Source organism: Streptomyces sp. NPDC048659, from assembly GCF_040650575.1.
Classification (GTDB): Bacteria; Actinomycetota; Actinomycetes; order Streptomycetales; family Streptomycetaceae; genus Streptomyces.
This window is the reverse complement of the sequence record NZ_JBEZHM010000048.1, coordinates 1-54,945: the sequence shown is the minus strand read 5'-3', so window position 1 is coordinate 54,945 and position 54,945 is coordinate 1. Positions and strand designations below refer to the sequence as shown.

General features: G+C 74.8%; 55 protein-coding genes and 1 pseudogene (1 of these 56 only partly in view). 29 read left to right on the top strand and 27 right to left on the bottom strand.

Going from position 1 to position 54,945, the window contains the following annotated elements; all coding sequences use genetic code 11:
- The 5 genes from scpA to AB0C99_RS29640 all read left to right on the top strand — a co-directional run.
- Positions 1-42, top strand: the end of a protein-coding gene (gene scpA / locus AB0C99_RS29660; RefSeq protein WP_362481450.1) for a methylmalonyl-CoA mutase. The gene continues 2,190 nt to the left of window position 1, outside the view; 42 of the gene's 2,232 nt are visible here — the last part of the coding sequence; its start codon lies off the left edge, out of view; it ends in the stop codon at positions 40-42.
- Between the two features lie 4 nt (positions 43-46).
- Positions 47-1,036 (top strand): methylmalonyl Co-A mutase-associated GTPase MeaB, encoded by a 990-nt coding sequence (meaB, locus tag AB0C99_RS29655; RefSeq protein WP_362481448.1) that lies wholly within the window; start codon positions 47-49, stop codon positions 1,034-1,036.
- A 120-nt stretch (positions 1,037-1,156) separates the two neighbouring features.
- On the top strand, positions 1,157-1,522 hold the full coding sequence (locus AB0C99_RS29650) for a hypothetical protein (RefSeq protein WP_362481445.1): 366 nt from the start codon (positions 1,157-1,159) through the stop codon (positions 1,520-1,522).
- Positions 1,523-1,616: 94 nt separating this feature from the next.
- Positions 1,617-1,832 (top strand): DUF397 domain-containing protein, encoded by a 216-nt coding sequence (locus AB0C99_RS29645; protein ID WP_362481443.1) that lies wholly within the window; start codon positions 1,617-1,619, stop codon positions 1,830-1,832.
- Positions 1,833-2,010: 178 nt separating this feature from the next.
- Positions 2,011-3,360, top strand: coding sequence for an esterase-like activity of phytase family protein (locus AB0C99_RS29640; protein WP_362481440.1), 1,350 nt, complete (start codon positions 2,011-2,013; stop codon positions 3,358-3,360).
- A gap of 130 nt (positions 3,361-3,490) precedes the next feature.
- Here the strand turns inward: AB0C99_RS29640 and AB0C99_RS29635 are convergent, their stop codons facing one another.
- The 8 genes from AB0C99_RS29635 to AB0C99_RS29600 all read right to left on the bottom strand — a co-directional run bounded on the left by AB0C99_RS29635 (position 3,491) and on the right by AB0C99_RS29600 (position 9,582).
- On the bottom strand, positions 3,491-3,742 hold the full coding sequence (locus tag AB0C99_RS29635; RefSeq protein WP_362481437.1) for a DUF6253 family protein: 252 nt from the start codon (positions 3,740-3,742) through the stop codon (positions 3,491-3,493).
- Between the two features lie 4 nt (positions 3,743-3,746).
- Positions 3,747-4,580 (bottom strand): maleate cis-trans isomerase, encoded by an 834-nt coding sequence (locus AB0C99_RS29630; RefSeq protein ID WP_362481435.1) that lies wholly within the window; start codon positions 4,578-4,580, stop codon positions 3,747-3,749.
- Positions 4,581-4,592: 12 nt separating this feature from the next.
- Positions 4,593-5,306: a transglutaminase-like domain-containing protein gene (locus tag AB0C99_RS29625; protein ID WP_362481432.1), complete on the bottom strand. Its 714-nt coding sequence runs from the start codon at positions 5,304-5,306 to the stop codon at positions 4,593-4,595.
- Between the two features lie 18 nt (positions 5,307-5,324).
- A complete protein-coding gene (locus AB0C99_RS29620; protein ID WP_362481429.1) occupies positions 5,325-6,476 on the bottom strand; it encodes an acyl-CoA dehydrogenase family protein in 1,152 nt (383 codons plus the stop codon).
- A gap of 89 nt (positions 6,477-6,565) precedes the next feature.
- On the bottom strand, positions 6,566-6,940 hold the full coding sequence (locus AB0C99_RS29615) for an ectoine synthase (protein WP_362481427.1): 375 nt from the start codon (positions 6,938-6,940) through the stop codon (positions 6,566-6,568).
- A 42-nt stretch (positions 6,941-6,982) separates the two neighbouring features.
- Complete coding sequence (locus AB0C99_RS29610) at positions 6,983-7,252, bottom strand: acyl carrier protein (protein ID WP_362481425.1); 270 nt, start codon at positions 7,250-7,252, stop codon at positions 6,983-6,985.
- Positions 7,249-8,748, bottom strand: a complete 1,500-nt coding sequence (locus AB0C99_RS29605) for an AMP-binding protein (protein WP_362481422.1) — start codon at positions 8,746-8,748, stop codon at positions 7,249-7,251. The genes AB0C99_RS29610 and AB0C99_RS29605 overlap by 4 nt, the downstream gene beginning before the upstream one ends.
- Before the next feature lie 378 nt (positions 8,749-9,126).
- Positions 9,127-9,582 (bottom strand): MarR family transcriptional regulator, encoded by a 456-nt coding sequence (locus AB0C99_RS29600; protein WP_351668719.1) that lies wholly within the window; start codon positions 9,580-9,582, stop codon positions 9,127-9,129.
- Between the two features lie 129 nt (positions 9,583-9,711).
- Between AB0C99_RS29600 and AB0C99_RS29595 the strand changes: the two genes are divergently transcribed.
- The 8 genes from AB0C99_RS29595 to AB0C99_RS29560 all read left to right on the top strand — a co-directional run bounded on the left by AB0C99_RS29595 (position 9,712) and on the right by AB0C99_RS29560 (position 15,700).
- A complete protein-coding gene (locus AB0C99_RS29595) occupies positions 9,712-10,125 on the top strand; it encodes a multidrug efflux SMR transporter (RefSeq protein WP_362481419.1) in 414 nt (137 codons plus the stop codon).
- 113 nt (positions 10,126-10,238) lie between these two features.
- Positions 10,239-10,556 carry a multidrug efflux SMR transporter gene (locus AB0C99_RS29590; protein ID WP_046908007.1) on the top strand — a complete coding sequence of 106 codons (318 nt, stop codon included), beginning with the start codon at positions 10,239-10,241 and terminating at the stop codon, positions 10,554-10,556.
- Positions 10,557-10,563: 7 nt separating this feature from the next.
- Positions 10,564-11,052: a nucleoside deaminase gene (locus AB0C99_RS29585; RefSeq protein WP_362481416.1), complete on the top strand. Its 489-nt coding sequence runs from the start codon at positions 10,564-10,566 to the stop codon at positions 11,050-11,052.
- Positions 11,049-11,729 (top strand): DsbA family oxidoreductase, encoded by a 681-nt coding sequence (locus tag AB0C99_RS29580; RefSeq protein ID WP_362481413.1) that lies wholly within the window; start codon positions 11,049-11,051, stop codon positions 11,727-11,729. Before AB0C99_RS29585 ends, AB0C99_RS29580 begins: the two co-directional genes overlap by 4 nt.
- Positions 11,730-11,796: 67 nt before the next feature.
- The gene (locus tag AB0C99_RS29575) at positions 11,797-12,750 is read left to right on the top strand and encodes a pseudouridine-5'-phosphate glycosidase (protein ID WP_362481411.1); all 954 of its coding nucleotides are present in this window, start codon (positions 11,797-11,799) and stop codon (positions 12,748-12,750) included.
- On the top strand, positions 12,747-13,439 hold the full coding sequence (locus AB0C99_RS29570; RefSeq protein WP_362481408.1) for an HAD family hydrolase: 693 nt from the start codon (positions 12,747-12,749) through the stop codon (positions 13,437-13,439). Before AB0C99_RS29575 ends, AB0C99_RS29570 begins: the two co-directional genes overlap by 4 nt.
- 78 nt (positions 13,440-13,517) lie before the next feature.
- A complete protein-coding gene (locus tag AB0C99_RS29565; RefSeq protein ID WP_362481405.1) occupies positions 13,518-14,909 on the top strand; it encodes an MFS transporter in 1,392 nt (463 codons plus the stop codon).
- On the top strand, positions 14,906-15,700 hold the full coding sequence (locus tag AB0C99_RS29560; protein WP_362481403.1) for a hypothetical protein: 795 nt from the start codon (positions 14,906-14,908) through the stop codon (positions 15,698-15,700). Before AB0C99_RS29565 ends, AB0C99_RS29560 begins: the two co-directional genes overlap by 4 nt.
- A 116-nt stretch (positions 15,701-15,816) precedes the next feature.
- Here the strand turns inward: AB0C99_RS29560 and AB0C99_RS29555 are convergent, their stop codons facing one another.
- Positions 15,817-16,449 (bottom strand): phosphoribosylanthranilate isomerase, encoded by a 633-nt coding sequence (locus AB0C99_RS29555; protein WP_362481400.1) that lies wholly within the window; start codon positions 16,447-16,449, stop codon positions 15,817-15,819.
- 81 nt (positions 16,450-16,530) lie between these two features.
- Positions 16,531-17,793, bottom strand: a complete 1,263-nt coding sequence (locus AB0C99_RS29550; RefSeq protein ID WP_362481397.1) for a hypothetical protein — start codon at positions 17,791-17,793, stop codon at positions 16,531-16,533.
- 339 nt (positions 17,794-18,132) lie between these two features.
- On the opposite strand from AB0C99_RS29550, the gene AB0C99_RS29545 reads away from it, so the two are divergent.
- Positions 18,133-18,486: an SAV_915 family protein gene (locus AB0C99_RS29545; RefSeq protein ID WP_362481394.1), complete on the top strand. Its 354-nt coding sequence runs from the start codon at positions 18,133-18,135 to the stop codon at positions 18,484-18,486.
- Positions 18,487-18,500: 14 nt separating this feature from the next.
- Complete coding sequence (gene lysA, locus AB0C99_RS29540) at positions 18,501-19,835, top strand: diaminopimelate decarboxylase (protein ID WP_362481392.1); 1,335 nt, start codon at positions 18,501-18,503, stop codon at positions 19,833-19,835.
- A gap of 48 nt (positions 19,836-19,883) precedes the next feature.
- Here the strand turns inward: lysA and AB0C99_RS29535 are convergent, their stop codons facing one another.
- Complete coding sequence (locus tag AB0C99_RS29535) at positions 19,884-20,633, bottom strand: DJ-1/PfpI family protein (RefSeq protein WP_362481389.1); 750 nt, start codon at positions 20,631-20,633, stop codon at positions 19,884-19,886.
- Positions 20,634-20,812: 179 nt separating this feature from the next.
- On the opposite strand from AB0C99_RS29535, the gene AB0C99_RS29530 reads away from it, so the two are divergent.
- From AB0C99_RS29530 to AB0C99_RS29520, 3 genes are all read left to right on the top strand, one after another.
- Positions 20,813-21,448 carry an ATP-binding cassette domain-containing protein gene (locus AB0C99_RS29530; RefSeq protein ID WP_362481387.1) on the top strand — a complete coding sequence of 212 codons (636 nt, stop codon included), beginning with the start codon at positions 20,813-20,815 and terminating at the stop codon, positions 21,446-21,448.
- The gene (locus tag AB0C99_RS29525; RefSeq protein WP_362481385.1) at positions 21,445-22,413 is read left to right on the top strand and encodes a metal ABC transporter permease; all 969 of its coding nucleotides are present in this window, start codon (positions 21,445-21,447) and stop codon (positions 22,411-22,413) included. Before AB0C99_RS29530 ends, AB0C99_RS29525 begins: the two co-directional genes overlap by 4 nt.
- Before the next feature lie 80 nt (positions 22,414-22,493).
- Positions 22,494-23,171, top strand: a complete 678-nt coding sequence (locus tag AB0C99_RS29520) for a zinc ABC transporter substrate-binding protein (RefSeq protein WP_362481383.1) — start codon at positions 22,494-22,496, stop codon at positions 23,169-23,171.
- A gap of 320 nt (positions 23,172-23,491) precedes the next feature.
- Here the strand turns inward: AB0C99_RS29520 and AB0C99_RS29515 are convergent.
- Positions 23,492-25,153 (bottom strand): annotated as a pseudogene (locus AB0C99_RS29515) (fatty acid--CoA ligase family protein); the annotation flags it as partial.
- Positions 25,150-27,174 carry a CoA transferase gene (locus AB0C99_RS29510; protein WP_362481381.1) on the bottom strand — a complete coding sequence of 675 codons (2,025 nt, stop codon included), beginning with the start codon at positions 27,172-27,174 and terminating at the stop codon, positions 25,150-25,152. The pseudogene AB0C99_RS29515 and the gene AB0C99_RS29510, both read right to left, overlap by 4 nt.
- Before the next feature lie 242 nt (positions 27,175-27,416).
- Here AB0C99_RS29510 and AB0C99_RS29505 point away from each other — a divergent pair, with 242 nt between their 5' ends.
- Positions 27,417-28,661, top strand: coding sequence for an acyl-CoA dehydrogenase family protein (locus AB0C99_RS29505; protein ID WP_362481379.1), 1,245 nt, complete (start codon positions 27,417-27,419; stop codon positions 28,659-28,661).
- A gap of 57 nt (positions 28,662-28,718) precedes the next feature.
- Positions 28,719-29,252, top strand: a complete 534-nt coding sequence (locus tag AB0C99_RS29500; protein ID WP_362481377.1) for a hypothetical protein — start codon at positions 28,719-28,721, stop codon at positions 29,250-29,252.
- 278 nt (positions 29,253-29,530) lie between these two features.
- Here the strand turns inward: AB0C99_RS29500 and AB0C99_RS29495 are convergent, their stop codons facing one another.
- From AB0C99_RS29495 to AB0C99_RS29485, 3 genes are all read right to left on the bottom strand, one after another.
- A complete protein-coding gene (locus AB0C99_RS29495; protein WP_362481374.1) occupies positions 29,531-30,157 on the bottom strand; it encodes a GNAT family protein in 627 nt (208 codons plus the stop codon).
- A gap of 79 nt (positions 30,158-30,236) precedes the next feature.
- Positions 30,237-31,352: a sugar ABC transporter permease gene (locus tag AB0C99_RS29490; RefSeq protein ID WP_362481372.1), complete on the bottom strand. Its 1,116-nt coding sequence runs from the start codon at positions 31,350-31,352 to the stop codon at positions 30,237-30,239.
- Positions 31,349-32,530: an MFS transporter gene (locus AB0C99_RS29485; protein ID WP_362481369.1), complete on the bottom strand. Its 1,182-nt coding sequence runs from the start codon at positions 32,528-32,530 to the stop codon at positions 31,349-31,351. Before AB0C99_RS29485 ends, AB0C99_RS29490 begins: the two co-directional genes overlap by 4 nt.
- Positions 32,531-32,716: 186 nt before the next feature.
- Between AB0C99_RS29485 and AB0C99_RS29480 the strand changes: the two genes are divergently transcribed.
- Together AB0C99_RS29480 and AB0C99_RS29475 are read left to right on the top strand one after the other, a co-directional pair.
- Positions 32,717-33,514, top strand: a complete 798-nt coding sequence (locus AB0C99_RS29480; protein WP_362481367.1) for a hypothetical protein — start codon at positions 32,717-32,719, stop codon at positions 33,512-33,514.
- A 114-nt stretch (positions 33,515-33,628) separates the two neighbouring features.
- Positions 33,629-34,279, top strand: coding sequence for a sigma-70 family RNA polymerase sigma factor (locus AB0C99_RS29475; protein WP_362481364.1), 651 nt, complete (start codon positions 33,629-33,631; stop codon positions 34,277-34,279).
- 126 nt (positions 34,280-34,405) lie between these two features.
- Here the strand turns inward: AB0C99_RS29475 and AB0C99_RS29470 are convergent, their stop codons facing one another.
- Together AB0C99_RS29470 and AB0C99_RS29465 are read right to left on the bottom strand one after the other, a co-directional pair.
- Positions 34,406-35,329 carry a DUF3592 domain-containing protein gene (locus tag AB0C99_RS29470; protein ID WP_362481361.1) on the bottom strand — a complete coding sequence of 308 codons (924 nt, stop codon included), beginning with the start codon at positions 35,327-35,329 and terminating at the stop codon, positions 34,406-34,408.
- A 26-nt stretch (positions 35,330-35,355) separates the two neighbouring features.
- Entirely contained in the window at positions 35,356-36,495 is a 1,140-nt protein-coding gene (locus tag AB0C99_RS29465; RefSeq protein WP_362481359.1) for a hypothetical protein, read from the bottom strand.
- A 287-nt stretch (positions 36,496-36,782) separates the two neighbouring features.
- Between AB0C99_RS29465 and AB0C99_RS29460 the strand changes: the two genes are divergently transcribed.
- Positions 36,783-38,228, top strand: a complete 1,446-nt coding sequence (locus AB0C99_RS29460; protein WP_362481485.1) for a glyceraldehyde-3-phosphate dehydrogenase — start codon at positions 36,783-36,785, stop codon at positions 38,226-38,228.
- A gap of 175 nt (positions 38,229-38,403) precedes the next feature.
- Positions 38,404-38,859: a TerB family tellurite resistance protein gene (locus AB0C99_RS29455; RefSeq protein ID WP_362481357.1), complete on the top strand. Its 456-nt coding sequence runs from the start codon at positions 38,404-38,406 to the stop codon at positions 38,857-38,859.
- 127 nt (positions 38,860-38,986) lie between these two features.
- Here AB0C99_RS29455 and AB0C99_RS29450 read toward each other — a convergent pair whose 3' ends face one another.
- Entirely contained in the window at positions 38,987-40,243 is a 1,257-nt protein-coding gene (locus AB0C99_RS29450) for a LysR family transcriptional regulator (protein WP_362481354.1), read from the bottom strand.
- Positions 40,152-40,700 (bottom strand): carboxymuconolactone decarboxylase family protein, encoded by a 549-nt coding sequence (locus AB0C99_RS29445; RefSeq protein WP_362481351.1) that lies wholly within the window; start codon positions 40,698-40,700, stop codon positions 40,152-40,154. The genes AB0C99_RS29450 and AB0C99_RS29445 overlap by 92 nt, the downstream gene beginning before the upstream one ends.
- A gap of 191 nt (positions 40,701-40,891) precedes the next feature.
- Between AB0C99_RS29445 and AB0C99_RS29440 the strand changes: the two genes are divergently transcribed.
- On the top strand, positions 40,892-41,476 hold the full coding sequence (locus AB0C99_RS29440; RefSeq protein ID WP_362481349.1) for a TetR/AcrR family transcriptional regulator: 585 nt from the start codon (positions 40,892-40,894) through the stop codon (positions 41,474-41,476).
- A 50-nt stretch (positions 41,477-41,526) separates the two neighbouring features.
- Here the strand turns inward: AB0C99_RS29440 and AB0C99_RS29435 are convergent, their stop codons facing one another.
- The 7 genes from AB0C99_RS29435 to AB0C99_RS29405 form a co-directional block, all read right to left on the bottom strand.
- A complete protein-coding gene (locus AB0C99_RS29435; RefSeq protein ID WP_362481346.1) occupies positions 41,527-43,296 on the bottom strand; it encodes an AMP-binding protein in 1,770 nt (589 codons plus the stop codon).
- A complete protein-coding gene (locus AB0C99_RS29430) occupies positions 43,293-46,589 on the bottom strand; it encodes an FAD/NAD(P)-binding protein (RefSeq protein WP_362481343.1) in 3,297 nt (1,098 codons plus the stop codon). Before AB0C99_RS29430 ends, AB0C99_RS29435 begins: the two co-directional genes overlap by 4 nt.
- Positions 46,586-47,191, bottom strand: a complete 606-nt coding sequence (locus AB0C99_RS29425; RefSeq protein WP_362481340.1) for a cobalamin-dependent protein — start codon at positions 47,189-47,191, stop codon at positions 46,586-46,588. The genes AB0C99_RS29430 and AB0C99_RS29425 overlap by 4 nt, the downstream gene beginning before the upstream one ends.
- A 179-nt stretch (positions 47,192-47,370) precedes the next feature.
- Positions 47,371-47,808: a cupin domain-containing protein gene (locus tag AB0C99_RS29420; RefSeq protein WP_362481337.1), complete on the bottom strand. Its 438-nt coding sequence runs from the start codon at positions 47,806-47,808 to the stop codon at positions 47,371-47,373.
- Positions 47,801-48,721, bottom strand: coding sequence for a sulfurtransferase (locus AB0C99_RS29415; RefSeq protein WP_362481335.1), 921 nt, complete (start codon positions 48,719-48,721; stop codon positions 47,801-47,803). The genes AB0C99_RS29420 and AB0C99_RS29415 overlap by 8 nt, the downstream gene beginning before the upstream one ends.
- Positions 48,722-48,725: 4 nt before the next feature.
- A complete protein-coding gene (locus AB0C99_RS29410) occupies positions 48,726-49,241 on the bottom strand; it encodes an HPP family protein (protein WP_362481332.1) in 516 nt (171 codons plus the stop codon).
- Between the two features lie 11 nt (positions 49,242-49,252).
- Positions 49,253-50,833: a vanadium-dependent haloperoxidase gene (locus AB0C99_RS29405; RefSeq protein WP_362481329.1), complete on the bottom strand. Its 1,581-nt coding sequence runs from the start codon at positions 50,831-50,833 to the stop codon at positions 49,253-49,255.
- Between the two features lie 448 nt (positions 50,834-51,281).
- On the opposite strand from AB0C99_RS29405, the gene AB0C99_RS29400 reads away from it, so the two are divergent.
- From AB0C99_RS29400 to AB0C99_RS29385, 4 genes are all read left to right on the top strand, one after another.
- Positions 51,282-51,773, top strand: a complete 492-nt coding sequence (locus AB0C99_RS29400) for a hypothetical protein (RefSeq protein WP_362481326.1) — start codon at positions 51,282-51,284, stop codon at positions 51,771-51,773.
- A gap of 102 nt (positions 51,774-51,875) precedes the next feature.
- Positions 51,876-53,027 (top strand): acyl-CoA dehydrogenase family protein, encoded by a 1,152-nt coding sequence (locus AB0C99_RS29395; protein WP_362481323.1) that lies wholly within the window; start codon positions 51,876-51,878, stop codon positions 53,025-53,027.
- A 28-nt stretch (positions 53,028-53,055) separates the two neighbouring features.
- The gene (locus tag AB0C99_RS29390) at positions 53,056-53,841 is read left to right on the top strand and encodes an electron transfer flavoprotein subunit beta/FixA family protein (protein WP_362481320.1); all 786 of its coding nucleotides are present in this window, start codon (positions 53,056-53,058) and stop codon (positions 53,839-53,841) included.
- A gap of 33 nt (positions 53,842-53,874) precedes the next feature.
- On the top strand, positions 53,875-54,831 hold the full coding sequence (locus AB0C99_RS29385; RefSeq protein WP_362481319.1) for an electron transfer flavoprotein subunit alpha/FixB family protein: 957 nt from the start codon (positions 53,875-53,877) through the stop codon (positions 54,829-54,831).
- Positions 54,832-54,945: the final 114 nt, after the last annotated feature.

The window sequence follows — 54,945 nt, the reverse complement described above, 5'->3', positions numbered from 1 at the left end:
GGGCCCTCGGAGCCGGGGTCCGGCGCGGGGGACGACCGCTGATCCCATGGCGATCGACATCGACACGTATGAGAAGGGCGTACGGGACGGGAGGCGCGCGCTGGTGGCGCGCGCCATCACGCTCGTGGAGTCCACCCGGCCCGCCCACCGGGCGCTGGCCCAGGAGCTGCTGACCCGGCTGCTGCCGCACAGCGGCCGGGCCCGGCGGATCGGGATCAGCGGGGTGCCGGGGGTCGGCAAGTCCACCTTCATCGACGCCTTCGGCACCATGCTGACGGGCCTCGGGCACCGGGTGGCGGTGCTCGCCGTGGACCCGTCCTCGACGCGTACCGGCGGCTCGATCCTCGGCGACAAGACCCGGATGGAGCGGCTCGCCGTCGACCCGGCGGCCTTCGTGCGCCCCTCCCCCAGCGCGGGCACGCTCGGCGGGGTGGCCAAGGCGACCCGCGAGTCGATCGTGGTGATGGAGGCCGCGGGCTACGACGTGGTCCTGGTGGAGACGGTCGGCGTCGGGCAGTCGGAGACGGCCGTCGCCGACATGGTCGACTCCTTCCTGCTGCTCACCCTCGCGCGCACCGGCGACCAGCTCCAGGGCATCAAGAAGGGCGTTCTGGAGCTCGCGGACGTCGTCGCCGTGAACAAGGCGGACGGCCCGCACACCACGGACGCCCGCGCGGCGGCCCGGGAGCTGTCGGGCGCGCTGCGGCTGATGCACGGCGGCGACGCGGTGTGGACGCCGCCGGTGCTCAGCTGCAGCGCCCGCGAGTCGACGGGCCTGGACACCGTGTGGGAGCGGCTGGAGCAGCACCGGACCCTGCTGGACGCGACGGGCCGGCTGGCGGCCCGTCGCCGGGAGCAGCAGGTCGGCTGGGCCTGGACGATGGTCCGCGAGGAGCTGCTGGGGCGGCTGCGCGCCGACCCGGCGGTGCGGGCGCTCGCCCCCGAGGTGGAGCGGCTGGTCCGGGACGGCGAGCTGACGGCGACGCTGGCGGCGGAGCGGATCCTGGGCGCCTTCGGGGAGGGCTGCGCGCCGTAGGGGGGCGGCCTAGACTGCTCGGAGGGCTTCTACGGGGGAAGCCGTCACGGGGGATCCTTTGCGGAGGGTCCCTCACGGAGGGTCCTTCACGGGGAGCCTTCGCGGGGGAAGGAGCACGGTGTGAACTGGATATGGGTGATCCTCGTCCTGTTCTGGACGGGTGGGTTCGCGTGGGCGGCGGACAACGTGCGGACGGCGCTCAGGCACCGGCACGAGCGCAAGATGGAGGTCCTGGAGGCGGCGAAGCAGGAGCGGCTCGCCCTGGAGTCCGTCCACAAGTCGCCGGAGCCGGTCTGCGGCTGCACCCACCACCTCGCCAAGCACGACAAGCGGGGCCGCTGCCACGAGCGCGTGGAGGTGCCCACCGCCTGGGACGAGAACAAGAAGCCGGTCCGCTACGAGGCGGGGCAGTGCAACTGCCAGCAGTACGTGGGCCCGCAGCCGCTGTCGCAGATCTACGCGGACGAGCTGACCGACCTGGACTGAGCCGGGCGGGCGGCGGGGCCCACCGGGGTGGCCGAACCCCGATTGCGGGAGCGGGCCGCCGCCGGGACGCTGGGGGTGAGAGGAGAGCGCCCCGATGAACAAGGACCCGTTGTACGCGCAGAACCTGACCCACGCGGTCTGGCACAAGAGCAGTCACAGCGCCGCCGACGGCTGTGTCGAGGTGACCCGGCTCGGCGCGGGGGCCGTCGCGCTGCGGGACTCGCGCCATCCCGGGGGCGGTGACCTGCGGTTCACCGCCGCCGAGTGGGCGGAGTTCTGCGCGGGCGTGCGCGCCGGGGAGTTCGGCTAGCGGACGACGGGCGCGGCGGGTCCGCCGGGTACGGGCCCGGCGGGGCGGCTTTCGGGCCGCTGCGGGGCGGCCCGCGCGGGCGGCGCCGGGGCTTTCGCCCCCAGCCGTCGTCTCCGGTTCACCCGGGCAACTCCCCCACACCACCGGTGAGTCACCCGCGCTCTGGACGATCCCCGCCATGACCTCCGTTTCCCGCGCGCGGCGCACCGCCGCCGCCGTTCTGCCGCTGTCCGCCGCCCTCGTCCTGACCGCGGTCGCCTGGCCCGCCCAGGGCGCCCCGGCGCCGCACGGCTCGCCCGCCGCCGCCCGGGTCGTGTCCACCGCGACCCTGCCCGACATCCCGCTGGCCGGGTTCAGCAACCGGCTGCTGCCGGGGAGCGTCGCCGACGACCGCGGGGTGAACCTGGGCGGCATCGGCAGCGACCTGTACCCGGCCGGGCGGCACGGCGAGTACTGGACCGTCACGGACCGGGGGCCCAACGGGCAGATAGCCGTCGGCAAGGACAAGCGCCGCACCTTCCCGGTGCCCGGCTTCGACCCGGCGATCGTCAAGGTCCGCGCGGCGGGCGGACGGATCCAGGTGCTGGAGGCGATCCCGCTGACCACCTCCTCCGGCGCCCCGGTGACCGGGCTGCCGAACCAGCCGGGCCGGGACGAGGCCCCGTACACGTACGACGCGAAGACCCCGCTGGGCTACGACCCGAACGGCCTGGACACCGAGGGCCTGGTGCGGGACCGGGACGGCTCCTTCTGGCTGGTGGACGAGTACGGGCCCTCGCTCGTGCACGTCTCGCCGCGCGGCCGGGTGCTCGCCCGGCACGTGCCCAAGGGGCTGGGGCTGACCGGCGCCGGCTACCCGGTGATCGAGTCGCTGCCGTCGATCTACCTCCAGCGCAAGATCAACCGCGGCTTCGAGGGCCTCGCGCTGCTGCCCGGCGGCGACCTGGTGATGGCGCTGCAGAGCCCGCTGCTCAACCCCGACAAGGAGACCGGCGAGAACTCCCGCACCACGCGCCTGCTGCGCTTCTCGCCGCGCCAGGGCAAGGTGACGGCGGAGTACGCGTACCGCTTCGACCCGGTCGGCGAGGTCGAGCCGGGCCAGACGAAGACCTCCGAGCTGAAGATCTCGGCGCTGGTCGCCCTGGGCGGCGACCGCCTCCTCGTGCAGGAGCGCACGGACAAGGCGGCCCGGCTGTACGAGATCCGGCTGCGGCGGGGCGCGGACATCCTGGGCTCCGCCTGGGACGCGCCCGCGACGAGCCCGGCCCTGGAGCAGCTGGCCGACCCGGCCGCCGCGGGTGTCCCGGTGGCGGCCAAGCGGCTGGTGGTGGACCTGAACACGGTCGAGGGCGTCCCGGGGAAGATCGAGGGGATCGCGGTCGAGGGCGAGCGGACCCTGGTGCTGCTCAACGACAACGACTTCGGCATGACCGACGGGCCCGGCGCCTTCGACGCGGCGGGGCGGCTGGTGGACAGCGGGATCGAGACGACGCTGGTGAAGGTGCGGCTGGACCGCCCGCTGCGCTGACCTCCCGAGCCCTCCGCCCGCGCGCACGCACACTGCCCGCCCCCTCCCCCGGTCCTGTGGTCCGGCGGGGAGGGGGCGGGCTGCGTGCGTGGGGGGGTGATGTTCGTGGGGGGGCTTCGTGGGGGCGCGGCTACCGGGCGGCGAACTGCCTGCCGACGGCGGGCACGGTCCCGAGCGCGGGGTCCGTCGCGTCGCAGGCGCAGTCGGGCTTGACGGCGTAGCGGGTGAAGCCGGGGAGTTCCTCGGCCCTGCGCAGCCCGCCCTTGTGGAGGGTCACTCCGTAGACGTGCGGTCCGTCGGCGCGCCAGCAGACCAGGGGGGTGCGGTAGACGTCGCCTTCGGGGGTGGTGAACACGGCGACGTAGCCGTCGGCGGGCAGCATGCGGTCACGCTTCCTTCGGTACGGCGCGGAAGAGGCGCCCGTAGTCGGTGACGCGGGCGGCGGCAGCGGCGGCGCCCGCGAGGTGCAGGGCGTGCCAGAGGGCGACCTGGTTGGCGGTCAGCACGGGGAAGCCGAGCTCGGCCTCCAGGCCGCGCACGGTGCCGATGGCGCGGATGCCGTTGCCCGCGACGAGGACGGCGTCGGGGCGGGCGCCCGCGACGGTGGTGCGGATCCACGCGGAGAGGTTCTCCGGGGTGATGGCGGTCTGCTCGGAGGGCAGGCCCACCGGGCCGTGGTGGACCACGTCGAAGCCCTGGGCCTCGAAGTACTCCTCGCCCTGCCGGGAGAGCTTGTCGTCGAACCAGGGCGGGTTGACGACGGCGACGCGCCGGGCGCCGAGGGCGCGGAAGCCGGCGACGGCGGCCCGGGCGGTGCCGGTGAGCGGGATGCCGCGGGTGCGGGGGGCGAGCCGCTCGTAGAGGGCGTTCTCGCCGTCAACGCCAAGGACGTACGAGGAGCTGGTGAAGCCGAGCACGAGTGCGTGCAGCGGCGAGTCGGCCAGGAGTGTGACGGCGTTGTCGACGGCCGGGGGCTCGACGAACGCCGTGATGGGGTCCTGGGGGATCTTCTCCGCGACCATGTGCCCGCCGGGGAGCATCCCGCCGAAGTCGATGCGGGAGGCATGGATCGTCACCGAGTCCGGGGCGAGGCACTGGAGTTCGGCCTCGGGGCCGATGTCGGCCGAGGGGACGACGACGCCGACGCGGGTCACGGCGTCCCAGCCGTCCGAGGGCGGGCCGGACGGCGGGACGGGCGGCGGGAGGGTGGCGCTGCTCATGCTCTCGGGTCCTTATCTGCCGGCGGCGGTGGGGTCGGTGGCGGTGCCGGCCTCGGCGGCCAGCGAGCCGCCCTTGACGGTGCCGTCGCCTTCGCCGCTCAGGAAGTTGGGGTGCTTGGCGCGCATGGTGGAGATGACGAAGCCGTACGGCACGTCGTCGAAGGAGCCGTGGTCCGTGAGGAACTCCATGGCGCCCTTGCCGCCCTGGCCCGCGTACGGGTGGTAGAGCGAGTCGCCGGTGCCGTCGAACTCCAGGGCCTCCATGCCGTAGAGGCGGCACAGCAGCTTGTTGAAGACGGGGGTGGCCTTGACCCACTGGCCGTCCAGGTAGACCTGGGTGAGGCCGTGGAAGAAGACGTCGCCGCCGATGTGGGCGATCAGGCGCGGGCTGGCGAGGTGGTTGCGGACGTCGCCGTAGACCAGCTTGGACGGGATGCCGAGGGCGCGGACGGCGGCGGCGTAGACGACGGACTTGTGCAGGCAGAAGCCCTGTCCGGCGGCGAGGACGCTGGACGCCTTGAGGCCCCGGCGGCTGAGGTCGGTGTCGTAGACCTCGTAGTCGAGGCCGTCCCGGACGGCGTAGTAGAGCTTCACGGCGTTCTCGCGCCGGTCGGCGGCACGGTCCTTGACGACGGAGTCCACGAAGTTCTGGACCTCGTCGGACTCGTGGTCGAGGAAGTCCGTGGGCCGGGTCAGTGCGTGCAGTTCGTCGAGGGCGATGCTCATGACGGGAGAGCTCCTAGCTCAGAGTCCGAGGAGGGCGGCCATGCGGTTGCGCTGGATCTCGCTGCTGCCCGAGTAGATGGTTCCGGCGACGGAGTCGCGCAGGCCGCGCTCGATTCCGTACGAGGTGAGGACGCCGCGTCCGCCGTGGATCTGGACGGCGTCCAGGGCGGTCTTCACGTTGGCCTCGGAGACGACGATCTTGGTGGCGGCGAGGTCGAGGGAGATGTCCTCGCCGCGCTCGGCCTTGGCGCCGGTGTCGGCGAGCCACTTGGCGGCGGTCTCGACGGCGATCCGCATGTCGACGATCTTGTGGCTGACGGCCTGGTAGCTCCCGATGGGCTGCCCGAACTGGGTGCGCTCGGTCGCGAAGTCCAGGACGGTGTCGAGGCGGTGGCGCATCTCGCCGAGGGTGAGGGAGAAGGCGTAGAGGATCTCGCGCTTCATCACGTAGTCGAGGATGAGGAAGCCGCCGCCCTCGGCGCCGACCCGGTTGGTGACCGGGACGCGCAGCCCGTCGAAGCTCAGCCGGCCGAGGGGGGAGGTCCGCAGGCCCAGCTTGTCGAGGGGTTCGCCGATCTCCAGGCCGGGGGTGTCGCGTTCGACGAGGAGGCAGGTGAGGCCGAAGGGGCCGGGCTTGCCGGTGCGCACGTAGAGGAGGAAGAGGTCGGCGATGGGCGCGTTGGTGATGAACATCTTGCCGCCGTCGACGACGTAGTGGTCGCCCTCGCGGACGGCGACGGTGCCGATGTTCATGGCGTCGGAGCCGCCGGACTCCTCGGTGATGGCGTGGGCGGTGATCGCCTCGCCGGAGAGGATGCGGGGCAGGTGGCGGGCCTTCAGCTCGGCGGAGCCGAACTTCTCCAGCGGGGTGGCGAGGGAGACGATCTGGGTGGAGGCGGAGAAGGCGACGCCGGCGTCGCGGCAGTGCCGGCCGAGGCCCTCCAGGGCGCTCATGGTCTCGGTGAAGCTGCGTCCGCTGCCGCCGTGCTCCGCCTTGAAGGGGGTGCGCAGGATGCCGCTGTCCTTGATCGCCTGCCATTTGGCGCGGGAGAAGACGCCGGCCGCGTCGAGCTCCGTGAGGTCGGCGTTGAGGACGTCGGCGTAGGGGGCGACGAGTTCGGTGAGCGGGCCGTCCCGGTCGGTCGGGTGCGGCAGTACGTCGGCGGTCACGGTCTTCCTTCCTGGTGCGGGCGGGGCGGGCGTCCCCCGGGCGGGCCGTGTCGCGCCGGTACGGCCCGCCCCGGGGAACGTGGTGCTGCCTAGTACTGGGAGAAGCCGTCCTCGGAGAGTCTGTGCTGCTCCTGGCCCGTGAGCGGCGGGTTGAAGACCGAGATGAGGTGCAGGTCTTCATGCTCGGAGGCGACGAGGTAGTGCGGGTCGTGCTCGTCCAGGACGTAGATCGTGCCCGGGTTGATCTTGAAGACGGTGCCGTCCTTGTGCACGACCGCGCCGGAGCCGGCTATGCAGTAGCACGCCTCCAGGTGGTTGCGGTACTGGAGGGCGGAGTTGGTGCCCTTGCGGACGAGCGTCTTGCAGACCGTGAAGCCCATCTTGTCGGCGTCGGTCAGCAGCCGGTGGCTGGTGCCGTTGCCCCACTCGACCGGGGTGACGTCCTCGAGCGTGCGCGTGAACATGGTGACTCCTCTTAGGGATGTGCGGTTACCTGAAAGGGCCGTTCAGAGGGCGGTGTTGTCCGTGATGGTCTTGGTGATGGCGTCGATCGTGCGAAAGTTGTCCGGCCCGATCTCGATGTCGTCGACGGGCACGCCGTAGGTGGTGGCGATGTACTGGATGAGCTTGACGAGGCCCAGCGAGTCGACGACGCCCGACTCGATCAGCTCGTAGTCGCCGGGGAGGTCCTCGGCGGTGACGTCCTCGCCCTTGAGGTACTTCGTGAGCAGGTGGGCGCGGATCTCTCCGGCGATGTCACGGGTGGCGGCGCTCATGCGCTGATCTCCTCCTTGATCTTGTTGCGGTCCGGCTTGCCGGTCGAGGTGCGGGGCAGCGGGAGCTCGCTGATGCGGACGCTGGACGGGATGGCGTGGCGGGGCAGGTTGGCGCCCGCGTAGGAGCGCAGGGCCAGGGAGTTGAGGCGGGTGCCGGCCCGCTTGGTCAGGCGGGCGTGCAGCCGCACCCCGGCCTCCGGGTCGGGGAGGGCGACGACGGCCGCCTCCTCGACGTCGGGGTGGCCGGCGAGGACGGCCTCGACCTCCTGGAGGTTGGTGCGCACGCCGCGCACCTTGACCTGCCAGTCGGAGCGGCCTTCGAGGACGTACAGGCCGTCCGTGTCCCGGGTGACGATGTCGCCGGTGCGGTAGAAGACCCGGCCCCCCTCGCGGACGGTGAACACGTCCGGGTTGAGGGACTCCTGGAGGTAGCCGGCGGTCTGGAAGGGGGTGTGGACGGCGAGTTCGCCGCTGCCCGCACCGGTGAGGGGCCGGCCCTCGTCGTCGAGGACGACGGCCTCGACACCGGGCAGCGGGCGCCCGATCGGGATCCTGCCGTGCCGCTCGTGGGCGGTGGGCGGGTCGACGGGGTGCAGGAAGCTGTCGTTGGTCTCGGTGCAGCCGTAGACGTTGTGGAAGCGGGCCCGAGGAAACGATTCTGCCGTGCGCCCGAGGAGCTCGCGCGGTACGGCGTCCCCGGTGAGGACGACGTCGCGGACCGCCTCGTGGACGGCTCCGGCGCCCTCGGCGCCCTCGGCGTTCCCGGCGCCCTCGGTGAGCAGGCGGTAGAGCAGGGGCACGCCCTGGACGAAGCTCACCGTGCCGTCGGCGAGCAGCCCGCGCAGATGGGCCCCGTCGGCGGCCTTCTCGCGGTCGACCAGGACGACCCGCGCCCCGGCCCCGAGGAAGGTCCACACGTCGAGCAGGGCGAGGTCGAAGTTGAGCGGCGCGTAGGACAGCGAGCCGTCCCGCGCGGTGATGCCGAACTCCTCGACGGCCCAGGCGGCGAAGGTGTCGAAGGCGTCGGTCCCGATGGGCACCAGCTTGGGCGTCCCGGTGGAGCCGGAGGTGGTCAGGATCAGGCGCGCGGCGGCGGCCTCGGGCCGGGCGAAGCCCTCGGCGGCGGCCTCGTCGCCGGACTGGGCCACGACGGTGAGGGTGCCGTCGGCGGTGGCGGAGAGCCTGGCCGAGACCCGCGCCTGTCGGCAGATCCGGTCCAGCGCCTCCTCGCCGAGTTCGGCGGAGGGGGCGAGCACGACCAGGGGCCGGCCGAAGGCGGCGAGCATCAGGGCGACGGTCGCCGGGTCCTTACGGGCCGGGATGCAGACCGGCCGGTCGTCCGGGAGGTCCGCCGCGCGGAGCCGCTCCGACAGGAGCGCCACCAGCTCGGCGAGCTCCCCGTAGGTCAGCCGCTCGTCGTTGTGTACGAGTGCCGTCAAGGACGGCTGCCGCTCGGCGTGCGCGGCGATGTTCCTGGCAAGGCTGGGCGATGGCACGTTTCCCCCGCATGGTCTGGAAAAGACTGGGCCAAGCACCGTTCGGTCCGTTCGAGTTCTGTTCGATCCCTGTTCGAACCGATCTGCGCCGAACCAGACATTACCGAGTTTCCATGCAGGGTCAAGCATATACCGAGCGGTCGCGTTGTGACCTAGCTCACCGCTTGCACATACAACTAACACTCTAAGTCAAGATCATTAAGGCCGTGCTGCAGGCGTGTGAACGCAGAAAGGCCGCGCCCTTCCGTCTCCGAAGGGAGGAGACGGTGGAGGCGACGGCCTGGCGTTCGGGGAGGGGCGCGGTGCGGGGGCTGGGTGCGGGCGGGGAGGGCGGCGGGAGCGGCGCCGCGGGGACGGGGGCGCGCTCGGGGCGGTCGGTTACGCCGGGCGGGCGCTGCGCAGCGAGGCGACGGTGGCCGCGAGCGCGGGGTCGGACCCCTGCGAGTTGAGGGCCCCGGAGAGCACCTCGGCGTAGGTCGCGCGGGCGGCGACATAGCGGCTGCGGCCCTCGTCGGTGATCACCGCGTAGACCCCCCGCTTATCGGAGGGACACAGGTCCTTGAAGGCGTAACCAGCGCCTTTCAGCCGCTCGACGAGCCGGGTGACCGAGGACTGGCCGAGCCCGATCTTGTCCGCGAGCTCCTGCATCCGCAGCTCGCTGGTGGGAGAGGAGGACAGGTTCTCCAGCGCCCGGTACTCCGACAGGCCGATGCCGTGCCGGCGCTGGAGCGCGTTCGCGAGCTCGCGCTCCACGCGGGCGTGGAGGGTGAGGACGCGGTCCCAGACGGCCTGGTCGGAGGTGGGCGCGGGAGACGTGGTGGTGGCGTTGTTCATGTACCTCTCCTCAAAAGGGGGTTTGACAACAGGTTATATGACCATGCAAGATCCTAGCTAACACAGTGCAGGACCTAGGAGCTTTACAACCCTAAGGTACTTGCACGCACAAACAACAATGGAGGCAAAGTGTCCGCCGAGCAGACACAGAAGAACCAGAACATCGGCTGGGCCTGGCTGCTGTTCTCGTCGCTGTTCGAGATCACCTTCGCGCTCTCCACCGAGGCCACCCACGCCTTCACCCGCCTCGGCCCCTCGCTCCTCACCGCCGCGGCCGCCGCGTGCGGCATCTACACGCTCTCCCAGGCCCTCAAGTACATCGACGTCGGCGTCGGCTACACGGTCTGGGCCGGCATCGGCGGCGTCGGCACCGTCATCTTCGGCACGCTGATCTACGACGAGCCGATGACGATCTGGAAGGTCCTCGCCTTCGTCCTGATCATCGGCGGCGGCACCGCCCTGCGCGTCACGGACAAGATCGCCGCGGACAAGAAGGCCGCCGAGGAGACCGTCGCGGAAGAGCGCGCCACCGCCTCGGTCTGAGCCCCGCGCTCCCGCTCCGCCGCTCCCCCCGCGCCCTCCCCCGCGCGCTCCCCCACGCCCTCCCTCCCCGCCTCCGCCTCCCGCCTCCGCTTCCCATAGAGAGAGCCGCTCCCATGACCTGGGTCTACCTCGGCATCGCCATCGTCTTCGAGATCCTCTTCGCCCTCGGCACCAACGCCACCCAGGGCTTCACCAAGCTGTGGCCCAGCGTGCTGACCCTGCTCGCCGCGGCCGGCGGCATCTACACGCTCTCCCACGCGCTCCTGGAGCTGGACGTGTCGGTCGGCTACACGATCTGGACCGGCATCGGCGGCGTCGGCACCGTCGTCTTCGGCGCGATCATCTTCAAGGAGAAGATCACGCTCGCCCGGCTGCTCTCCTTCGCGTCGATCATCGGCGGCGCGATCATCCTCCGCGTGACCTCCGTCTGAGCCCGCCGTGACGACCGCAGCCAAGGACCACCTGACCAAGCAGGTGGTGGAAGCAGTCCGCATCAGCCGCGAGCACGTCGCCTCCGGCGGCATCCCCTTCTCGGGCATCGTGGTCCGCCACGACGGCCGGGTCCTGGGCACCGGCTTCAACCGCGTCCGCGAGGAGCGCGACGCCTCCGCCCACGCGGAGGTGGTCGCCCTGCGCAACGCCACCCGGCAGCACGGCTCGTTCGCCGTGCACGGCGCCACCCTGATCGCCTCCGGCGAGCCCTGCGCCCTGTGCTACCAGGTCGCCCTGTACTTCGGCGTCGAGCACATCGTCTACGCCGCCGACCGCCGGACGGCCGCCCGCTACGGCTTCGACTACGCCGGCTCGTACGGCATCTACCGTACGGACCCCACCGAGTGGGGCATCAGGACCACCCACCAGCCGGTCGAGGGCCACGAGGTGCCCTTCCAGGAGTACCTGGCCAACCGAGGGAGCGCCCGCACGTGAGCACCGACACCGAGGGCGCGCCCGAGAAGGTGCGGATCCAGGTCTGGTCCGACTACGTCTGCCCCTTCTGCATGCTGGCCGAGAAGCCGCTGGAGGAGGCCGTCGAGGGCCTGGACGTCGAGATCGAGTGGAAGCCCTTCGAGCTCCGCGCCGAGCCCAAGGCCACCCTGCGCCCCGAGGACCCGTACCTGCCCGAGATCTGGAAGCGCGCCGTCTACCCGATGGCCCGCCGCCTGGGCGTGGACATCACGCTGCCCACGGTCTCGCCCCAGCCGTACACCCGACTGGCCTTCGAGGGCTGGCAGTTCGCCGTGGAGCACGGGCTCGGCGACGCGTACAACCAGCGTCTGTTCCGGGCCTTCTTCCAGGAGGACCGGGACCTCGGCCGGCTGGACGTCCTGGTCGGCCTCGCCGAGGAGATCGGGCTCGACGGCCCGGCGTACCGCAAGGCCCTGGAGGACGGCACGTACTACGCGCGCCACCAGGACGCCCTGCGCGACGCCGAGGCGAACCGCGTCCAGGCCGTCCCGACCATCCTCGTCGGCGACACCCGCCTGGAGGGCGTGCCGAGCGCGGCGCAGCTGCGCAAGGCCGTCCTGGACGAGCGCGCGCGGCTCGCCGAGTCCGCCGCGTTCGAGGGCGTGGCCTGCCGCGCCGACGGTACGGGCTGCGCGTAAGGCGGCAGTACGGCAAGCACACAACGAAACGGCACGGCACCGCAGTACGACAGAAAGGGGACCCTTCATGACCACTTCCTCGCACCTTCGTGCGCCGGCATTCGACCCGACCCTGCTCGCCCTCGGCGAGGAGGTGTCGGACGCCCTGGCCGCCGGCAGGCCCGTCGTGGCCCTCGAATCCTCCGTCCTGTCCGGGTTCCCGTACCCGGACAACCTGGCCCTGGCCCGCGAGATGGACGCCGGGATCCGCGCCCGGGGCGCCGTGCCGGCCCGGATCGCGCTGCTCGGCGGCAAGCTGCGGGTGGGCCTGGACGAGAAGCTGCTCGACGAGTTCTGCGCGTACGGGAAGGTGCCGAAGGTCTCCACGCGGGACATCGGCGTCACCCTGGCGGCCGGCGGGCCGGGCGGCACCACCGTCTCCTCCTCGCTGCTCGCCGCGGAGCTGGCCGGGATCCGGGTCTTCGCGGTCGCCGGCATCGGCGGCGTCCACCGCGACGCCCCCACCAGCTTCGACATCTCCACCGACCTCGTCCAGTTCACCCGCACGCGGACCGCGGTGGTGTGCGCCGGGGCGAAGTCGATGCTGCACCCCCAGTGGACCCTGGAGTGGCTGGAGACGGCGGGCATCCCCGTCATCGGCTACCGCTGCGAGGACTTCCCCGCCTACCTGTCGGTCTCCAGCGGGGTGCGCAACCCGCACCGGCTGGACGACCTCGCCGACGTCGCCCGCGCCGCCTGGGCCCACTGGCGGTCCGGCAACGACACCAGCGTCCTCGTGACCCACCCGATCGCCGAGGCCGACGGCATCCCGTCGCAGGAGATCGCCGACGCGCTCGCCACGGCCACCGAGCTCGCCGCCCGCGAGGGCATCTCGGGCCCGGCGGTCACCCCGTACCTGCTCAAGGCGATCGCCGAGGCCACCGAGGGCCGCACGGCCGCGGCCAACGTGTCGGTGCTGAAGTCGACGACCGAGCTCGCGGCCGACTTCGCGGTGCACCTCGCCAAGGAGGAGCAGCGGTGAGCGCGGTCCTCTTCGACCTGGACGGCACCCTGCTCGACACGCCGTCCGCGATCGCCACGACCCTGCACACGACCCTCGCCGAGCGGGGCCGCAGCGCCTCCGAGGCGCGGGTGCGGGCCACGATCGGCCGGCCGCTGGCCGCGTCGTTCGCGGAGCTGACGGAGCTGCCCGAGGACGACGCGGAGGTGCTCGCCTCGGTCGAGCTGTTCCGGCGCCTGTTCCGGGAGCGGGCCGTGCCGCGCGCCCGTGAGCTGGTCTTCCCCGGGGTCCCCGAGCTGCTCGAAGGGCTGCGCGCGGAAGGCCACCGGATCGCCATCGTCACCAGCAAGATCAGGCCGAGCGCGGAGGAACTGCTGCACCCCGCCGGGCTGTACGGGCTGTTCGACGCGGTCGTCTGCCACGGCATGGCCGAGCGCGGCAAGCCGCACCCGGACCTGGCGCTGCTCGCGGCGCGGGAGCTCGGGCGCGGCCCGGAGGCGTGCGTGGTGGTCGGGGACGCCGTCGACGACATGCGGATGGCCCGCTCGGCGGGGATGCGCGCGGTCGGCGTGACGTACGGCGTGGCCGCCGAGGAGGATCTGCACACGGCCGGGGCGCACAGCGTGGTCCACTCCGTGGCGGCGCTCACCGAGGTCCTCGGCACCCTGCCGGCGCCGCCGCCGGCCCCGCACCTGCCCGCACCGCACTAGCCGTCCGCACGCGAAGAGACCAGAACAGACCGGCAGAGATCAGCAGAGACAAGCAGAAACCAGCAGAAACCAGGGGACATGACAGCCACACTCACCTCCTCCACAGCGAAGCGGAGCGCCACGGGAAGCCTGCTGACCATCTCAGCGGCGCAGTTCCTGATCGCCCTCGACTTCTCCGTCATCTTCGTCGCCATGCCCAGCATGGGCGCCGATCTCGATCTGTCCGGCTCGGCCATGCAGTGGGTGGTCAGCGCCTACAGCGTGTTCTTCGCCGGCTTCCTGATCCTCGGCGGCCGGATCGCCGACCGGATCGGCCCGCGCACCCTGTTCATCGCCGCGCTCGCCCTGTTCGGGGTGGCGTCGCTGGCCGGCGGCCTGGCGGCCGGGGCGGCGGTGCTGCTGATCTCGCGTGCCGCGCAGGGCGTGGCGGCGGCGGCGCTCCAGCCCTCGATCCTGGCCCTGCTCAACACGAGCTTCGAGGCGGGCCGGGAGCGCACCCGGGCGATGGCCGTGTGGGGCACGGTGGGCGCCAGCGGTCTGGCCGCGGGTGTCGTGGTGGGCGGTCTGCTCACGACGGTGTCGTGGCGCTGGACGTTCTTCGTGAACCTGCCGTTCGCGCTGATCTGCGTGCTCGCCGCGCCGAAGTTCCTGGGGCAGGCGGACGTGCGCACCCGCAAGCCGCTGAACGTGTTCAGCGCGGTGCTGTGCACGGCGACCGTGCTCGCCTCGGTCTTCGGGCTGACCTTCGCGGCGGGCGACGGCTGGGGAGCGCCGTCGACGCTGATCTCGTTCGGGGCGGCGCTGGCCGGCCTGGTGGTGTTCACGCTGCGCGAGCGCACCAGCGAGGTGCCGCTGATCGAGCGTTCGCTGCGGGGCACCCGCACGCTGCTGGTCGGCTGCGGCGCGACGGCGCTGTACATGGCGAGCGTGGCGGGTGTCGAGTTCTACCTGGTGACGCTGTTCCTGCAGGAGAACCGGGACATGGCGCCGCTGGCGGCGGGCATCGCCTTCCTGCCGCTGGCCGTGTGCATCACGCTCGGCAACATGATCGCGGGCCGGATCATCCCGAAGGTGGGCGTCGGGGTCAGCACCCCGATCGCGTTCCTGGTCGGCGCGGCGGGCCTGGTGCTGCTGGCGCTGGGCGTGCACACCACCTCGTACTGGACCGGGCTGCTGCCGGGCCTGATCGTCTCGGGCCTGGGCCACGGCATGATCTACACCTCGATGTTCGTGGGCGGCACCCGGGACGTGGACGACGCCAACCAGGGCGTCGCGGGCGCCCTCATGACGACCAGTCAGTACGCGGGCGGTGCCCTCGGCGTGGCGGTGCTGGTGATCCTGCTCGGCGACCAGCCGGCGGACTCCCGCTTCCTGCCGGGCTTCCTGGTGGCCGCGGGGATCGCGGCGGTCGGCGCGCTGTGGGGCTGGCGCGGCTTCGCGGGCCTGCGCGGGAAGGACGCCGCCGCATGACCCGCCTGGGCATCCTGGTCATCCACAACGATCCCGTGCCGGAGACCGAGATCTGGCGCGCCGCCCCGGAGGGCACCAGCGTCCACACGGCACGCTTCGAGTGCCCTCGGCTGGACGACGCCGAGTACACGGGCAGCACGGCGCGGCTGCTGGCCGACGCGCCCGACGTGGTCCGCTCGCTGGACTTCCTCGGCCGGCTCGGGGTGGACCGGATCGCGTTCTGCTTCGGCTCGCCGAGCTTCTTCGGGGGCGAGGGCTTCGACGCGGAGTTCGCCGAGGCGGCGGCGGCCCACACGCACGGGACGCCGGTGTTCACCTCGGGGCAGGCGCTCACCGGGGCGCTGGCCGCGGCGGGCGTGCGGCGCCCGCTGGTGGTGATGCCGCCGTGGTTCACCCCGCCGACGCACCGCGCGGCCGAGGCGTACCTGACGGCGCACGGCGTCGAGGAGGTGTTCGTCCACCCCTTCGAGCTGGGCCCGGAGTGGGCGCACATCGCCCCGTACAACGCCTTCGACGAGGGCGCCCGCTGGGCGATCGACGGCGCGGAGGTGCTGCGCCAGACGGTCGCCGCGTTCGAGGCGACGGGCGGGCGCGCGGACGGCGTCCTGGTCCCGGGCAGCGGCTTCCGCACCCAGGAACAGGTGCCGCTCCTGGAGAAGGCGCTGGGCGTCCCGGTGATCACGGCGAACCAGTCGGTCCTCTGGTACGCCCTGCGCGAGGCGCCGGTGCGGCCCCCGACCCCGCCGGGCGCCCTCTTCGCCACGCTGGCTCCCCAGCGGCCCCACCCGTAACCACCCCGGGGCCCCGAACCCCGTGCCCCGGCGCGCCGTCCCCTGCCGCCGGGGCACGGCCATGCGCGCGGGCGGCGCGGCCCGGGGGCGGGGAAGGAACGGACGGCGGCAGGGGTCTAGCCGACGTCCTCCGCCGGCTCCCCCGGCTCCGCCGCCTTCGCCGCCTTGACGAAGTCCCGGATGCGGGCGTGGTCCTTGACCCCCGGGGCGGACTCGACGCCGCTGGAGACGTCGACGCCCCAGGGGCGGGCCCGCCCGATCGCCTCGGCGACGTTGCCGGGGGCGAGGCCGCCGGCGAGGAGCCAGGTGCCCTCGGGGCGGGCGGTGTCGAGGAGGGAGAGGTCCCAGCGGGCGCCGGAGCCCGCGCGGGGCGAGTCGAGCAGCAGCACCTCCTCGCCGTAGGCGCCGACGCGGGTGTCGGGCTTCTCGTTCAGGGAGGTGGCCCGCCACAGGCGGGGGAAGGCGCGGGCGGCCTCGTCGAAGTCGGCCCGGGTGTACGTGCCGTGCAACTGGAGCGCGTCGACGCCGAGTTCGCCCGCCGCGCGGGCGGCGTCGGCGGCGGCCGTGTCGTTGACGACGAGGACGGACCGCACGTGGGAGGGGACGTGCGCGGCGAGCCGCACGGCCGTGTCCCAGTCCAGGCCCCGGACGCTGGTGCCGCTGATCACCAGCCCGACCGCGTCCGCCCCGGCCTCCACGGCCACGTCGATGTCGGCGGTCGTGGCGAGCCCGCACACCTTGACGAACACTGTTACTCCTCCTGCTCCCCTGCTGCTCCCGTTCGGCCGCCGAGCCTACTAGGGGGCCGTCCGGGGCCCGTGCCGTACGGCTCAGGCGTTGCCCGCGCCCTCCGCGTTCCGCGCGTCGCCCGCGTCGCCCGCGTCCCCCGCGTCCTCCTGTCCCTGGAGGTGTTCGTCGGCCGCGTAGGGGTGGACGTAGCGGTCGTCACCGAAGGGGGTGAACCAGGTGCCGAAGCCGAGGACCGGCAGCGCCCCGTCCGCCGCCCCGCCGGGGCCGGGGCCTTCGCCGCCGGTTCCCTCCGGGCCCTCCGGGCCGTCGGCGAACAGCCACTCCACGTCCCCGTCCTCGTACACCCCCGCCGCGAAGTGCTCCAGCGCCGCCGTGACCTCGGCGTCCAGCAGGCCGTACAGGTCGAGGGTGACGTGCGCCTGTTCCAGCAGGAACTTGAGGACCAGTTCCTCCGCCAGGCAGCCGAGCCGGTCGAAGCCGCCGTCGGTGAAGCGGGTGGTGAGGGCGATCGCGGTGACGAGGAAGCGGCGGGCGAACAGCTCGTCGTAGCGGGAGGCGTAGCGGGCGGGCAGCTGGTCCAGGTGCCACAGGTGGCCCTCGCAGCCCGCGACGTCGGTGTCCTCCTCGGCGAGCGCCTGCACGTCGTCGTACAGCTCGTCGATCAGCACCTCCGCCCCGTACACCAGCGCCCCCGCGGCCAGCTCGGCGCCACCGGGGCCCACGACCGGCCCCCCGGCGGCCTCGTCGTCGGCGTCGTCTGCGTCGTCTGCGTCCTCGGCGTCCTCGGCGTCCTCGGCGTCCTCCGCGGGCGCGGCGGCCGCGTCGGCCCCGAAGTCGGCCGGGGTGAACGATCTCAGCCGCGCCGCCATGGCCCGGATCTCGGCCTCGGGGTCGTGCGTCTCCTCCGCCGCCTCGAACGCCTCGTCCGCCTTCAGCGCGTGCTGGGCGCGCCGCACCTGCGGGTCGCTGGGCGGGGCGTCGGGGCCGTCGGCGGCCTCCAGGCTCTCCCGGGCCAGGTCGGTGTGGAGCTTGACCTCGCTGCTCTCCACCGTCCATTCGGCCAGCACCTCGGAGCGGTCGAGCACCTCCTGGGTCACCGAGCCGACCGCGTCCTCCGCGATCTCCAGCGAGGGCGCCTCGACGAACACCTTGAGCACCGCGCCGCCCGGATGGACCCCGACCACGACGTCGAGGACGTCGACCTCCACGCCGTCGGGCCCCTCGACCCCGGCCACGGAGTCGAAGCCCCGCTCCAGCAGCGTCCCGGCCCCGATCCGGCTGAGCTCGTCCAGCTCCGCAGCACCGTCGGCTATGCGCGTTTCCACGGTTACGACGTACGTCACGACGGCAAGGGTGCCAGCTCGCCGGGCGCGGATCGAGGTGATCGCCCAATATCGCGCAATCTCGTCGCCCGCCCGTCCCGGACCGCCGGGCCCGCCCGGCCGAAGCGCCCGTTTCGGGGTGCGTTCCGGATTCGTTCCGGGGCTCGCTCCGGATGCGTTCCGGATGCGTTCCGGGGCTCGTTCGGGGGTTCGTTCCGGGCTCTCTCCTGCGAACGATTCGCGTCAAACCGGCGTCAGGGGCGCGTCAGGGGAGGTCCCGGGCGGACCGGACGGGCGTAGCTTCGAGGTCGGCTCCGGCGCGAACGGCGCCGGGGCGCACGCCCGTTCCCGGGAGGAACCATGACCCACGTCCAGTGCGGCGAGCTGTACGGCGACGATCCCGAGCCTGCTGAACAGGTGCCGGCCGGACGGCTCTGCGTCCCCGTCCGGCCGGTCGCCCACGGCTGCGCGGCCCGCCTCTTCCGGACCCCCGTCGGGGCCCGTACGGCGGTCGCCTTCACGACGCCGGCCCGGCTGCGGGCCGCCCTCGGCGCCGCCCAGCCGTGGACCCCGCTCGCCGAACCCGCGCTCCGGGCGCTGGTCCGCCCGCTGGGCATCGACACCGTCACCGTGGACCCGGCCCTGACACCCCCGCTGCCGGACGCGCCGCAGGTGCCGGACAGGCCGCTCGCCCTTACCCCCTCCGCGTGCTGACGGGCCGGCCCGGGATGACCCTCACACCGCTGCCTCCGGTCGCCGTGCCCGCCGACGGGCTGTCCGTCTGGCCCGCCGGGACCGTAGAGGGGCCCGACGGGCGCCTGTCCGTCGGCGGGGTGCCGCTGGACGAGCTCGCCGAGAGCCACGGCACGCCGCTGTACGTCCTCGACGAGGCCGAGGTCCGCGAGCGCTGCCGCACCTACCGGGACGCCTTCCCCGGCGCCGAGGTCCACTACGCGGCCAAGGCGTTCCTGTGCCGCGCCCTCGCGCACTGGGTCGAGGAGGAGGGGCTCGGCCTGGACGTCTGCTCCGCCGGGGAGCTCGAACTCGCCGTCACCACCGGTTTCCCGCCCGAGCGGATCCTGCTGCACGGCAACGCCAAGTCCCCCGAGGACCTGCGGACCGCGCTGCGGCTCGGCGTCGGGCGGATCGTCATCGACAGCCCCGCCGAGATCGCCCGGATCGCCGCCGCCGTCGCCCCGGGCGAGCGGCAGCGGGTGATGCTGCGGGTCACCCCGGGCATCTGCGCGGGCGGGCACGCCAAGATCCGTACCGGCTCCGACGACCAGAAGTTCGGGCTGTCCCTGCGCGACGGGCACGCCCAGCACGCGATCACCCGGGTCCTCGGCCAGTCCCGGCTGCGGCTGACCGGGCTGCACTGCCACCTCGGTTCGCAGATCACGGACGTCAAGCCGTACCTGGTCGCCGTGCGGCGGCTGGTCGGGCTGATGGCGCGGACCCGGGACGCGCACGGCGTGGTGCTGGACGAGCTCGACCTGGGCGGCGGGCACGGCATCGCGTACCGGCCCGGCGACCCCGCCCTCGACGTGACCGCGCTGGCCCGCCGGGTGCGGGCCGAGCTGGCCGAGAGCTGCGCGGGCGCCGGGCTCCCGGTGCCCCGGCTGCTCGTCGAGCCGGGGCGCGCGGTGACCGGCCCCGCCGGGGTGGCCGTCTACCGGGTGCTCGCCGTCAAGTCGACACCCGAGCGCTTCTTCGTCGCCGTCGACGGCGGCATGAGCGACAACCCGCGCCCCGCGCTGTACGGGGTGCGGTACGCGCCGCGCCTGATCGGGCGCCGGTCCGCCGCCGCCCCGCGCCGGGCGACGGTCGTGGGGCGGCACTGCGAGGCCGGGGACGTGCTCGCGGAGGAGGCCGCGCTGCCCTCGGACGTACACCCCGGAGACCTGCTGGCGGTGCCGGTGGCCGGGGCGTACCACCTGTCGATGGCCTCCACGTACAACCTGGTCGGCCGGCCCCCCGTGGTCGCCGTCGCGGCGGGCACGGCCCGGCTCCTCGTCCGCCGCGAGACCCAGGCGGACCTGCGGGCGCGCGACGTGGGGCTTTAGGGGGGCTTCAAGGGGCCGGGGGCGGGGGGCGCCGCGTGCCTCTCCGCGCTACGCCGGGGTCCAGACCGTCCCTCTGGCCTCGTACTCCAGCATCGTCTCCAGGTCGGTGGCTGTGTCGGAGCCGAGTTCGCGGCGGACCAGCCACAGGGCGAGTTCGAGGCCCGAGGTGATGCCTCCGGCGGTGACGAGGTCGCCGTCGTCGACGACCCGGGCGTTCTTGACCCGTCCGCCCTGGGCCGTCAGGTCGGCCTTCGCCTTGTGGTGGGTGGTGCAGGGGCGGCCCCGGGTGAGGCCCGCCGCCGACAGGAGCATGACGCCGGTGCAGAGCGCGGCGACCGTCAGCCCCGGGCGGACGGCCGCCGCGAGGGCCCGGGGCAGGGTGCCCCGGTCGATCTCGGCCCAGACGCCGGGGCTGTCCCGCCGCGCGTAGCCGCCGCCGGGGACGACCAGCAGGTCGGCCTCCTCGGGAGCCCAGGGCCGCAGGCCCCGGACGGCGGTGCCGTAGGCGGCGGTGACGGAGCGGGCGCCGGTGGCGGAGACGTAACGGACCTCCACCGGGCGGGTGGTGAAGAAGCCCGCGGCCGAGAACACCTCGTAGGGGGCGGCGAAGTCGAGCTCCTCGACGCCGTCGAAGAGCGGGACGTGCACGCGCAGCGGGCGCTCCCTCGGCGGCGCGGCGTCCCGGGCCGGTGCCGGCGCGGCGGTGGCGGGGCCGGCCGCGGCCGTGAGGCCGCCGGTCGCCCCGAGGGCGGCGGTGGCGCCCGCCGCGGTCGTACGGAGTAACTGCCTGCGGTTCATGGGAACTCCTGAGGCTGTCGTGCCGGGTGGGGCGAGTGGTGTTGCCCTGGGAGGAGTCGGGGTCCGGCTCCCCCCGGTTCCGCCCGATCCTCGGGAACCCCCCGGCCCGGCCGCCCGACTTCTCCCCCGCCCCCGCGTGCCCGGCCGGGCCGCGGGCCGGGCGAGAGGCGGGGCGGGGCATGGGCGGACTGGACATACGGATGCGCGGCGTCGGCTGCCGCCACGGGCGCGCCGAGGTGGTCGCCGACGTCGACCTGGAGATCGCGGCGGGCGAGCGGGTCGCCCTCACCGGCACCAACGGCTCCGGGAAGACGACGCTGCTCCGCGCGGTCCTCGGGCTGCACCCCCGGACCAGCGGCGTCATCGAGGTCGGCGGCCGGACGGCCCGCACCCCCGCCGAGTGGGGCGCGCGCCGGCGGGCCTGCGCCTGGATCCCGCAGAAGCCGGCCGCCGGGCGCTTCCCGCTGCGCGGCGACGAGCTCCTGGCCAGCGGCGGCGCTCCCGCCGAGGCGGCCGAGGCGGCGGACCTGCTCGGTGTCGGCGGCCTGACCTCGCGCCCCGTACACACGCTGTCCGGCGGCCAGTTGCAGCGCATGTACCTGGCGCGGGCGCTCGGCTGCGTGGCGGCGGGCGCGCAGGTGCTGCTCGCCGACGAGCCGACCGCCGCGCTGGACTTCGCGGGCCAGGAGGAGGCCGCCGACGTGCTGGCCGCGCTGCCCGTCACGCTCGTCGTGGTCACCCATGACCGGGCCCTGGCCGCGCGCTGCGACCGGGTCCTGGAGATGGCGGCGGGCCGGCTGCGGGAGGTCCGGTGAGCGCCCTCGCCACCGCCAACCTGGGCGCCCTGCTCGATCTGGTGCCGGTGCGGCGGGCCGGGTTCGCGCTGCTGCTCGCGGCCGTGGGGCTGCCGGTGATCGGCGTCGTGATCGTCGGCCTCGACATCATGCCGGTGCGGTTCGCGATGATGCACGTGGCCCTGCTGGGCATCGCGGTCGGCCTGCTCACCGGGCTCGACCCGATGCTGTGCGCGCTGGTCGCCTGCGCGCTGTCGGGCGCTGGTGTGGCGCCGCTGGCCCGCACCCCGGACGGACTCTCGGGCGCGATGGGGCTGTTGATGAGCCTGGCCATCGCGGGCGCGCTGCTCGTGCTCGCCGTGTCGGGCGTCAACGCGTCCGGCGCGTTCGCCCTGTTGTGGGGGTCGATCCTGTCCGTCGGCACGGCCGACCTCGTGGTCCTGGCGGCGCTGGCCGTGACCGTCCCGGCACTGCTGTGGTGGCGGCGGCGGGAGGTGGCGCTGCTGCTGTACGACCGGGAGCTCGCGCAGTGTTCGGGCGTCCCGGTCCGGCTGCTGACCACGGCGCTCCTGGTGCTCGTCGCGGTCGCGGTCGCCGGGGCGATCAAGCTCACCGGCGCCCTGCTCGTCGACGCCCTCACCCTGCTGCCCGCGCTCGCCGCGCGGCGCCTGGGCCGCTCGCTGCGGTCGATCGTGCTGTGGGCGGTCGGCATCGGCGTCGGCGTCAATCTGACGGGCTTCCTGCTGGCCCTGTGGCTGGACTGGCCACCGGGCCCGGTCCTGGTCCTGACGGCGGGGGCCGTGGTGCTCGCCGTCCATCTCATCCCCGAACGGAGAATCCGCCCATGGCGCGCTGCCGCGTCCGAACCACCGCCGTCCCCTCCCCCCGCTCCCCCGGCTCCCCTCTCCTCCTCCGCCTCCGGCTCCCCGACCGACAGGACCGCTCCGCCCGCCCGGTCCACGCGGTCGTTCCCGTTCTCGCACTGAGCGCGGCCCTGGTCCTGACCGGCTGCGGCGCGTCCAAGCCGGCTCCCGACCGCGCGGCGGGCGGGAAGCCGGGCAGGCCGGTGGTGGTGGCGACGACCACGTGGGAGGGCGCCTTCGCCAAGGCCGCCGGCGCCGAGGACGTCACGGTGATCGTGCCGCAGTCGGTCCACCACGCCCCCGACTACGACCCGAAGCCCTCCGACCTGGCGGCCGTCGCCGGGGCGGACTTCGTGCTGTACGCGCCCTTCGAACCGTACGCGGCGAAGATCAAGGAGGCGGCGGGCTCGAAGGCGCGGCTCGTCGAGGTGAACCTGGACAACGAACCCGCGAAGGCCGCCGCCGAAGTGGCGCGCCTGGGCGCCCTGTTCGGTACGGGACAGGCGGCGGCCGACTGGAAGACGGGCCTGGACGCGGAGGTGGCGCGGCTGCGCGGCGAACTGCGCGCGGCGTGGCCGGGCGGGCGCAGCCCCTCGGCCGTCGCGCAGGTCTACACGGCCTGGGCGGCGACCCTCGCGGGCGCGACGACCGTCGGCACGTACGGCCCCGACCCGGTCACCCCGGCCCAACTGGCGGCCCTGTCCGCGAAAAAGCCCGCGCTGGTCGTCGACAACGCCCACATGTCGACGGGCACGGTCCTGCCGGACTCGGGCGCCCGGCAAGTCCAGATCGTGAACTACCCGGGCCGGGACCTGGACCTGCTGGCGGTGTACCGGGGGGCGGCGGCGGAGCTGCGGAAGGGGATGGGCGGGTTGGGTTAGGGGGCGACGGGGGTCGGGGCGGGGGGCGGAGCCGGGACCGAGGCCGGAGCCGAGGCCAGGGCCGGAGCCGGAGCCGAGGGCTGGGCCGGGGGCTGGGCCGGAGTCGGTCCCGGAGCCGGAGCCGAGACCAGGGCCGGGACCGGAGCCGAGGGCTGGGCCGGGACCGGAGCCGAGGACGGAGCCAGGACCGGGACCGGAGCCGGGGCCGAGACCGAGGGCTGGGCCGGAGCCGAGGCCAGGGCCGGAGCCGAAGGCTGGGCCGGGGTCGGGGTCCCGGCGGCCCCGGCCGCTCCTGACCCGGCGGTCCCCGCCGCCCCCGCCCGGTCGCGCAGCGCGCGCCGGTCCGGCTTGCCGGCGGCGGTGAGCGGGAGGGTGTCGAGGAGGAGCAGGAGCTCCGGGTGCTTGTGGCGGTCGAGACCGCGTGCGGTCAGATGGGCGCCGAGCGCGGCGAGGTCCGGGGCGGCGCCCGGCCCCCTGGCGACCACGCAGGCGGCGAGCCGCTCCCCCATCAGCGGGTCGGGGACGCCGACGCAGACGACGTCCCGGACCCGGGGGTGGGCGGCGAGCTCGCGTTCCACCTCGGCGGGGCTGATGTTGGCGCCGCCCCGGATCACGATGTCCTTGAGGCGCCCGACGACGTGCAGCAGCCCCTCGGCGTCGAGGTAGCCGAGGTCTCCGGTGCGGACCCAGCCCTCGGGGGTGCGGTAGCGGGCGTCGAGTTCCGGGGCCGCGACGTAACAGAGCGGGGTCATGGGCCCGCGCGAGACGATCTCCCCGATCCGGCCGCCGGGCAGCGGGCGGTGGGTCTCCGGGTCGGCGATCCGGATGTCGGCGACCCTCGGGTCGGGCCTCCCGACGACGACGCCCACGGGAGCGGCCCCCGCCGGTCCCGCCGACCCCGACGGTTCGGCCGTACGCGCCGATCCCCCCAGTCCCGTATGGCAGTTGACGCCGTCCGCCGACCCGTACAGGTTGACGACGGGGCAGCCGAAGCCGGTCGTGGCGGCGATGGCGGTGGCGTCGTCGAGGGGGGCGCCGCCGAGGACGAGCGCGGTCGGCGCGGGCAGGGGACGCGGGTCGCCGGTGCGTTCCAGGTGTTCCAGCATCATCCGGATCATGGTGGGGACGCCGAGGACGTGGGTGGGCGCGTGGGCGCGCAGGGCCGCGAGCGCCGCCTCGGGTGTGAAGTGGTCGAGCAGGACGAGGGTGCCGCCGTGCCGGGCGAGGGTGACGGCCGTGCCGCTGGAGCCGAAGGCGGAGGCCAGGGGGACGAGGAAGAGGCAGCGGGGCGGGACCGGCTCGGGCATGAGGGAGCCGAGGAAGTTGCCGCGCCCGCCCGCCAGGGCGTTGTGGGAGTAGGCGACCATCTTGGGCGCCGCCTCGGAGCCGGAGGAGACCAGGATGCGGGCGGCGCCGTCCGGGTCGGGGCGGGCGGGGCGGAATCCGCCGGGGTCCGCGCGCAGCAGCCGGGCCAGCGGAACCGTTCCCTCGGGTACGGTGCCGGGCCCGGCGGCGATCACGTGCCGCAGCGCGGGCAACGCGGGCGAGAGGGCGAGGAGTTCGGCCGCCGGGGTACGGTCCCGGTGCGCGGCGGCAGCGATGACGGCGACGGCCTCGGCGCCCCGCAGCAGGCTCTCGGCCTCGGCCGCGCCCCGCCCCACCGGGAACGGCAGGGCGACGGCGCCGAGGGCCGCGAGCGCGAGATCGGCGACGACGGCTGCGCGCCCGTCGGGGAGCTGCACGCCGACCACGTCTCCGGGGCCGACGCCGAGCGTTCCGAGCCCCTCGGCGAGACATCGGACCTTGCGGTCGAGGGCCGTGTAACAGAGCGCGCCTTTGGCGTCGATCACGGCGGTGCGGTGCGGGTCGGCGATCCGCCGGGCCCGGAACAGGCTGTAGAGGTCGAGGTCGGGGCAGAGACCCTCGGCCGCCCAGGAACGGCGGAGCCGGGCGGGCAGCAGATCGTGCAGGACGACGGTCACGCGAAGCTCCAGGGGTCGGGAACGACGGGCGCCCCGTGCGCGTCACGGCCGATCGGGGGTGCCGGGACGGGGGTGCGCGGGGGGACGGTGACGGGGGTGGAGGCGGTGGCGGGGGCGATGGCTATGGCGGTGGCGCTGCGGGCGGGCCCCGCGGCCGGCTCCGACGCCGGAGCCGGAGCCGGAGCCGACGCCGTGGCCGTGGCCGACGCCGTGGCCGGAGCCGGAGTCGGGGCCGGGACCGGGACTGGGACTGGATGCGCCCCCGTACCCGGCCTCCACCCCACCCCCGCCCCCGCCCCCAGCAGCTCGCGGAGGTCGGTGACGACAGGCGCGGCGGTGACGCCATGGGAGCGGAGCAGGGCCAGGGCCTCCGGCGTCGGCAGGGCGCGCAGGTCGTACGCGGCGGCGGCGCGGGCGGCGGCGTCGGCGGGGGCGATGTGCCCGTCGGCGGTGGCGAGGGGCGCCCGGAAGCCGGCCGGGCCGCGCGGGGCGGCGCCCCGGGCGGCGCGGCGCAGGGCGGGCGCGAGGAGGGTGTCGGCGGCGCCGAGCAGCGAGGAGTCCACGCGGACGCCCCGGCCGGTGCGTTCGCGCAGCAGCAGCCCGGCGAGGACGGCTTCGGCGCCGTGCACCCCGCCGAGCAGGTCGAGCAGGGTGAGCAGGGACGGTACGGGCTCCTCGCCGGCCGGGTGGACGGCCTCGCCGACACCCGTGCGGGCCTGCACCATGAAGTCGGTGCCCATGGGGGCGCCGGGGATCCGGCCGGACCAGCCGCCGGTGTACGCGTAGACCAGGGCCGGGTTCGCGGCGGTCAGGTCGGCGGTGTCCAGGCCGAGTTCGGCCGCCTTGCCGGGGGCCCAGTTGTGCAGGAACACGTCCGCGTCGGCGGCGAGCGCGCGCAGGGCGTCCCGGTCGCGCGGGGACTTGATGTCGAGCTCGACGGCGTCCTTGCCCCGGTTGAGGGCGAGCCAGCGCGCGGAGACGCCCGAGCAGGCGGGGGGCATGCCGCGCAGGGGGTCGCCGCCCGGGGGCTCGATCCGGATCACCCGGGCGCCGAGCAGGCCCAGCAGGTGGGCGGCGAGCGGGGCCTGGATCCGCCGCCCGGCCTCCAGGACCGTGAGCCCGTCGAGGGGCCGCCCGAGCGGCGGAGCGGTGGCACCGGCGACGCCGGGGCCCGACCGCGTCGGCCCGGCCCCCAGCAGCCGCAGCGACCAGGGATCCGCCCCGTCGTCCTCGGCGGCCCGCTCGGCGAGCGTCCGCAGCCGGCAGACCTCGGCGCCGGAGCGGGCGGCGGCCTGCCGGACGCCCTGGATGCCGTGCGCGCGGGCGGTGGCGTGCAGGGCGGGCGGGAGGGGCGCGCAGGCGGTCGCGTACCGGAACTGGAAGGGCCGCCAGCCCTCCCGTATCGCCTCGGCGGGTGCGTCGAGCTCCCGCCAGAACGCCGCCCAGACGCCGGGGTCCAGCGTCTCCAGTTCGAAGCGGACGCCGTCGCGGGAGGTGAACGGGGGCCCTCCGGGGGCGAGTTCGACGGCCTCGGGTTCGTCGGCGCCCGCCGCCGCGAGGTACTGCGAGACGAGGAGGAGTCCGGCGCGTTCGGCGGAGGTCTCGACGCGGGCGGCGGGGGCGCCGCCGCGGGCCCGGCCGAGGAGGGCGGCGAGGAGGCCCTGGACGGCGAGGACTCCGGCGGTGGTGGCGAGGAGGTCGAGGGCGAGGCCGCGCGGGGTGCCGTGGCGGCGCCCGTGGACGCCCATGATGCCGGTGACGGCCTGCGCGGTGACCTCGTCACGGGCCGCCGATCCGGGTGCTCCCCAGCGGATACGGGCCTCGACGGGCCCGAACCTGGGCCCGTCCAGGGAGAGTTCGGCGGAATGGGCGTCATCGCCCTTCCCGGGCCGGTCCGTACGGGCACCCAGGCGCCGCAGGTGGTCGTCGGCCACGCGGGTGAGCGCGGCCGGGCCCGCGAGTTCGAAGCGGAGGCCGTCGAGGGGGCGTGGGGCGCCCGGGGTCGTCGTCGGTGAAGCCATGCGGTTCTCCTCCAGGCGCGGGTCGGGGTGCGGGGTCGGGGTCGGGGCCGGGGTGCGGTGGGGTGCGGGAACCGCCGGTCGGCCGCGCCCGACCACGTGCACGCACGCGGCCCACGGAGCCCGGGCGACCCTGACGGTCCCGGCGGCCCCCGCGGTCCCTGTGGTCCACGGGCAGACAGTCGGACGCGTGTTCTGCCGAGTTCCCGGCGGCGGACGACGGGGCGAGAGCTGAGGAGACGGCGATGGCCATGGCGATGGCGGAGCAGGACACACCCGGCGGCGAGGCGCCGGACGAGGCGCTGCGGGAGCGGGTCGCGGCCTTCGTGCGCGAGCGGGTGTTCCCGTGCGAGGGGCCGCTGGACGAGGGCGGGCCGCGGGCGGCGGAGCTGCGGGCGCGGCTGCGCGAGCGGGCGCGGGAAGAGGGGCTGTGGGCCTTGCCACTGCCCGCCGAACTGGGCGGCGGCGGGCTGTCGTTGGCGGCCTACGGGGCGCTCGCGGAGGCCGAGGGCGCCAGCGACCACGGCCCGGTGGCGCTGGGTTCGGCGCCGCTGCTGGACGTACGGATGCTGGCCCGGCACGGCTCGCCCCGGCTGCGCGAGGAGCTGCTGCCGGGGCTGGTCGGCGGCGGGCTGCGGGCCTGTTACGCGATGACGGAGCCGGACTCGCCGGGCACGGAGCCGGTGCTGACGGCCACCCGGGCCGAGCGGCGGCCGGGCGGCGGGTGGCGGGTCAGCGGGCGCAAGTGGTTCGTGTCGCACGCGCGGGACGCCGACGTGGTGACCGTACTGGCCCGGACGGGCGGTGTGCCCGGGGACCGGGAGGGGCTCTCGCTGCTCGTGGTGCCGACCGGGGCGCCGGGGTTCCGGGTGGTGCGGGAGCTGCCGGTGTTCGGGGCGACGGGACAGTACGAGATCGCGCTGGACGGGGTCGAGGTGGCGGAGGACGCGCTGGTGGGCCCGCCGGGCGGGGCGCTGGCGGTGGCGGGCGAGCGGCTGCAACTGGGGCGCGTGCTGCGCGCGTTGCGCTGGCTCGGGCAGGCGGGGCGGGCGTTCGACCTGCTGTGCGCGCGGGCGGTGGAGCGACGGGGCGTCCGGGGCCCGCTGGCGGGGCACCAGTTGGTGCAGCGGCACGTCTTCGAGGCGCTGCTGGCGCTGCGTTCGGCCCGCCCGCTCGCGTACGAGGCGATGGCGCTGGTGGCGGCGGGGCGGGACGCGCACGTGGAGGTGGGGCTCGCGAAGACGGCGGCGGCGCGGACGCTTCAGGACGTGGCGGACCGCGCCGTCCAGGTGTTCGGCGCGGCGGGGCTCGGCCCGGACACGCCGCTGCCGACGCTGCTGCGCACCGGGCGGACGGCGCGGGTGCTCGACGGGCCGGACGAGATGCACATCACCTCGGTGGCCCGCCGGGTGCTGCGGGCCGGCCTCGACGCCACCGGGGGGACGGCGGGAACTTCCGGGGGCGGCGGGGCGTTGCCGAGGGCGACTTGACTGACTGTTCACCTCTGGTGAGCGAATGTGCCGATCGAAAGAATCGAGTGTGCGGCCATGGCCATGGTGGGCCTGTTCTGGATCGCCGAGGGCGATGTGTACGTGGGCGCGAAGCCGTCCGGGCACGCCCCTGGGATACGGCTGACCCCGGAGGCGGTGGTGGGGCTCGGCGACGGGCAGTCGCGGCTGCACCTGTGGGAGGACGTGCGGTCCCTGACGGTGTCGGACGTGCCGGTGAAGACGCTGCTGCGGCAGGTCGGCGCGGTGAAGGACCTGGCGATCGGCACGGTGCTGGAGCTGGCGATGGCGGGCGGCTCGGGGCTGGGCGGCGAGGCGCCGCCGCTGCTCACGGTCGCGGTGGAGGATGCCGAGGGGGTGCGGGAGCTGCGGGCGTACGTGGCCGCGGCGCGGGGCTACTCCCCGGCGGAGGCGGACCTGTCGCGGGAGCTGCTGTCGCGCCTGACGGAGGGCGCGGCGACGCTGGAGACGACGCTGGCGGCGATGGCCCGCTGGGGTCGCGCGCGGGAGGGCGGCACACCCCGGCAGGGGGAGCGCGAGGCGCTGCTGCGGGAGTGGCTGGACGCCCCCTAGAGCGGGGTCGGCGCGGGTCAGGCGTGGGGCGCGCGGGCCCGTCGGGTGCCGGTCCGGGCCCGTTCGGACCGGCGGCCGAGACCCTGCACCGACGGCGCGAAGAAGCAGTACCGGTGGAGCGAGAACAGCAAGCACTACAAGGCGACATGGGCGGTCGCCGCGTATAAGTGACGCGGTCCCCGGGCCGGCCCGCGTGGGCCGGCCCGGGTCCCCCCGTCTTCCCGTATCCGATCCGCTCGGCGCTCGGATCCGCTCGGATCCACTCGGATCCGCTCCACTCAGGCGTCCCAGGCGTGCGGCCGGTCCAGCCGCTCCCACTCGGGGCGCAGCAGCGCGTACTGGGCGAGGTCGTGGCGGCGGGCCCGGTGCAGGCAGGCGGAGCGGGCGACGCCCTCCTGGGTGAAGCCGGACGCGGCGAGCACGGCGAGCGCGGGCGCGTTGTCGGTGTGGGTGCTCGCGGTGAGCCGGTGCATGGGGAGCTCGCCGAAGGCCAGGTCGACGAGGGCGTCGAGGGCGGCGGGGCCGTATCCCCGCCCCCGGTACGGGGCCGCGAGCAGCAGCTCGACCTCGGCGGTGCCGTCCACCTGGCTCTGGTCGGTGAGCGCGATGTGGCCGACGGGGGTGCCGTCGGGTCGCAGGACCAGGAAGTCGTCCCGCTCGTTGTCCTCCACGTGCTGCTCGATCCGCTCGCGCAGCGCGGACAACGGACGTGGCCAGAAGCCGATGTGATGGGCCGCCACGGGATCGACCCGCCAGGAGGCGAGGAGTTCGGCGTCGTCCACGTCGAGCGCCGAGAACCCGACCCCCGCGCCCCGCCAGACGACCACTCGCTCCTCCCCCGCCGCGCCGTCGCCGTCCGTTTCGTTGAGGGCCGTGTTCGCGTCCTCGTTCATGTCCACGCTCATGGCCGGATGTTAGGTCGCGTCCCGGCTCGGGAACCAACGGTTTTCGCAGCTCAGTGCCGTCGGTTCGACGGGGTGGGCGTCAGACGCGGGTGAGGTCGACGTCGCCTCGGAGGGCGGCGAGGGCCAGGGCGAGGAAGAAGTCGCCCCAGATGAGTTCGTGGCTCGGCGCCGTGTGTCCGGCCGGGTCGTAGCAGCCGTCCAGGAGCATTCCGCCGGGCCGCCCGCCCGCGGGGTGCGTGGGCCGGGTCAGCCGGGTGTCGGCGAGGTGGCGCAGGACCGTGTCGGAGCGGGTCGCGCAGGCGGCGGCCCAGGGGGCGGCGGGGACCAGGGCGAGCTTGCGCAGGGCCACGGCGGCGATGGCGGCGGCCGAGGTGTCCGGAGGGCCCGCGGGTCGCCGGGTGTCGGCGGGCGGGACGAGCGGTCCGGTGAGGAACTCGCCGCTCTCCAGGAGCTGTTCGGCGGCTTCGGCCAGGTCATTCGGGGGGCGCGTCGGCGAGCCTTCGAGGGTGCCGACCCGCAGCAGGGCGTCCGCCACGGCCAGCAGGAGCCAGGCTTCGCCCCGGGTCCAGCCGGGGCCCGGCTCGGTGTCCTCGGCCCAGCGGGCGGCCGTCGTGTCGTACCGCCACGACGGCCGGGGGCGGCCCCCGGCGCCGGGCAGGCACAGCTCCAGGTGGCGGCGCAGATGCGCGCCCGCCGCCCGTGCCCCGGTCGGCCCGGCGGAGGTGAGCAGCGGTACGAGACCGGGCACGCCGTCCGCCCTGGCCCGCAGCCGCTCCCCGCCGAGCGCCGCGCCCCAGGGCACCAGGCCCAGGCGCGGGTCCCAGGCGTCCAGGGCCGCGCGGGCGGCGCGGGCCCGCAGCGCGTCGGCGCCGGGGTCGGCGACGGCGAGGGCGGTGCCGTACCAGAGGATCAGGCCGCGGGTCGCGGTGTCGGCCCTGGCCCAGGGGGCGAGGCGGGCGGTGCACGCGGAGGCGGCGAGCAGGTCGGCGGCGCCGAGGCCGGCCCGGTGCCGGGCCCGCAGCCACAGCAGCCCGGCCCAGAAGCCGCCGGTCCAGGAGCCCCGGCCGGTCGTCGTCCAGCGCCCGTCGTCCGGGTCGGCGTACAGGGGGAAGCGGGAGCCGACCTGCGCGGCGGTCCCGCCGGCCCGGTGCACCAGCAGGGCGAGGGCCGATTCGGCCCAGTCGGGGGCGGTCACGCCGCGCCCTCGCGGGTACGGCGGTCCCGCAGCGCCCAGGTGAGGGCGACCGCCCCGGCCAGGGCGAACTCGACGGCCACCAGCGCCCAGCCCTGGCCGTAGCGGGCGCGGGCGGCGAGGAGGCCGAACAGCGGCGGCCCGAGGGCGAACCCGGCGAAGAAGCCCGCGGCGACGAGCGCCGAGTCCTGTCCGGCGCGGCCGGGCGCGGACCGCTGGAGGACGAGGACCATGGAGACCGCGTTGCCCGCGACGGCGAGCCCGCCCACGGCGACGGCGCCCGCCCACACCAGCGGCGGGGCGTGTTCGGCGAGGGCCAGCAGGACGGCGGCGGCGACCGCGCCGACGGCCAGCAGGCCGGGCAGCCAGGGCGCCCGGCCGGGGACGGCGGCGCGGGACCAGCCGACGCGGCCCGCGATGCCGGCGAGGCCGAGGACCGCGACCAGGGCGCCCGCGAGCGCCGGGCCCATGCCGAGGCGCCCGGCGCCGTACAGCGCCAGGTACGTGTTGACGGAGGCGATGCCCGCGCCGAGGAACAGCGAGTAGCCGGCCAGCCAGGCCACCGGGCGGCGGTCGGCGACGGCCGGGCCGCCGGGGACGGCGGTGGGTGCGGGAGCCGTGTGCGGCGGCACCATGTGCCAGGCCCACACGGCGGCGAGGGTCGCCGCGCCGGCCGCCGCCCAGACCGCGCCGCGCCAGCCCAGCGCCCCGGCGGCGGAGGCGAGCGGCAGCCCGGCGGCGAAGGCGCCGAGCTGTACCCCGGACTGCTTGGTGCCGGTCACGGCGCCCCGGCGCGGGGGCGGGACGGCCGCCAGGATCGCCTTGTTGGTGGCCGGGTTGGCGAGGGCCTGCGGCACGCCGCCGAGGGCGACGGCGGCGAGCAGCGCCCCGGGGCCGGGGGCGGCGCCGATCAGGGCGAGGGCGAGCGCGGAGAGCGCGAGGAGGGCGACGAGGGCGTGCCGGGGGCCGACCCGGTCGACGATCCGGCCGCCGAGCGGCGACAGGACGGCGGCGGTGCCGAAGCCGACGGTGGTGGTCAGGCCGAGCAGGGTCGCGGAGACGCCGAGCCCGTCCACCAGGCGCGGGCCGAGCGCGCCGAGCAGGAAGAGCTGCAGCATGGAGAACGCCATGGCCGTCGTGAGCAGCGCGGTCAGCCCGCGCGCCGGGCGTTCCTCGCTCAACGGCCACACCACCCCGTACCGCGTGCGCCCGGTGCCTCCGGCCGCTTCCGGGAGGAGGAGTCGGCGGGGAGCGCCGGGGAGTTCCCGGGCCCTCTTGTGGGACGGGCCACATCTCGCGTAGGCATGTTCCGCGCCCGACGAGGGGGCGGGCGGTTCGGCGGGGAGGGGTGCAAGGATGGGCACGCCATGACACCGGACCGGTTAGCGCGAGCGGTACGGGCCGCCCTGTTCGCGGCCGTCTGCGTGCTGCTCGCCGCCACCGGTCACATCCTCATGTCGGGCCGCCCGGTGGCCGCTTGGGGGCTCGGCGCGGCGTTCGTCGTGACGGGCGCGGCGGCCTGGGCGACGGCCGCCCGCGAGCGCGGTCTGGCGGCCGTGACGGGCGCGGCGGTGGCGGTCCAGACCGTGCTGCACTCGGTGTTCTCGTGGGCCCAGGCCGGTGCATCCCCCGCCTCGGGTGCGGGCATGGGCATGGGCCACGGGGGCGGCGGCGCCGGCACGTCCGGCGCGCACATGTCCTCGGCCGCCATGGGTGCGGCGTCCGTGTCGTCCGGCGACATGGTGCCGCTCGACATGGCTCCGCCGGACATGTCGCCGATGGACATGGCCCATCTCGCCATGGGGCACATGCCCGGCCTCGGGGTCGACCTCGGCGGCGGTCTCGTCGGCGGTCCCGGCCCGGGCGGTGACCTTTCCGGGCTCCCCGTCTCCTCGTCCTTCGGGATGCTGGCGGCGCACCTCCTCGCCGCGCTGCTGAGCGGGGTGTGGCTGGCGTACGGGGAGCGGGCGGCGTTCCGGTTGCTGCGGGCGCTGCCCGCCGGGCTGTTCCGGCCGCTCGGGCTGCTGCTCGCGGTGGTGCCGGTGGGTGTGGACCGGCCGCGCTTCCGGCCCGTGCGCCCGGGTGACGAGCGGGCGCCCCGGCGGCTCCATCTCGCCCATTCGCTGGTCTCCCGCGGTCCTCCGCAGGCGGTCGCTGTCGGCTGACGACAGCCGGATCCCCCGGGCCCCCGTGCCCGGGGCCCCGGCCGTGCCCTCGGGGCCGGCCGGCGCACCCCTGTGCCCTTTCTTCCGCACTCCTTGACGAGGATCCGAGGACCCATGGCGATGACACCTGCCCTCGACCGGGCGGCCGGCCCGCCCCGCCATTCCGCCGAGTCCGACGCGGCGACGACGCTGCTGGCCCTGGCGGCCCGCGACGGCGATCCGGCGAAGGCCGACCAGTTCGTGCGCGCGCTCCACCGTGACGTGTGGCGCTACGTGGCCTATCTCAGCGCGGACCGCCAGTCCGCCGACGACCTGACCCAGGAGGTGTTCCTCAGAGCGCTGGCGGCGCTCCCGCGTTTCCAGGGCCGTTCGTCGGCCCGTACCTGGCTGCTGTCGATAGCCCGGCGCACCGTCGTCGACAGCCTGCGGCACGCCGCCGCCCGGCCCCGGCTGTCCGACCGGGACGACTGGCAGACGGCGGCCGAGCACGCCCAGCCGCGCGATCTGCCGGGTTTCGAGGACGGCATCGCGCTGGCCGAGCTCCTCGCGGCGATCCCCGGGGAGCGCCGTGACGCGTTCGTGCTGACCCAGTTGCTGGGGCTGCCGTACGCGGAGGCGGCGGAGGCGATCGGCTGTCCGGTCGGCACCGTGCGCTCCCGCGTCGCCCGCGCCCGCGCGGGGCTGCTGGCGCTGCTGCGGCACGAGGAGGGGGCGGCGGGAGCGGCGGGGCCGGCGGGCCGGGCGCCCGCGCTGGTCCTCGCCTGACCGACCCGGCCCCGCCGGGTCACCCGGCCGGGTCTGACCGGCCCGGCCGGGTCTGACCGGCCCGGCCGGGTCACCGGGCCGGGTCCGGTCGCCCGGCCCCGGCCCCGTACCCGCCCCCGTACCCGCTCAGGACGCCAGGGCGATCCCGCCGATGACGAGGGCCGCCAGGCCCAGCAGGATGGCGAAGGCGGAGCAGCCGAAGTCGGTGCGGCGGGCGCGGTGTTCGCCCTGGAAGTCCGGGGTGAAGACGGCCGGGTTGTCGGGGCGGTAGTGGATGGGGAAGGTCCGGCCGAGCGCCCCGGCCGGGCCCTTCGCCCCGGAACGGGCTCTGCCCTCCTCGGACTTGAGGCGGTGGGGCTCCCTGACCCCGTCGGGCCAGTACGCGGTGATCTCCGTGCCGTCGTGGGTGGTGAAGGCGACGACCGGCCGGTGGTGGGTGACGGTGTCGCCGTCCTCGTCGACGGTGATGTCCGTGAGGACGGCGAAGATCCGGCCGGGTACGGGGGCGAGGGAGGCCAGCGCGGCGGCGCGCTCGCGGGTGACCCGCCGGTTGCCCGGCAGGTAGAGGACGGCGCAGAAGCTCCAGGGCACACCGGCCCCGATCAGCGCCCAGGGCCAGCCCCAGGCGAGGGCGGCGGCGGTGACCAGCCCCGCGTACAGGAAGAAGAGGGCGGTGTGGGGCAGGCCGAGGCCGCTGCGGCCTTCCTGGAGGTCGTTGACGAAGCGGTACGCGTGCGGCCGGCCGGGCGGGTAGCGGAGGCCGACCTCGCGGCCCCGCCAGGCGGCGCGGATGAGGTCGCCTCGGTCGCCTTCGTTGGTGACGGTGAACTCCTGTCCCGTCTCCGGGTCCTGGAAGGTGACGACGACGGATATGCCCTCGCGTCCGGAGGATCCGTGGCGCGGCGGGGTGACCCGGTCGATGCGGCCGGTGACGCGGACGGCGCGCTGGGCGGCGGTCACGCCGGCCAGGGAGCGCGCGTAGCCGACGAGGGCGACGGCGGCGCAGAGCGCGCACCACGCCGTGAGGACGAACTGCCATACCGTGCTCATGCGTTGCTCCTCGGTCCTGCCTGCGGTCAGTGGGCCGGGGTGCGGCGCTGGACGGTTCCGGCGGCGTCGGCTTCGAGTGTGGCGGCGGCGCCTTCGGCGCCGGTGACGCCGACCCGGAGGGTGAGGGCGCCGGTGAGGTTCTCCGCGGTCAGCTGCCAGGTGCGCGGGGCGCGGACGCCGAGGGTGGTGGTGGCCTCGCGGACGAGGGCGGGGATCCGGTCGTAGGGCAGGCGCGCGGGGTCGAAGCCCGGTGTCGGGGAGCCGGTGGGGGTGAAGACGGCGGTGAGCTGCCGCTCCTGGACGACGAGGGTGAGGACGCGGCGGTGGTCCTGGCCGCCGCTTCGGGCCAACGCCTCCATGGATCGGCGGAGTTCGCCCTGGTCGAGCATCGAGCTGCCGGTGCCGAGGGTGACCGTGCCGGTCGCGGCGGACACGACGGTGGAGGAGCTTCCGGAACCGCCCCCGGAGGCGCCGGTCTCGGCGGGGCCGGTGGCGGCGGGCGGCGCGGCCGGGTCGGCGGGGTCGGGGCCGAAGAGCTCCGCGCGGAAGAGGAGGACCACGGCGGCGGCGGCGAGCAGCAGCGCGAGGAGGGTCAGATAGCCGACGACGGCGCTGTCGTCGGCCGGCTCGTCGGAGGTGACGGCGGGGCCGGGGGCGGAGTCGATGCGGGCGTCCGCGGCGCGCTCCTCCCACTCCGGGGTGGGGCGGCGCACGATCCGCACCTCCCAGGGGCGGTCGGGCGGGTACTGGACGACGACGATGCCGCCCGGCCGGTAGTCGGAGAGGTCGACGAGGTTGATGTCCTGGACGAAGGCGACGCGGTAGGCGGGGGCGCCGTCGGGGGCGACGGTGACGTCGAAGCGGACGGGCACGTCGCTGTTCTCCCCGCCGGTGGCGCGCCGCTCCTCGATCAACGCAAGTGCGGTGTACGGGACTTGGGCGGCTTCGCGGGCGCGCCTCGGGGCGGCGGCGGCGACGTGCAGGAGCCCGTAGACGGTGGGCACGACGAGGCCGGCGACGAAGAGGAGGACGTGTTCCACGATGGTGCCGACGACGAGCGCGGCGAGGGAGCCGCCGATAACGGCGCCGGTGAGCATGCTGCGGACGCAGTGGAGGAAGGGGGAACGGCGCGGCGGGGCGCCCACGGCTGCCGGGCTGATCGTCATAGGGGGATTGTGGCGGGCGGGGGCGGCGACCGGTAGGCGTTTGCGCCTCTTCGCCTACGGCGGGCCTTGGACAACCTGGGGGCGGCGGCACGGGCGGCACGGGTGCAGCTCACGGGCCCGGCGGCGGTGCCACGGGTGCGGGAGTGAGGGGTGGGGCCGGGGTGACGGCTCGAAGATGACCGGTTCCGGGGGACGTGACGACCGCCTCCCCGGGGACCCCTTGTAGGCGGGTATGACGGTCGGGTTAGCATATGAGCACTGCCTAGCTCGATCGAGAGATGCTTTCTGTGACTGTCAACGAGGACTCGTTCACGAACTGGAAGAACCGCGAGGAGATCGCGGAGTCCATGATTCCGATCATCGGGAGGCTGCACCGGGAGCAGGACGTCACCGTCCTCCTGCACAGCCGCTCCCTGGTGAACAAGTCGGTGGTGAGCATTCTCAAGACCCACCGATTCGCCCGCCAGATCGACGGCGAGGAGCTCTCGGTCACCGAGACCATGCCGTTCCTGGAGGCGCTGACCACCCTCGACCTGGGCCCGTCCCAGATCGACATCGGCATGCTGGCCGCGGAGTACAAGGCCGACGACCGCGGTCTGTCCGTGGCGGACTTCACCGCCGAGGCCGTGGCCGGCGCCATCGGCGCCAACAAGATCGCGCGCGGCGACGGCCGTGACGTCGTCCTGTACGGCTTCGGCCGCATCGGGCGCCTGGTCGCCCGCCTGCTCATCGAGAAGGCCGGCTCCGGCAACGGGCTGCGGCTGCGCGCCATCGTCGTGCGCGGCGGCGGCGAGCAGGACCTGGTGAAGCGCGCCTCGCTGCTGCGCCGGGACTCGATCCACGGCCAGTTCCAGGGCACCATCACCGTCGACGAGGCGAACAGCACCATCGTCGCCAACGGCAACTCGATCCGCGTGATCTACGCCAACGACCCCTCCGAGGTCGACTACACGGCGTACGGGATCGACAACGCCATCCTGATCGACAACACCGGCAAGTGGCGCGACCGCGAGGGCCTGTCCAAGCACCTGCGCCCCGGCATCGACAAGGTCGTGCTGACGGCTCCGGGCAAGGGCGACGTCCCGAACATCGTCCACGGCGTGAACCACGACACGATCAAGCCGGACGAGCAGATCCTGTCCTGTGCGTCCTGCACCACCAACGCGATCGTCCCGCCGCTCAAGGCCATGGACGACGAGTACGGGGTGCTGCGCGGTCACGTGGAGACCGTCCACTCGTTCACGAACGACCAGAACCTGCTGGACAACTACCACAAGGCCGACCGTCGCGGCCGGTCCGCGCCGCTCAACATGGTGATCACCGAGACCGGTGCCGCCTCGGCCGTCGCCAAGGCGCTGCCGGAGCTGAAGGCCCCGATCACGGGCAGCTCGATCCGCGTCCCCGTCCCGGACGTCTCGATCGCCATCCTCAGCCTGCGCCTGGGCCGCGAGACCACCCGCGAGGAGGTCCTGGAGTACCTCCGCGACGTCTCGCTGCACTCGCCGCTGAAGCGCCAGATCGACTTCACCACAGCTCCCGACGCCGTCTCGATGGACTTCGTGGGCTCGCGCCACGCGTCGATCGTGGACGCCGGCGCGACCAAGGTCGACGGCGACAACGCGATCCTGTACCTGTGGTACGACAACGAGTTCGGCTACTCGTGCCAGGTCATCCGGGTCGTCCAGCACGTCTCCGGTGTCGAGTACCCGACCTTCCCGGCACCGGCGGTCTGATCCGGCCGGACACCACCGGACACCACGCGACGCCGAACGGCGGCGGGGCTTTCGCCCCGCCGCCGTTCGGCGTTTCCCGGCACCGGTGAAGCCCGGGGAGGGGCCGGGAACCACGGGGCCCACTGGTACGTTCTACAAGCCAGTAGAAACAACCGACGTCTGGAGTGCTTGCCCCATGGCCCTGTGGGACCGCATCAAGGAGTCCGCATCGACGATGCAGACCCAGCTGCTCGCCAAGAAGAACGACCTGAAGAGCGGCGCCTTCCGCGACGCGAGCATGGCGATGTGCGCGCTGGTCGCCGCCGCGGACGGCACGATCGACCCGTCCGAGCGGCGCCGTGTCGCCCAGCTCATCGCGACCAACGAGGTGCTGCAGAACTTCGACGCGATCGATCTGCAGCGCCGCTTCGACGCCAACCTCGACAAGCTGGCCGCCGACTTCGACTTCGGCAAGGTCAGCGTGCTCCAGGAGGTCGCCAAGGCGAAGAAGAAGCCGGCCGAGGCCCGCGCCGTCGTGCAGATCGGCATCATCATCGGCGGCGCCGACGGCGACTTCGACAAGACCGAGCAGGGCGTGGTCCGCGAGGCGTGCTTCGCGCTCGACCTGCCGCCGCACGAGTTCGACCTGTAGGCGCTCGCCGCACGGCACGTGGAAGGTGCCGCGGCGCACCGCCGTCCTCGGGGCCCGGTCGGGGGCTTGGGTCCGGGGAGGGGGCGGTGTGCCGCGGCACCGGTTCAGGGGCGGGACTGCCCGCGCCTCAGGGGGCGCGGCGGCCCGCGACACCCGGGTCGAGGGCCGGGAGCGCCGCCGGGTCCTCCCGCCCGTCCGGGTAGACGGCGCAGGCGAGCGCGGTGGCCTGGCGGAGCGTCTCGGTGAGGTTCTCCCAGTCGAGCGCGGGGCGGTCGTCGGCGCGCGCGGAGACCAGCGAGGCGTTCCAGCGCATCCGGGGGACGCCGGGCAGCGGGCGCAGTCCGGTGGCCTCGCGCGGGGAGGCGGCGAGCGCCATGGGCAGCATCGCGCAGCCGAGCCCGGACTGGGCGGCGGCGCGGACCCCGGCCATGGAGCCGAGCTCGTGGATCTCGGGCGGCCCGTCGGAGCGGAGCCGGAGGAATTCGGGCAGCCAGCGCTGCGAGGGACAGTCGGGGTCCGCGATGACCACCTGGCGGCCCGCCGAGGCCCGGCCGCGGGCCCGGGAGACCCCGGTGACGGGCACGAACTCGACTTCCTGGAGGCGTACTTCGGTGAGGTCGTCCGGGCGTTCGGCGCGCGGCTGGTCGGGCAGTCCGGCCGGTCCCGCGATGGGGTCCTCGGCCTCGACGACGGTGAGGACGAGCGCGCCGTCGATCGATCCGGCGCGGAAGGCGTCGTGGATCTCGGCGGTGCCCATCACCCGCAGGGCGAGCTGGACGCCGCACAGCAGCCGGCGGCCGATGTGGGTGACGCGGGCGAGCTGCTGCCCGTACGCGAGGGCGGGGACGATGCCGACGGTCATCCGGGGCGGGGGCGCGGCGGGGCGGCGTAACGCGTTCTCCATCTCGCCGACGAGGGTGAGGATCTGGCGCGCGTAGTCCGTCAGGACGGTGCCGGCGCGGGTGAGGCGCACGCCGTTCGGGAGGCGTTCGAAGACGGGCTCGCCCACCTGGCGTTCCAGGGCCCGCATCTGCGCGGTGACGCTGGACTGCGAGTACCCGAGGCGGCGGGCCGCCTGCGTGAAGGACCCGGTGAGGGTCACCTCGCGGAAGGTACGAAGGGTTCTTGCGTCGATGTCCACGTGAATAACCCCCTTGCCGCCCCCCGGCGGCAGCTGGCACTCGGATGACAGGTCACGCCACCCGTTCGATCGCCCCGGTCGCTCTGTCACACCACAGGGGTGCCGGCACGCTCCCTCGCGCGCCGGCACCCCTGGTCGGCCGCGAAGGACTCTACTCGGCGAGCCCGGCCGGGACCAACGGAAAGTCCAACTCCGGTTGCGCAACGTGATTGAAGAAGTTGGACAGCACGTTGAGCGCCACATGTCCGACGATTTCGGCCAGTTCGGCGTCGGTGACGCCGGCGGCGCGGGCGTCGGCGAGGGCCGCGTCGGTGACCCGGCCGCCGGTCTCCATGATCGCGCCGGTGATCCGCAGCACCTGGTCCATGTGCGGGTCGCCGGCGTCGGCGCCGCGGCGGGTGTCGAGCAGCTCCCGCTCGCTGAGGCCGACCTTGCCGCCGCGCATCGTGTGCGCGGAGACGCAGTAGGTGCAGTCGTTGCGCTGGGCGATGTAGAGCGCCAGCTGCTCGCGCTGCCTCGCGTTGAACGCGCCGCCGACCAGCGACTCGCGCAGGGCGAGGTAACCGCGCAGCGCGGCCGGGCCGTTGGCGAGGGCGGCGTAGAGGTTGGGCAGCTTGCCGAGCTGCTTGAGGGTGCCTTCGAGCAGCTCGCGCTGCTCCTCGTTGGCGGTGTCGACGGTCAGTTGGGGCAGGCGGGGCATGACGCTCTCCTTGAGCCGTACGCAAGACGGAGTCGCGAAACGGGATCGCGCGACGAAATCGCGGGACGAATCGCAAGACGGAACTGATCGGTACCATCCTGACGGTACCGATCGGTTCCGCCCGGCGCAATGGGAGGCGCCCGGTCCGGTACGGGGATCCGCCGCGACGGAACCGAGTGGTACCGTCTGGTATGGCCACGAACGCTAAAGAACGGCTCCTCAGCGCGGCGGAGCGGCTCTTCTACGAGGAGGGCATCCGGGCCGTCGGCATCGAGCGGATCCTCTCCGAGTCCGGGGTGGGCCGCGCCTCCTTCTACCGCCACTTCCCCAGCAAGGACGACGTCGTCGTCGAGGTGCTGCGGCGGCGCGACGGCATGTGGCGGGCCTGGCTCAACGGCCGCATCGAGGCGAGCGCCCGCGAGCGCCCCGAACTGCCGCTCGCCCTCTTCGACGGGCTCGCCGAGCGCTTCGCCTCGGCCGACTTCCGCGGCTGCGCCTTCATCAACACCATGGTCGAGACGGCCGACCCCGAGAGCCCGGCCCACCACGTGGCCGCCGAGCACAAGGAGAAGGTCATCGCCCGCCTCGACGGGCTGCTCGCCGACGGCGGCTACCGCGACCACGAGAACCTCGCCCGCCAGCTCGCCCTGCTCGGCGACGGCGCCATCGTCACCGCTCTGCGCGAGGGCACCACCGAGGCCGCCGTCCGCGCCCGCGCGGTCGCCACGGTCCTGCTGAGCACCGCCGCACGCGAACCGGCGGGCGACCCGGCCTGAGCCCCCGGCCAGGCGCCCCGGCCCGGGGGGGCTCCCGGCCGGGCGGCCCCCTACGGGACGATCCCCCCGTCCGGCCGCAGCGCCCCCCGCCGCACCTTGCCCGAGCGGGTGCGGGGCAGCGACGGGACCACGGCGACGCCCCGGGGGACGAAGACCGGCGCCATCCGCCGCGCCACCAGGGCCGTCAGCTCCCGCTCCAGGAGTTCGGCCTGGTAGGCGTTGCGGATCTCGACCACCGCGTACGGGGCGAGGCCGCCGTGCTCGTCGGGGCCGGGGACCACGGCCGCGTCCGCGACCGCCGGGTGGCCGCGGAGCACCGCCTCGATCTCCATCGGGGAGACCCGGTGCCCGTCCGACTTGAAGACCTCGTCCATCCGCCCCAGCAGCCGGATCGACCCGTCGGCGCAGCGCTCGCCCCGGTCGCCGGTGCGGTACAGCCCGTCGGCGAAGACGGCGGCGGTACGCGGGTCCGGACCGTCCGGACCGTCCGGACCCTCCGCACCGTCCCGCCCGCCCCGCCCGGCCCTCTCGTCCACGTATCCCCGCATCAGCCCCGGCGGCCGGTCCGCGAGGTCCACGCACACCTCCCCCGCCTCCCCCGCGAGGCCCGTCTCCGGGTCCCGCAGCACGATCCGGTAGCCCGGCAGGGGGTGGCCCAGCGGGGAGAGCGGGGCGGGGGTGTCGGGGGCGCGGCCGATCAGGGCGGTCGCCTCCGTCTGGCCGTAGCCGTCCCTGACCCGTACCCCCCAGGCGGCCTCGATGCGGTCCGTGACCTCGGCCGTCAGCGGCTCCCCCGCCGCCGTCGCCTCCCGCAGCCTCGGCGCGGCGCGGCCCTCCGTCACGTACGGCAGCATCGCCCGCCACGCGCTCGGCGGCGCGCACAGGCTGCTGATCCGCTGGGCGGTGAGGACGCCGGGCAGCGCGGACGGCGGGAGTCCGCCGTCCGGCGGGGCGACGACGGTGGCGCCGGCCGTCCAGGGGACGAAGAAGCTGGACCAGGAGTGCTTGGCCCAGCCGGGCGCGGACAGGTTGAGGTGCCGGTCGCCGGGGCGCAGCCCGCTCCAGTAGAGGCTGGAGAGGTGCCCGACGCCGTAGCCGGCGTGGGAGTGCTCGACCAGTTTCGGCAGCGAGGTCGTGCCGGAGGTGAAGTAGCAGAACGACGGGTCGGCGGCGCGGGTCGGGCCGGCGGGCAGGAAGGGGCGGCGGCGGGCGGCGTCGCGCGTGTCGGGGTACGGGGTCCAGCCGGGCAGTGCCGCCGAGCCCGGCGCCACGCGCAGCCCGGGTACCGGCAACTCGCCCATCATGTGGATGAGTTCGGGGGCGCAGACGACGTGCCGGACGCGGCCCCGGGCGAGCCGGTCGGCGGCCTCGTCGCGGGTGAGGTCCTGGTAGCCGGGGACGACGACCGCGCCCAGCTTGACGCAGCCGAGGAGCGTCTCCCACAGTTCCGTACGGGTGCCGAGCAGGATCAGCACCCGGTCGCCGGGCCGCACCCCCGCCTCCGCCAGGGACACCGCCAACTCGTCGGAGCGGGCGGCGAGTTCGGCGAAGGTGACCCGGTCGACGACCGGCACCGTGCCGTCCCGGGCGGGGCGGCCGAGGATCTCCAGGGCGGTCCGCTCGTTGCCCTCGGCGACCACGTCGAACCACTCCAGGGCCCAGTTGAAGTGCCGGGCCCGGGGCCACCGGAACGCGGCCTCGGCCGCCTCGCGGTCGCCGCGCAGCCGCAGCAGCAGGTCCCGGGCGGCCCGGTACTCCTCGTGCGCCGCCGTCGCCCGGTGGGCGGCGTAGGCGGCGCCGGGGCGCGCGAGGGTGCTCATTCCGCCGCTCCTCTCAGTGCCGAGGCGATCGCGTCGGCGTCCTTGGTGAAGGAGCCCCACGGGCCGGGCCGTCCGCTGCCCACCTGGGTGAACCAGCGGGTGTGCTCGCTCGGGATGCCGAGCACATGGGTGGTCCGGTCCGGCTCCCCGTCCGCGCCGAGCGGGTGGAACGGCGCTTCGGTGCAGTCCATCCCGCCGGTGGCGAACTCCCGCAGAGCGCCCTCGGGTTCCTCCGCCGCGTTGACGAAGGGCCGGATCCGCCCGTCGGCGAGCAGGCCCCGGATCAGCGGATCGCGGTCGGCGGCCAGGTCGGTGCCGGGGACGCGGGCGTCGACGAGGACGTCCAGCGGGGTCCAGGAGTTCTCCACCGCCGCCGACTCGACCGTGAAGCGGCCCTCGACCGGGTCGGTGCCGAAGCGGGCGCCCGGACCGACGGGTTCCAGCACCCCGGCCGCGAGCAGCGCCAGGAACTGCTCGGACCGCAGCTGCGGGGGCCCGGTCGACACGAGCGAGGCGACCGGCCCGAACACGGCGAGGAACCAGCGGTGCGACTCGGGGGTGAGCCCGCCGAAGTCGACCACGCTCCGGATGGTCTGCCGCACGTCCCGCAGCACGTCCGCCGCCGCCTTCATCGGGCCGTCCGCGTTGCCGAGCCGGGCGTCGCCCAGGTCGGCGCGCAGCCACTCGGTGAGCACCTTGTGGAACTCGGCGGGCGAGCCGAAGCGGCGTTCGCCGAACGGCCGGGCCAGCGCGTCGAGTCCGGTCAGCGGCAGCGGGTCGATCCGGTAGCCGGCGGCGATCCGCTGGAGCACCGCGAGCTCCGGGGCGCCGGACAGCTCCTCCTCCGCGCGCTCGGTGAACTCCCGTGCCGCGTCGGGCCCGTGGACCTGCCGGATCCGGGTGGCCAGCAGCACCGTGTTGACCTCGGCGAGCAGCCACGGCAGCACGGACCGCTGGAAGTCGAGCGGGGCGTGCTCCTCGCGCAGCCGGGCCATCCGCCCGGGGGTGAAGAGGACCGGGCGGTAACGATGGCCGGGCGCCTTCTGGTTGGCGCCCCGGGTGAGCAGCGGGACCCCGCCGCGCGAACCGGCGTGGATCCGGGGCTCCTTGCCGCTCGGCAGGTACAGCAGCCCGTCGCCGCCCTCGGTGAAGGCGCCGCCGCGCCCCAGGGTGAGCTCGGCGAGCACGTCGTAGAAGGTGAGGCCCATGCCGATGACGCCGACGCTCGCGCCCGCCGGGATGTCGGCCAGCGGCATCTCGGCCGCCGAGCCGCCGGGCACGTACCGGACCGGGCGGGCGGGGGTGGAGTGGGCGCGGGCGAACTCCGCGCGGGCGCGTTCCGCCGCGTCCGGCAGGGTGACGGGGTGGCCGGTGGCGAGCACCAGCCGGTCGGCGGTCAGGACGTCGCCGCTGTCGAGCCGCAGCCGGTGGACGCCCTCCGCCCCGGCCCCGTCGGCCCCGACCCCCGCCGCCCCCGCCGCCCCGGCCGGGTCGGTCCCCTCGGCGGCGGCACCGCCCGCGCGGTCGGCGCAGAGCACCCGGGCGGGCACCCGGTGGACGGTCAGGCAGGGCGGCAGGGTCGCCTCGATGCGCTCCATCACGTAGGCGAGGTAGCGTCCGTAGACCCGGCGCGGGGCGTAGCCCTCCGGTTCGGCGTGCGCGGGGTCCTCGGCCGCCCACCACTCGCCGAGGGTGGGTCCGGCACCCGGCCGGTGGGGCCCCGCGTCGGCGGGGCCGGAGAACATGGTGACCTCCTGCGCCGGGGTGTTCATGAGGAACAGCGGCGACTGGTCGGTGCGCCAGATCCGGCCGGCCCCCGGCGCGTACGGGTCGATCGCGTACGCCTCGATCCGGCGGCCCGGCGGGCTCTCGGCGCAGTGGGCGGCGAGGCGCTCCAGGACGGACAGGCCGCGCGGGCCCATGCCGGCGAAGGCGACCCGCAGCGGCGGGCGGACCGGGTCGGCGAGGCAGCGCGGGGCGGGCGGCGGGGCGGGCTCGGGCGGCGGGTCGGTCTCGGCCGCCAGGTCGTGTTCGCGGGCGACCCGGCCGAGCATCCCGGCGAGCTGGCGCGAGGTCATCGGGGTGGTCCTCCGGCTGGTGGTGAGCAGCGGCAGCGCGCCGAGGTCGGTCCACTGGAGCCGGCCGTCGGCGGCGACGGCCGAGCGGGCCGCGCCCCGGTTGTCGGGGTGCAGGCAGAACGGCACGTCGAGCAGGCCCCGGTCGAACGCCTTGAGGAGCGCGGTGCCGAGGTCGTCGGAGAGCGCGAGGACGGCGCCGACGAGGGCGCGGGCCTCGGCGAGGATCTCCTCCGTGTCGGCCCCGGCGGGGCCGCCGCCCGGTGGCGCGGCGGCGCCGTGGCGGGCGCGGGCGGTCCGGGCGGCGTCGGCGGCGACGCGCAGCGCGGTCAGGTTCTCCTGGACGGTGGGGATGCGGTGCGCCTCCGTCTCGGTCTTCACGATGAGGCGCTGGGCCCCGCCGCGCACGGCGAGTTCGGCGCTGCGGCGCAGCAGCAGCCGGGCGCCGGGCACGGTCCGCGGGTAGACGCCCATGTACGTGTAGAGCACGAGGTGCCGGTCGACGGCGGGCGGCAGCAGTTCGTCGGCGAGCAGCCGCAGCGCGGCGAGGGCGCCGGTGTCCTGGGCGGCGTGGGTCTGCTGGGCGTACGAGAGGGAGACGCTGGTGGCGCCGTTCTGCGCGAAGAAGAGGCATTCCAGGACGGAGACGGCGACGAGCAGCGACGGCGGGCAGAGCTGGCCGAGGAGGCAGCCGCCGAAGGATTCCAGGTGGGCGCGGCGGCCCTGGTCGCGGCTCTCCTGGGTGAGGAACTGCACGGAGTCCCGCCAGGCGGCGACGGATTCGGCGAGCGGGGTGCGCCCGTAGGGCAGGCAGTAGGAGACGGGGCCGCCCTCGCTGGCGGCGAGCCCGGCGGCGGTCATGGTGCGGAAGATGGCCATCGGGTCGGCGGAGCCGTGCCGGACCTGGACGGGGGTGCGGCGGCCGGCCGAGGCGGCGACGCGGGCGGTGGTGGCGGGGCCGTGGCTGACGAGCGGGAAGCCGTTGAGGGGCCGTCCGGCGCGCAGGGCGGCGGTGGCGGCGGCGTGGTCGCCGACGCGGGTGTAGCTGTCGATGGTGAGGGTGGCGACGGTCCGCTCGGGGAACTCGGCGACGGCGGTGACGCCGGCGGCCATGTCGGCGGGGGCGACCATGCCCATCCGGGGCTGGACGACGAGTTCTCCGGCCTGGGCGGCCTCGTGGACGAACGCGCCGAGATCGGGCTGCGCGGCAGGGGTCACGCCGCGGCCCGCCCGGTACACGCGCCTCTGAGCGCGGCGGCGGGCACGGCCGCGGGGGCGGCGGCGGGGCCGGCGAGCCGCTTCAGCAGGGCGGTGGGCGCGGTGCCGTCGGCGTACACCTCGGCGTAGCCGGCGTCGAGGAGTTCGGCGGTGCGCCGCTCGGCGCCCTCGGGCGAGATGCCGAGGAGGCCGCCGATGACCATGGGGATCCCCCGGGTGCGCCGGTCCGCGCGCAGGGCGCGGGCGGCGCGCAGCCCGTCCTGGTGTCCGTGGCCGTTGACGGAGGAGAGGACGACGAGGTCGGGGTGGGTCATCCGGGCGGTGTCGACGAGCAGCCGCTCGGGCACGCAGGGCCCGAGGTTGAGCACGGAGTGCCCGTGCTCCTCCAGGAAGAGCTGGAGGTGGACGAGGTTCCAGGTGTGCGCGTCGGAGGATCCGGTGGTGAGCAGGACCCGGCGCGGACTGTCGCTGTCCGGACGGTACGAGGGGTGCATGACGACTCCAGAGACGGTGCGGATGCGGGGTGTGCGGGCGTGCGCGGTCGCGCCCGGGGCGGTGTGCGGGACGCACGGGTGCCCGGGGCGGGAGGGTGTGCGCGGCACGGCGGGGAGGGTTCGCTCGCGGTACGGGCACGGGGTGCGGGTGCGGGTGAAGCGCGGGTGCGGGTGCGGTCCGGGTGCGCCGGTCGGACCGGCCCCGGCGGCGAGGCCGGGACCGGGACCTGGCGACCGACGGCCAGTGACCGGTGACCGACGGCCGGTGCCGGTGGCGGGTGGCCGGATCAGGCCGCGTCGGCGGGTGCGGGCGCGCCGGCGCCCACGCCGGTGGTGATCTCGCCGGCCTCCGGGGTGCGCGGGGAGGCGGGGCGGGCGCGGACGGCGAGGACGGTGCAGCCGGTCGCGCTGGACATCTGGTGGCGGGTGCCGGGCTCCTCGACGACGAGGTCGCCGCGGTGGAAGCGGCGTCCGTCGCTGTGGTCGAGGGTGCCGTCGAGGACCAGCATCAGTTCGTGCCCGAGGTGTTCGTGGAAGTCGCCGTGGGCGCCGGGCGGGAAGCGGAGCAGCAGGGAGGCGGAGTCCTCCTCGCCCGCGTGGCCGGGGCCCCACAGGACGACGAACTCGACGCCCTCGCGGCCGGGTTCGGTCCACGGCGTCCAGGGCAGCTCGGTCTGCTGGAAGCCGTCGCGGAGCACGTCGCGGAAGACGGTGACGTCAGGCACGGGCGGTGACCTCCGAGGGGGTGCGCTGGGCGACGACGGACGGGATGCCGTCGGGGCCCCAGGGCTGGGGGCCGTTGACGATGGGGGCGCCGATGAGGGAGCCGAACTCCCGCCAGGCGCCGTCGTAGTTGCGGATGCCGGTGCGGCCGAGCAGTTCGTGCAGGACGAACCAGCTGTGGGCGGAGCGCCAGCCGACCCGGCAGTAGACGACGGTGGCCCGGTCGTCGGGCAGCGCCCCGTAGGCGGCGCGCAGTTCGGTGTCGTCGCGGAAGGTGCCGTCGGGGTGGATGGCGGTGTGCCAGGGCAGGTGTTCGGCGGAGAGGGCGTGGCCGCAGCGGACGCCGGTGTCCTCGGGGACGCCGGGCGGGGTGTTGCTGTGCCCGAGGTACTCCTCCAGGGAGCGGACGTCGAGCAGGGTGCGGCGGCCGATGTGGTCGAGGAGGTCGTCGCGGCGGGCCCGGATGGACTCGTCGGGTCCGGCGGGCACCGGGTAGCGGGTGGCGGGCCGGTCGGGCGCCTCGGCGGTGAGGGGGGCGCCGAGGGCCTCCCAGCGGGCCCGGCCGCCGTCGAGGAGGCGCAGCTCCCGGTGGCCGTAGAGGCGGAACTGCCAGTAGCCGGCGGCGGCCCACCAGTTGTTGTTGCCGCTGTAGAAGAGGACGGTGTCGTCGGGGCCGATGCCGTGCCGGCCGAGGAGGGCGGCGAAGGCTTCGGGGCCGATGACGTCGCGGCGCACCGGGTCCTGGAGGTCGCCGCTCCAGTCGAGGCGGACGGCGCCGGGGATCCGGCCGGCCCGGCCGCCGCCGTCGTTGCCGCCGTCGGTGATCTCGACGACGACGGGCCGGTCGGGGCCGCCGGGCCGGCCGAGGAGGTCCCGGAGGGCCTCGGCGCTGACGAGCAGGGTGTCTCGGGTCATCGGTTCACCACCAGTACGTCGGGTATTTGGCGATCACACCGGCCTTGGAGGCGATCAGGCCGACGAGGACGAGCAGGGCGCTGCCGAGGGCGAGGAGGACGAGGAAGCGCAGCGGCGCCGGGTGCTGGAGGACGGCGAGGGCGGCGGTGGCGGCGGCCGGGGCGTGCAGGGCGCGCAGCGGCAGCATCACGGCGACGCTGAGTCCGGCGGCGACGGCCGCGACCCACAGGCTGTGCCCGAAGAGGGCGACGGCGGCGAGGCCGAGGACGCCGGAGCCGACTTGGCCGAGGAGGACGTTGCGGGGCTGGGCGGGCGGCAGCGCGGGGGTGGAGCAGATGATCATGGCGGTGGCGGCGAGCGGCGCGATCATCAGGAGGCTGCCGGTGGCCTCGCCGAGCGCCACGAGGACGAGCAGCGAGACGGTGGTGGCGAGGGTGCCGAGGACGGTGGCCTTGGCGCCGGGGAACGGCGGGGCGCCGCTGCCCGTCCGGGGCGGGGTGGCGTTCTGGGTCTGGGTCATCGTTCGTCTCCTCAGCGGTGCGAGCCGGTGAAGTAGCGCTCGGCCTGCCGGTGGACGACCCGGCCGATGCGGTGCCCCATGGCGATGCCGGGCTCGTTGTCGAAACTCCAGTGCATGCCGCCGTACACCCGGGAGATGCCGGCCTGGTGGGCGGCCTCGCTGAAGGTGGGCCAGGTGAGGACGACGTCGGTACGGGGGGTGAGGCCGGGCTCGACGGTGGAGGCGCCGGCCTTGAAGCGGTAGGAGTCGCCGAAGGCGTCGGTGCCGGTGAAGCGGCGCAGGAACTCGGCGGCGGCGCCGGAGAAGGTGCTGTGTCCGGAGACGGTGGCGGGGAACGGGGGCACGGCCACGTACGCCTGCCAGTCGACGCCGTTCATGGTGACGGTGCCCTTGCCGGGGCCGCCCCAGGCCCGGACCCGCTGGCCGCGCCGGTCGTAGGGGATGAGGGTGGAGGGGCGGGCGAAGTCGTACTGGGCCTTGACCGCCCAGGAGCCGATGGCGGCGTCGCACTCGGCCATGTTGAGGCCGAAGAAGAGCTTGGCGTCCTCGTCTATGCCGTGGCCGTCGCGGGCGGAGACGTAGCGGCCCCACATCTGCTGGGCGCCGGGCGGGGTGACGTCGTCGTTGAGCCAGAACTCGGCGATGGCCTTCTGCTCGTCCGTCAGGTTCGCGCTGATGTCGAGGAGTTCCTCGATGGCGGCGGTCATCCGGACCGAGGGGTACGCGGGCGGCGCGGCGACCGTGAACTGGTCGGGGCGGCTGAGCGCGAAGGGCTTCATGACGGCGAACTGCGGGGTGAGGTAGCGCTGGGTCTTGCCGCCGACGATCAGCGGGCTCCAGTGCTCGGGCGCGACGACGAGCGACGGGTCGAAGGCGCCGGCGGTCTGCGGCGGGTTCTTCGGCACGTAGCCGGTGGTGTCGGTGTACGCGGGGGTGCCGAGCTGGTTGGCGCCGTCGGCGTGCCGGTAGTCGAGGACGGCGCGGGCGGTGCGGCGGCCGATCCAGGCGGGGCTGTGGCGGCGCGGGTCGGTGAGCGCCGGGTCGTAGCCGAGGCTGCTCAGCATCGAGTCGATGGCGACCTTGTACTCGGGGAAGAGGTCGAGGAGCGCGAGGTGGGCGGCGTAGCTGACGGCCTCGTTCTTGTGGTCGAGGGTGCGCTCGGCGCGGGGGCGGCGCAGCGCGCCGCCGTAGCGGGTGCCGACGGCGTGGCGGTCGTAACAGGACCAGGCGTCGTAGACGCAGTTGTGGATGATCGCGAGGGCTCTCGCGTTGACGGTGGCGGGGCCGAAGCGGTTTCCGGCGGCCTGGTAGCGGCCGAGGATGGCGTCCATGGCGGCCTGGTTCCAGCGCACCACGACGCTGGGCTCGCCGCCGGCGCCGGGCGCGCGGCGGCCGGTGCGGGTCTCCGCCTCGAACCGCGTGACGGGCGCCGCCACGGCCGTGCCGACGCCGGGGGCGAGCGCGAAGGCGCCGGCCGCGGCGGCGGTGACGGTGAGCACCCGGCGCCGGGTCAGCGGCGCGCGGGCCGCGGGGGCGTCCGTCACGCGGTGCGGGGCGGTGGTCGGGGCGGGTGAGACGGGTCGCTGAGACATCCCTGGTTTCCTTCGCGTGTGGTGCGGGGCGGGAGCGGGTCACTCGTTCGGACAGAGGTCGAACAGAGCTCAGGCTGGCGAGATCCGATCGCGGCGGGCAACGGCCTATCGGCTTCTTCCATCGCGGGCATGCAAGGACTCGATGGGCGTCGCCGCGGCCTCGGGGAGTGGCTAGCGTGGGGGGACGCCGGGCACCGCCGGGACGGGTACGCCGTGCCCTGCGGGCACGGCACCCGGTCCCGCCCGTTCCGGACCGGCGGGTCCCACCCCGGTCACCCTGGCCACCCCGGCGCCGCCCCCCTTCTCGTGGGCGGGCCCGCGGGCCGCCGGCCGCCGGACGCTCCCCCTTCGGACGCGCGTCCCCGTGCGGCCCCGCCGCGAGCGGTCCGCGTCCGCCGACACCTCACCGATCCCGTATCCCGTTGCGATCCGTCTGGAGTGGCCGCGCATGACCGTTTCCTCGCAGCTGACCCCGTCCACCCGCCGTCCCGCGAGCCCGCCCGCCGTGGCGGCACCCGGTTCCCTCTTCGCGCGGCTCGCGCCGCGGCTGCACCGCTTCGGCCTGGGGCTGCTGCGGGCCGGTCTGGGCGGGGTGTTCGTCTGGTTCGGGGTGCTCAAGGCGATCGGGCTGAGCCCGGCGGCGGCGCTCGTCGCCGGGGTGATGCCCTTCGACACGGGCGGCTGGTTCGTGCCGGCGCTCGGCTGGGCGGAGATCGTCCTCGGCGTCTGGCTGCTCACCGGGCGGGCCGGGGCGCTGCTGCTGCCGGTCCTCGGCGGGCATCTGCTGGGGACGTTCGCGGTGCTGTTCGTCACTCCGGAGCTGGCCTTCGACCACGCGAATCCGGTGCTGCTGACGCTGGTGGGCGAGTTCGTGGTGAAGAACGTGGTGCTGTTCGCCGCGGCGGTGGTGCTGACGACGCGCCCGCGCCCCGGCTTCTGAGCGACGGGGCTCCCGGACCACTAGCATCATGGCACTGAGTGTGTTTTGCTGAGGGTACTCAGTGCCAAAGTGCCACAAGCATTGCTAGGGGAGCCCCAGATCATGGCCAAGGACTTCGACCTGTATCGCCTGTCGGAGGAGCACGACATGCTCCGCGAGACGGTCCGCGCCCTCGCGGAGGCGAAGATCGCGCCGTTCGCCGCCGCGGTGGACGAGGAGGGGCGGTTCCCCCAGGAGGCGCTGGACGCGCTGGTCGCGGCCGATCTGCACGCCGTCCACGTCCCCGAGTCCTACGGCGGCGCCGGCGCCGACGCCCTGGCCACCGTGATCGTGATCGAGGAGGTCGCCCGCGCCTGCGGCTCCTCCTCGCTGATCCCCGCCGTGAACAAGCTGGGCTCGCTGCCCGTCATGCTGTCCGGCTCGGAGGAGCTGAAGGCCAAGTACCTCGGCCCGCTCGCCAAGGGCGACGCGATGTTCTCGTACGCCCTGTCCGAGCCCGACGCGGGCTCCGACGCGGCCGGCATGAAGACCCGCGCGGTGCGCGACGGCGACTTCTGGGTGCTCAACGGCGTCAAGCGCTGGATCACCAACGCCGGCGTCTCCGAGTACTACACCGTGATGGCCGTCACCGACCCGGAGAAGCGCTCCAAGGGCATCTCCGCCTTCGTCGTCGAGAAGAGCGACGAGGGCGTCTCCTTCGGCGCCCCGGAGAAGAAGCTCGGCATCAAGGGCTCCCCCACCCGCGAGGTCTACCTCGACAACGTCCGCATCCCCGCCGACCGCATGATCGGCGCGGAGGGCACCGGCTTCGCCACGGCGATGAAGACCCTCGACCACACCCGCATCACCATCGCCGCCCAGGCCATCGGCATCGCCCAGGGCGCCCTCGACTACGCCAAGGGCTACGTCAAGGAGCGCAAGCAGTTCGGCAAGCCGATCGCCGACTTCCAGGGCATCCAGTTCATGCTCGCCGACATGGCCATGAAGCTGGAGGCCGCGCGCCAGCTCACCTACGCCGCCGCCGCCCGGTCCGAGCGCCTCGACGGCGACCTGACCTTCTTCGGCGCGGCGGCCAAGTGCTTCGCGTCCGATGTCGCCATGGAGGTCACCACCGACGCCGTCCAGCTCCTCGGCGGCTACGGCTACACCCGCGACTACCCGGTCGAGCGCATGATGCGCGACGCCAAGATCACCCAGATCTACGAGGGCACCAACCAGGTCCAGCGCATCGTCATGGCCCGCAACCTCCCGTAACCACCCGCCCGTTGAAAGGAGACAGGCCGTGACCCTGAAGATCGCTGTCTGTGTGAAGTACGTTCCCGACGCCACCGGCGACCGCGGCTTCGCCGACGACCTGACCGTCGACCGCGACGACGTGGACGGGCTGCTCTCGGAGCTCGACGAGTACGCGGTGGAGCAGGCGCTGCGGATCGCCGAGGAGGCGGACGACGCCGAGGTCACCGTCGTGACGGTCGGCCCGGAGGCCGCCAAGGACGCGCTGCGCAAGGCGCTGTCGATGGGCGCCGACAAGGGCGTGCACGTCAGCGACGAGGACATCCACGGCTCGGACGTCATCGGCACCTCCGCGATCCTCGCCAAGGCGCTGGAGCGGACCGGCTTCGACCTGATCGTCTGCGGCATGGCCTCGACGGACGGCACCATGGGCGTGCTGCCCGCGCTGCTCGCCGAGCGGCTGGACCTGCCCCAGGCCACCCTGCTCTCCGAGGTGACCGTCGAGGACGGGACCGTGAAGGGCCGCCGCGACGGCGACGCGGCCACCGAGCTCCTGCAGGCCCCGCTGCCGGCCGTCGTCTCGGTCACCGACCAGTCGGGCGAGGCGCGTTACCCCTCCTTCAAGGGGATCATGGCCGCCAAGAAGAAGCCGATCGAGAAGCTGGACCTGGACGCCCTCGGCGTCGAAGCCGACGAGGTCGGCCTCGCGGGCTCCTGGACCCTGGTCGAGTCGGCGGACGCCCGCCCGGCCCGCACCCAGGGCACGATCGTCACGGACGAGGGCGAGGGCGGCAAGCAGCTCGCCGCGTTCCTCTCCGCCCAGAAGTTCATCTGACCGCCCGTCACCACCACTCAGGAGCAAGGAATCATGGCTGAGATCCTGGTCCTCGTGGACCACGCCGACGGTGCGGTCCGCAAGCCGGCCCTCGAACTGCTCACCCTGGCCCGCCGGATCGGCGAGCCCTCGGCGGTCGTCCTCGGCGCCGGGGAGGCCGCGGCCTCCCTCGCGGCGAAGGCCGCCGAGTACGGCGCGGCCACCGTGTACGTCGCCGACGGCGCCGAGTTCGCCGAGCGGCTCGTCGTGCCGAAGGTCGACGCGCTCACCCAGATCGCGAAGGACAAGGGCGTCGCCGCCGTCCTGGTCACCTCCTCCGGCGAGGGCAAGGAGGTCGCGGCCCGCGTAGCGCTGCGGCTGGGCTCCGGCCTGATCACCGACGCCGTGGAGCTGGAGGCCGGCGCGGACGGCCCGGTCGCCACCCAGTCGGTGTTCGCCGCCTCGTACACGGTGAAGTCGGCCGTCTCGCGCGGCGTCCCGGTCATCACCGTCAAGCCGAACTCCACCGCCCCCGAGGCCGCTCCGGCCGCGGGCACGGTCGAGAACGTGTCCGTCGCCTTCTCGGGCAACGCGGCCACGGTCGTCTCCCGCACCCCGCGGGTCTCCACCGGCCGCCCGGAGCTCACCGAGTCGGCGATCGTCGTCTCCGGCGGGCGCGGGGTCGGCGCGGCCGAGGGCTTCGCGGTCGTGGAGAAGCTGGCCGACTCGCTCGGCGCGGCCGTCGGCGCCTCGCGCGCCGCCGTGGACGCGGGCTGGTACCCGCACGCCAACCAGGTGGGCCAGACCGGCAAGCAGGTCTCCCCGCAGCTGTACGTCGCGGCGGGCATCTCCGGCGCGATCCAGCACCGGGCGGGCATGCAGACCTCGAAGACGATCGTCGCGGTCAACAAGGACGCCGAGGCGCCGATCTTCGACCTGGTCGACTACGGCGTGGTGGGCGACCTGTTCGAGGTGCTGCCGCAGCTGACGGACGAGATCGGCGCGCGCTGACCTGGAAGAAAAAAAAAAAGGGGGGTGGGTGGCACTCTGTGCCATCCCCTGGGAGGTGAACCCGCTCGGCCTGTTCTACCGGCACGACTACTTCGAGAAGGCCGGCGTCGATCC

Bases quoted from the DNA above. Each gene is read 5' to 3' on its own strand.
- meaB (WP_362481448.1), top strand. From the start codon at position 47: ATGGCGATCGACATCGACACGTATGAGAAGGGCGTACGGGACGGGAGG.
- AB0C99_RS29645 (WP_362481443.1), top strand. From the start codon at position 1,617: ATGAACAAGGACCCGTTGTACGCGCAGAACCTGACCCACGCGGTCTGG.
- AB0C99_RS29640 (WP_362481440.1), top strand. From the start codon at position 2,011: ATGACCTCCGTTTCCCGCGCGCGGCGCACCGCCGCCGCCGTTCTGCCG.
- AB0C99_RS29635 (WP_362481437.1), bottom strand. From the start codon at position 3,742: ATGCTGCCCGCCGACGGCTACGTCGCCGTGTTCACCACCCCCGAAGGC.
- AB0C99_RS29630 (WP_362481435.1), bottom strand. From the start codon at position 4,580: ATGAGCAGCGCCACCCTCCCGCCGCCCGTCCCGCCGTCCGGCCCGCCC.
- AB0C99_RS29625 (WP_362481432.1), bottom strand. From the start codon at position 5,306: ATGAGCATCGCCCTCGACGAACTGCACGCACTGACCCGGCCCACGGAC.
- AB0C99_RS29615 (WP_362481427.1), bottom strand. From the start codon at position 6,940: ATGTTCACGCGCACGCTCGAGGACGTCACCCCGGTCGAGTGGGGCAAC.
- AB0C99_RS29610 (WP_362481425.1), bottom strand. From the start codon at position 7,252: ATGAGCGCCGCCACCCGTGACATCGCCGGAGAGATCCGCGCCCACCTG.
- AB0C99_RS29600 (WP_351668719.1), bottom strand. From the start codon at position 9,582: ATGAACAACGCCACCACCACGTCTCCCGCGCCCACCTCCGACCAGGCC.
- AB0C99_RS29590 (WP_046908007.1), top strand. From the start codon at position 10,239: ATGACCTGGGTCTACCTCGGCATCGCCATCGTCTTCGAGATCCTCTTC.
- AB0C99_RS29575 (WP_362481411.1), top strand. From the start codon at position 11,797: ATGACCACTTCCTCGCACCTTCGTGCGCCGGCATTCGACCCGACCCTG.
- AB0C99_RS29565 (WP_362481405.1), top strand. From the start codon at position 13,518: ATGACAGCCACACTCACCTCCTCCACAGCGAAGCGGAGCGCCACGGGA.
- AB0C99_RS29560 (WP_362481403.1), top strand. From the start codon at position 14,906: ATGACCCGCCTGGGCATCCTGGTCATCCACAACGATCCCGTGCCGGAG.
- AB0C99_RS29545 (WP_362481394.1), top strand. From the start codon at position 18,133: ATGACCCACGTCCAGTGCGGCGAGCTGTACGGCGACGATCCCGAGCCT.
- lysA (WP_362481392.1), top strand. From the start codon at position 18,501: ATGACCCTCACACCGCTGCCTCCGGTCGCCGTGCCCGCCGACGGGCTG.
- AB0C99_RS29535 (WP_362481389.1), bottom strand. From the start codon at position 20,633: ATGAACCGCAGGCAGTTACTCCGTACGACCGCGGCGGGCGCCACCGCC.
- AB0C99_RS29530 (WP_362481387.1), top strand. From the start codon at position 20,813: ATGGGCGGACTGGACATACGGATGCGCGGCGTCGGCTGCCGCCACGGG.
- AB0C99_RS29510 (WP_362481381.1), bottom strand. From the start codon at position 27,174: ATGGCTTCACCGACGACGACCCCGGGCGCCCCACGCCCCCTCGACGGC.
- AB0C99_RS29505 (WP_362481379.1), top strand. From the start codon at position 27,417: ATGGCCATGGCGATGGCGGAGCAGGACACACCCGGCGGCGAGGCGCCG.
- AB0C99_RS29500 (WP_362481377.1), top strand. From the start codon at position 28,719: ATGGCCATGGTGGGCCTGTTCTGGATCGCCGAGGGCGATGTGTACGTG.
- AB0C99_RS29495 (WP_362481374.1), bottom strand. From the start codon at position 30,157: ATGAGCGTGGACATGAACGAGGACGCGAACACGGCCCTCAACGAAACG.
- AB0C99_RS29480 (WP_362481367.1), top strand. From the start codon at position 32,717: ATGACACCGGACCGGTTAGCGCGAGCGGTACGGGCCGCCCTGTTCGCG.
- AB0C99_RS29475 (WP_362481364.1), top strand. From the start codon at position 33,629: ATGGCGATGACACCTGCCCTCGACCGGGCGGCCGGCCCGCCCCGCCAT.
- AB0C99_RS29470 (WP_362481361.1), bottom strand. From the start codon at position 35,329: ATGAGCACGGTATGGCAGTTCGTCCTCACGGCGTGGTGCGCGCTCTGC.
- AB0C99_RS29465 (WP_362481359.1), bottom strand. From the start codon at position 36,495: ATGACGATCAGCCCGGCAGCCGTGGGCGCCCCGCCGCGCCGTTCCCCC.
- AB0C99_RS29455 (WP_362481357.1), top strand. From the start codon at position 38,404: ATGGCCCTGTGGGACCGCATCAAGGAGTCCGCATCGACGATGCAGACC.
- AB0C99_RS29450 (WP_362481354.1), bottom strand. From the start codon at position 40,243: ATGTGGCGCTCAACGTGCTGTCCAACTTCTTCAATCACGTTGCGCAAC.
- AB0C99_RS29445 (WP_362481351.1), bottom strand. From the start codon at position 40,700: ATGCCCCGCCTGCCCCAACTGACCGTCGACACCGCCAACGAGGAGCAG.
- AB0C99_RS29440 (WP_362481349.1), top strand. From the start codon at position 40,892: ATGGCCACGAACGCTAAAGAACGGCTCCTCAGCGCGGCGGAGCGGCTC.
- AB0C99_RS29435 (WP_362481346.1), bottom strand. From the start codon at position 43,296: ATGAGCACCCTCGCGCGCCCCGGCGCCGCCTACGCCGCCCACCGGGCG.
- AB0C99_RS29415 (WP_362481335.1), bottom strand. From the start codon at position 48,721: ATGACCCGAGACACCCTGCTCGTCAGCGCCGAGGCCCTCCGGGACCTC.
- AB0C99_RS29410 (WP_362481332.1), bottom strand. From the start codon at position 49,241: ATGACCCAGACCCAGAACGCCACCCCGCCCCGGACGGGCAGCGGCGCC.
- AB0C99_RS29405 (WP_362481329.1), bottom strand. From the start codon at position 50,833: ATGTCTCAGCGACCCGTCTCACCCGCCCCGACCACCGCCCCGCACCGC.
- AB0C99_RS29400 (WP_362481326.1), top strand. From the start codon at position 51,282: ATGACCGTTTCCTCGCAGCTGACCCCGTCCACCCGCCGTCCCGCGAGC.
- AB0C99_RS29395 (WP_362481323.1), top strand. From the start codon at position 51,876: ATGGCCAAGGACTTCGACCTGTATCGCCTGTCGGAGGAGCACGACATG.
- AB0C99_RS29385 (WP_362481319.1), top strand. From the start codon at position 53,875: ATGGCTGAGATCCTGGTCCTCGTGGACCACGCCGACGGTGCGGTCCGC.